The following is a 56,256-nucleotide window of genomic DNA, read 5'->3' as shown; positions in this document are numbered from 1 at the left end:
TCGGCGGCCGGGATCGTGGGCGGCGCCGGGCAGTCGGCCTACGCGGCGGCCAACGTCTTCCTCGACGCCCTCGCCGTCGCCAGGACCCGCGAGGGGCTGCCCGCCACCTCGATCGCCTGGGGACTGTGGCGGTCCGAGAGCGCGATGACCGGTTCGCTCTCCGCCGTCGACCGGGCCAGGATGGCGCGGTCCGGGCTGCTGCCGCTGTCGGCGGGACGTGCCCTCGCGCTGCTGGACGCGGCGATGGCGGCGGCGGAGCCGTCGCTGGCCGCGGTCCTGCTGGACCTCGCGAGGCTGGCGGAGGTCCCGGATCCGGCCCCGCCGCTGCGGGCCCTGGTACGCGGTCGCGCACTCCCGGCGACGGCCGGCGACGGCCCCTCCGGGTCCGGGGACGGGGCCGAGCTGCCGCGGCTGCTCGCCGACACCGAGCCCGCGCGCCGCGCGGAGCTGATGACCGAGACGGTCTTCCGGTACGTGGAGGCGGTCCTCGGGCGGGCTCCCGGGGACGCCGGGGACACCGGGGACACCGGGGACGCGGTCGAGGAGGGCCGCAGCTTCAAGGAGCTCGGCTTCGACTCGCTGACCGCGGTCGAACTGCGCAACCGGCTCGGCAGGGCGACCGGGCTGCGGCTCCCCGCGACCGTCGTGTTCGACCATCCGACCCCGGCCGCGCTGGCCGGCCACCTGCTCGACCGGCTCGTCCCGGAACCGGCCGATCCGGAACCGGCCGTCTCGGAACCGGCCGATCCCGGACCGGGCGATCGGGAACCGGCCGGTCCGGGACCGGGCGGGCAGGCGGCCGAGGAGATCCCGGCGACCGCCGAGGAGCTGTTCCGGTTCATCGACTCCGAGCTTCGATCCCAGGGACGGCGGACGGCATGACCGACGAGAAGAAGCTGGTCGAGTACCTCCGGTGGACGACCGGCGAGCTCGCCCGGGTGAAGAGGGAACTGGCCGCCCTGTCGAACCCGGAACCGGTGGCCGTGGTCGCGATGGCCTGCCGTTACCCGGGCGGGGTGCGCTCGCCCGAGGACCTGTGGCGGGTGGTCGGCGACGGCGTCGACGCCGTCGGCGAGCCGCCGCAGGACCGCGGCTGGGGTCCGGTCCCGCAGGGGCGGGCGAGGGCCGGCGGCTTCCTGGACGACGCGGCCGGATTCGACGCCGCCTTCTTCGGGATCTCCCCCAGGGAGGCCGTGGCGATGGACCCGCAGCACCGGCAGCTGCTGGAGGTCTCCTGGGAGGCCCTGGAGCGCGCCGGGATCGTCCCGCGGTCACTGCGGGGCAGCCGGACCGGGGTGTTCACCGGCGTGATCTACCAGGACTACGCGCCCGCGATCGACGACGTGCCCCCCGAGCTCGACGGGTACCTCATGACCGGCAACGCGGCGAGTGTGGCCTCCGGGCGGGTGGCCTACACCCTCGGTTTCGAGGGGCCCGCGATCAGCGTCGACACCGCCTGTTCGTCCTCGCTCGTGGCGATCCACCTGGCCGCCGAATCGCTGCGCCGCTCCGAGTGCGACCTCGCGCTCGCCGGCGGGGTGACGGTGATGGCCACGCCCCGGGTCTTCGTGGAGTTCGCCCTCCAGGGCGGGCTCGCCGCGGACGGCCGCTGCAAGGCGTTCGCCGACGCGGCCGACGGCACCGGCTTCGGCGAGGGCGTGGGGGTGCTGGTCCTGGAGCGGCTCGGGGACGCCCGGCGCAACGGGCACCCCGTCCTGGCGGTGATCCGCGGCTCGGCGATCAACTCGGACGGGGCGAGCAACGGGCTCACCGCACCGAGCGGGGCCGCCCAGGAGAAGGTGATCCGGGCGGCCCTGCGCGGCGCGGGGCTCTCCCCGGCCGAGGTGGACGCGGTCGAGGCGCACGGGACCGGCACCGCTCTCGGGGATCCGATCGAGGCGGGCGCCCTGATCGCGGCCTACGGTACCGCCGCCGACCGGCGGCGGCCGCTGTGGCTCGGCTCGGTCAAGTCGAACCTGGGGCACACGCAGGCCGCGGCGGGGGTCGCCGGTGTGATCAAGATGGTGCAGGCGCTGCGGCACGGCGTGCTGCCGGCGACGCTGCACGTGGCGGACCGCTCCGCGCTGGTCGACTGGGACGGCGGCGGGGTGGAGCCGCTGGAGCGCTCCCGTCCGTGGCCGCGCGGCGACCCGCCGCGCCGGGCCGGCGTCTCCTCGTTCGGGATCAGCGGCACCAACGCCCACCTCGTCGTCGAGGAGGCGGCCGACGCGCACCCCGCCGGGGACGCGACGGCCGCGGGAGCGGGACCGCCGCGCCCCGGGGCGGCGGCCGGGAACGCGCCGGTGGCCGTCCCCTGGGTCCTGTCGGGAAAGACACCCGAGGCGGTGCGCGCGCAGGCCGCCCGGCTGCGAGACCTCCTGCGCTCCGGGACGGAGGTCGATCCCGCCGCCGTGGCCCGCACCCTGGCAGGGCGGCGGTCGCGGTTCAGGCACCGGGCGGTGGCGCTCGGCTCCGGCGCCGCCGAACTCGCCCGCGAGCTGGACGCGCTCGCCGGGCCGTCCAGCCCGGTCGCCACGGCGAGCCCGGCGCCGAAGGTGGCGTTCGTGTTCGGCGGCCAGGGGACCCAGCGGGCGCGGATGGGACGCGAGCTGTACGAACGGTTCCCGGTCTACGCCGAGGCGTTCGACGCCGCCTGCGCCGCGCTGGACCGGGCCAGGGAACTCCACCGCGCGCAGGGGCCGCCCCTGGGCGAGGTGGTGTCCGCCCCGGCCGACGGCCCGCTGGGAGGGCTGCTGCGGCGCACGGAGTTCGCCCAGCCCGCGCTGTTCGCCACCCAGCTCGCGCTCTGCCGGCTCGCCGAGCACCTGGGCCTGGTCGCCCACGCGCTGCTCGGCCACTCGATCGGCGAGCTCACCGCGGCGCACGTCGCCGGCGCGCTCTCACTGGAGGAGGCCGCGCGCCTCGTGGTGGTACGGGCGCTGGCGATGCAGGCGGCCCCGGCGGGCGGGGGCATGGTGTCGCTGCGGGCCGCCGAGGCGGAGGTACGGGCCGACCTGGCCGGCCTGGGCGGACGGGTGTCCGTGGCCGCGGTCAACGGGCCGCGGTCGACCGTGGTCTCCGGCGACGCCGACGCGGTGCGGGAACTGGCCGCCCGGTGGCGCTCGCGTGGGGTGCGCACGAAGGCGCTCGCGGTCGGCCAGGCATTCCACTCGCCGCACATGGACCACGCGCTGCCCCGGCTGGTGGAGGCGGCGGCGGAACTGACCGTCGGCGAACCCGCGACGCCCCTGGTCTCCAACAGGACGGGCCGGGTGGTGACCCGGGACGAACTGGCCGCACCGGACTACTGGGCCGCCCAGGTACGCGGCACGGTCCGCTTCCACGACGGCGTGCTCACCCTGCGGGGCCTCGGCGTCGACACCTTCGTCGAGATCGGGCCCGACACCACGATGACCGGCATGATCGCCGACTGCCTGGCGGGGGAGCGGGACGGCGCGTCGGCGATCGCGCTGGTGCGCGACCCCGCGGCGGAGGCCCGGTCGGTGCTGCGCGGCGTCGCGCAGGCCCACGCGCGCGGTGTCGGGGTCGACTGGGAGAAGGTGCTCGGCGAGGGACCGGCCGCCGATCCGGCCACCGTGCCGACCTACCCGTTCCGGCACGAGCGCTACTGGCTCGTCCCGCCCAGGAGGCACGGGCAGGACCGCCCCCCGTACGGGCCCCCGGTGGCGCCGGCCGTCTCGCCGCCGCTCGGCCTGCCCGAGGGCGAGCGCCACGACTTCCTGGCGTCGCTGGTGCTGACGGCGGTGGCCGACGCGCTCGGGCACTCCCACGGCGCGATCGATCCGGGGGACGACCTGACCCAGGTCGGCATCACCTCGTTCGGCGCGCTGGAGATCGCCGCCCGGCTCTCCCGGGAGGTCGGCGTCGACGTGCAGGTGGGGCTGGTGCTCGACCACGGCACCGCCCGCGAGCTCGCGTTCCGGCTGGAGGAACTGCTCGGCCAGGAGAACGCGCCGACACTTCTGGAGAAGCGATGACCACGAGAAGCGCCGAGGCGCGCACGCGCCTGCGCTCGCTGCACCGCGAGGGGACGCTCGCGGCGCGCTACGACGAGGTCGCGGCACTGCTGGCCGCGATGGACGAGGAGGACGCCGCCCGGTCGGCGCGGCTGCTGGACCGGGTCGACGTGGAGGCCGCCCGCGCACACCACCCCGGGCTCCCGCCCGCGGCCGTGACCATCACCGGGTACGGCACGCTCGACGCGCTGCGTACCGCGCTGACCGGCGAGCTGGCCCGCCACGGGTATCTTCCGGACGTCCGGCTCGCGGACTTCGGCTCGTACGCGTTCGAGCTCGGTGATCCCGGCAGCGCGCTGTACGCCGGGCGGCCCGACGTGACCGTCTGCGTGCTCGACCACGCGGCCGTGTTCGACGAGGTCGGCGTGCCGTTCACGGTGGACGACGTGGAGCGCGTGCTGGCGGGGAAGCTGGCGCTGTGGCGGCGGCTGGCGGCGCGGTTCGGCGAGAGCGGGTCCGGCGCGCTCGTGCTCAACACCGTCCCGCTGCCCCGGGTGTGGCAGGCGCAGGTGCTGGACTACCCGTCCAGGGCGCGGCTCGGCGCGGTATGGCGGCGGGCCAACGCCGAGTTGCTGGCGTTCGGCGAGTCGCTGGACGCGGTCGTGGTGATGGACCTCGACCCGCTGCTGACGGCGCCGGTCGAGCTGTCCGACCCGCGTTTCGAGGTCTACGCCCGCGCGCACCTGTCGGACGCCCTGCTCGGCGCGTACGCGCGCGAACTGGTCCACCTGGTGCGGGCCAGGACGGGCCGGGCCAGGAAGGTGCTGGCCGTCGACCTCGACCAGACGCTGTGGGGCGGTGTCCTCGGTGACGACGGGGTGGAGGGCATCGAGGTGGCCCACGGCCGGTGGGGGGAGGCCTTCCGCCGGTTCCAGGGCGTGGTGGCGCAGCTGCAGTCGCAGGGCGTCCTGCTGGCCGCGGTGAGCAAGAACGACCAGGACACCGTGCTCGCCGCGCTGCGGGACCACCCCGACATGGTGGTGCGCGAGGACGCCTTCGTCCGGATCCTCGCCAACTGGCAGCCGAAACCGGCCAACCTGCGCGTCCTGGCGCGGGAGCTGAACCTCGGCGGGGACAGCGTGGTGTTCGCCGACGACAGCGTCCACGAGTGCGCCGCGGTCGCCGCGGAACTGCCGGAGACCGCGGTGGTCCACCTGGACGGTGACCCGGCGCTGCACGCGACGCGGCTGCTGGCCGACGGCTGGTTCACCACGAACGAGGTGACCACGGAGGACCGCGTCCGGACGCGGCGCTACCACGAGGAGACGGCGCGGTCGGAGTTCCTGTCCGCGGCGGGATCGGCCGAGGAGTTCCTGAGCGGGCTGGAGGTGTCCGTACGGCTGGCACCGGCCGCCGCGGCCGACGTCGCGCGGCTGTCGCAGATCACCATGCGCACCAACCAGTTCAACCTCACCACGGAGCGCCTGTCCCCGGAGGCGGTGCGTGAGCGGGCGGAGCGGCCGGGCTCGCGGGTGCTGGCGCTGTCGGCGGCCGACCGGTTCGGGAGCAACGGGATCGTCGGAGCGGTCTTCCTGCGGGCGCTGCCGGACGGGCTGCTGATCGAGAACCTCCTGCTGAGCTGCCGGGTGTTCGCGCGGGGGATCGAGCAGGCGTGCCTGGCCGCGGTGCTCGACCGGGCACGCGCCGCGGGCTTTCCCTCGGTGCGCGGACACTACGTGGCGAGCGCGAAGAACGCCAAGGTGGCGGACTTCTACCCGCACTACGGGTTCACCGTGACGGAGGAGACGCCGCGGTGGTCGCGGTACGCGCACGACCTCGGCGAGATCGTCGGTGTGCCGGGCCATCTCACGCTGGAGGTCGCGGACGGGGTGGTACCGGCCCCGGTGGGAAGCGCGGAATCGGCGTTGACAAGCTGAGGCATCCTCGATTTAACTTGCGGACATAACGTGAGGAAGCCTCCGCATGTGTGCGAACAGGATGCCTCCGCATATGTGCGAACAGGATGAAGGAGAGGGCATTGCCTGAGGGAATCGCGGTCTCGGTGCACGACACCGCGCCGGTCTGGCGCGGCGACACGGCAGGTGACGCGCTGCGCCGTTCGATCGACCTGGCCAAGGCCGTGGAGGCACTCGGTTACCGGCGCCACTGGGTGGCCGAACACCACAACACCCCCGCGCTGGCGGCGTCGAGCCCGGCGGTGCTCGCCGGGCCCATCCTGGAGGCGACCTCCAGCATCCGGGTCGGCTCGGGCGCGGTGCTGCTGCCGAACCACTCGCCCCTGGTGGTCGCCGAGCAGTTCGGGGTCCTGGCCGGCCTCTACCCCGGCCGGGTCGACCTGGGACTCGGGCGCGCCCCGGGCGGCTCGGGCGAGATCACGGCCCGCGTCGCCGACCCGCGCCGCCTGGACTTCGGCGACGCGCTGAACGAGCTGCGCGAGTACTTCGCCGGGGGCAGCGGCGGCGTGCGGGCGATCCCGGAGCCGGCGATCGCGCCCGAGCTGTGGCTGGTGGGCTCCAGCGCCGGCAGCGCCGCCTACGCGGGCCGGTCGGGCCTGCCCTACGTCTACGCGCACGCGATCGTGGGGGGCGGTGCCCCCGAGGCGCTCGACGCCTACCGGCGGGCCTTCCGGCCCTCGCCGCAGCTGCCCGAGCCGCACGCGTGCGTGGCGGTGATCGTCGTGGCCGCGGACACCGACGAGCGGGCGTACCGTCTGGCCTCCTCCTTCGTGTTCGGCCAGATCCTGATGCGCACCGTGGACCCGGGCACCGTGCTCCCCACCGAGGAGGAGACGGCGGCGCACACGTTCACCCCGCAGGAGGAGCGCTTCCTGCGCGAGCGGATCGACCCGCAGTTCGTCGGCTCCCCGGACCGGATCGCCCCCCGCCTGGCCGGGCTGCTGCGGCAGACCCGCGCCGACGAGCTGTTCGTGCTCACCCAGGTGCCCGACCACGCCGCCCGGATCCGCTCGTACGAGCTGCTCGCCAAGATCGTCTCGTCCCTGTAGACCCGTACGGGCCGGTCCGCCCCGGCACCGGCCGCCGTCGTCCCCGCCCGCGTCCGGTCGGCTTCGGAACCGTCCCCGTCCTCGCCCGCGTCCGGTCCGGCTTCGGCACCGGACGTCGTCCCCGCCCGCGTTCAGTCCGGCTTTAGAACCGCCGAGCACTGTGTGTCCAGCAGTCCGGCTTCGAAACCGCCGAGCACTGTGTGCGGCCGGAGAACCACCTCCGGCGTGAGCCGACGTCTGAGCGATGAGGATGAGGATGGGTGCTGCTACGAGGTCCCGGTCATGCAGGCCTGCCACCACGGCAGGGGCCGCCGCGTTGATGCTGGCACTGGCCACCGCATGCTCCGCCGGCGCGGACGGCGCGGTCGGCGCCACGACAGGGGGAGCGGGCGCCTCCGCGCAGCCCAGGAGCGGGGGCACACTGCGTCTGGCCGTCGAGAAGGAACCGGAGTGCCTGGACCCGCACCAGAGCCCCACCGAGTCCGCCAGGGCGCTCAGCCGCCCGATCCTGGACTCGCTGGTCCACCAGGACGCCCGGGGGAGCATCCGTCCCTGGCTGGCCACCGGCTGGAAGGTCTCGCCGGACCGGCTGACCTACACCTTCGAACTCCGCCGGGGCGTGACGTTCACCGACGGGGAGAGGTTCGACGCCCAGGCGGTGGCCGACAACCTCGACCACGTGGTGGCACCGAAGACGAAGTCGCTGCTCGCCGGCAGCCTGCTCGCGGCCTACCGGTCGGCCAGGGCCGTCGGCCCCTCCACGGTCGAGGTCAGGCTCAAGCGGCCCGACTCGGGACTCCTCGGCGCGCTGGCCCTGCCCAATCTGGGCATCCAGTCCCCCCGGACGCTCAAGGGCTCCCCCTCCGCGCTGTGCGCGAAGATCGTCGGAACAGGCCCGTTCCGCAGTGACACGGGGTTCGTGCCGCAGAAGGGCATCGACTACGTCAGGAACACCTCCTACAACTCGGCGCCGGAGGGCCGCCGGGGCCAGGCGCGGCTGGACCGGATCGAGGTGAAGGTCGTGCCGGACAACGCGGCCCGGCTGGGCGCGCTCACCAGCGGCCAGGTCGACGCGGTCACCGCGCTGTCGCCGACGAGCCTCAGCACGGTCAGGAGCCTGCCCGGGTTCACCCTGCACTCGACGCCGTACCCCGGGATCAACTACAGCTACTGGCCGAACACCGCGAACGGCCCGCTCAGCGACGTGAACGTGCGCAGGGCGCTGCGGGCCGGCATCGACTGGGGACAGATCGTGAAGAACGTCTACTTCGGGGTGTACCAGGGGGCCCAGGGCGTGCTCTCGGCCAGCACGCCCGGCTACGACGGTTCGCTGGCCCCGGCCTACGCCCACGACCCGGCCGGCGCGGCGCGGCTGCTCGACCAGGCCGGCTGGACCGGGCGCGACGCGGCCGGATACCGGACGAAGGACGGCAGGCGGCTGACCCTGCGCCACATGTGGTCCGACGGGTCCGTGGCCAACCTCGCCACGCAGATCCAGTCCGCCGCCAAGCAGCTCGGCATCGAACTGGTCGAGGAGAACCTCGACGGCGGGACCTTCGTCAAGCGCCTGCTGGACGGCGACTACGAACTGATCGACACCAGCTTCTCCGCGCCCGGACCGGACGTGCTGCGCGTCCTGTTCGGCGCGGACAACATCCCCACGCCCGAGCGCGGGATCAGCAACAACATGGCGCGCTACGACAACCCGGAGGTGGAGGCCGGTTTCCGGCGCGCGCTCGACGCCGAGGACCAGGCCGGGCAGCACCGCGCCTACGCCGAGGTACAGAAGCGCGTCACCGAGGACGCCGCGGTCCTGCCCGTCTACTCGCCCCTGTCCACGGTGACCGTGCGCGACGGCGTCCGGGAGATCGGTTTCAACGCCGACGGCACGCCCGACCTGTACGGCGCATGGCTGGCCTCCTGAAGGCGCCCGTGGCCGAGGCGGCGGCGGTGGACCCCCCTCCACGCCGCCGCACCGGCCCGGTGCGTCTCGTGCTGGTGCGCGTGGCCGCCTCGGCCGCTGTGCTGTGGGGAGCGGTCACGGCGACGTTCCTCCTGCTTCGGGTGATGCCGGGCAACACCGCCGACGTGCTGCTCGCCCGGTCCGCCGTGACCCCGGAGGTGCGCGCCCAGATCATCGCCGACTACCGGCTCGACGATCCGCTCGCGGCGCAGTACCTGGCCTACCTCGGCAGGATCGCGCGGGGGGAGTTCGGCGAGTCGTACGTACTGCGCAGGCCGGTGTGGGACGCGATCGGATCCCAGCTCCCCCACACCCTGCTGCTGGTCCTGACGACCCTGCTGGTCACGCTGGTCGCCTCCGTCCTGCTCGCGGTGGTGAGCGCGAACCGCCGGCGGTGGGTGCGGTCGTCGTTCTCCGCGGGGGAGTCGCTGGTGGTGGCGCTGCCGCCCTTCTGGCTGGGGCTGCTGCTGCTGACCGTGTTCTCCTTCAACCTTCGTTGGTTCCCGGCCATCGGGTCCTCCTCCCCGGCCGGCCTCGTGCTGCCGACCGTCGCGCTGGCCGCCGGGCCGGTCGCGGTGATGACGGGAGTGCTGCGGGACGGGCTGCTGCGCGCGCTGGAGGACCCGTTCGTGGTGACCGCCCGCTCGCGGGGCATCGGCGAGCTCGCGCTGCGCCTGCGGCACGTGCTGCGGCACGCGTTGCTCACCGCCACCACGCTCCTGGGCTGGATCGCCGGCTCGCTCATCGGGGGCGCGGTGATCATCGAGATCGTCTTCTCCCGGCAGGGGATCGGCCGGCTGGTGCTGTTCGCGGTGCAGAACAAGGACATGCCCGTGGTGATCGCGATCGTGCTGCTCACCGCGGTCGTGTTCGTGCTGGTCAACATCGCGGTCGACATCCTCGTCCGGGTGATCGACCCCAGGACGCGAGAGGCGGGGAGCTAGCCATGGGCAGGAGTTTCTGGCCCGGGGCGATCGTGCTGGGGCTGCTGGCCGTGATGGCGGTCCTCCCGTCGCTGTTCACCGGGACCGACCCCGACGCGGCGGACCTGAACGCCACGCTGCGGCCGCCGAGCGCCGCGCACTGGCTCGGCACCGACCAGAACGGCCGCGACCTGTATGCCAGGATCGTGCACGGAGCCGGCCCCTCACTGCTGATCGGCGCCGGCGCGGTCGGGCTCGCGCTGGTCGCGGGCGTCCTGGTGGGGGTCGCCGCCGCGCAGCTCGGCCGGACCGTGGACCAGGTGCTCAGCAGGTCGCTCGACGTGATCCTCTCCGTCCCGGGCCTGCTGCTGGTGTTCCTGGTCGTCGCGGTGCTGGGACCCGGCGGCGGCCCGGCGAGCGTGGGCCTGGCGGTGATCTCCCTGCCGGGCTTCGCCCGGGTGACACGCGCGGAGGTGATCAGACTGCGCGGAGCGCACTACGTCGAGGCGGCCCACGGGTTCGGCTGGTCGCGCGCCCAGGTGGTCCTGCGGCACATCCTGCCCAACGCGCTCGGCCCGGTCATGGTGCTGGCGACGGTGACGCTGGGAGCGATGATCGTGGCGGGCTCCTCGCTGAGCTTCGTGGGCCTCGGCCCCCAGCCGCCGACCGCGGAGTGGGGCGCGATGCTGGCCGACAGCCAGGAGTTCCTCGCGATCGCCTGGTGGCCGGCGGCCTTCCCGGGAATCGCCATCACCGTCGCGGTCCTGGCCATCACCGTCGTCGGCGGGCACCTGCAACGGCGGATCGAACGGGGGCGGACATGAGCCTGGAATCCGGGGACGCGACGGACACGGATCCGGCGTCCGGAGGCGCGACGGACACGGGGCCGGCGTCCGGAGGCGTGACGAACACGGGCCGGGCCTCCGGGGACACGCGGGGACTGCTCTCCGTCCGGGACCTCACCGTCGGCTTCGCGACGGGCCGCGGGCACGTCGACGCGGTGCGGGGGGTGTCCTTCCGGATCGACCGCGGGCAGGTGGTGGCGATCGTCGGTGAGTCCGGCTCCGGCAAGAGCGTCACGGCGCGCAGCCTGGTGGGACTCGCGGGCGACGGCGCCGACGTGCGGGCCGGGGAGCTCGTGTTCGACGGGCTCGACCTGCGCCGGCTGCGGGGCCGCCGCTGGCGCGCGCTGCGAGGGCGGCGCGTCGGCTTCGTCCTGCAGGACGCCCTGGGCTCCCTGGACCCGCTGCGCCGCGTCGGCGCCGAGGTGGCCGAGCCCCTGCGCGAGCACCGGACAGTGCCCGCCGCGGAGATCGGCGCCGAGGTCGTACGGCTGCTCGGCTCGGTGGGCGTCCCCCTCCCCGAGAGCAGGGCCCGGCAGTACTCGCACGAGCTGTCGGGCGGGCTGCGGCAACGCGCCCTGATCGCCTCGGCCCTGGCCGCGCGGCCCGACCTGCTGATCGCCGACGAGCCGACGACGGCGCTGGACGCGACCGTGCAGCGGCAGGTGCTCCGGCTGCTGCGCGAACGGGCGGACGACGGCACGGCGATCCTGCTCATCAGCCACGACCTCGGTGTCGTCGCGGAGATCGCCGACCACGTGTACGTGATGAAGGACGGGCGGTTCGTCGAGGACGGCCCGACGGGGCAGGTGCTCCGGGCGCCGTCCCACCCGTACACCGGGGCCCTGGTGGCGGCCGCGTTCGGGCGGGGACGCGGGCCCGCGCGGGGCACGGGCGCCGCGCGGGCCGGACCGGACTCCGCTTCCGGTTCCGGTCAGGTGGTGCTGCGCGCCGAGGGGCTGGTCAAGAGGTACAAACTGCCGGGCAGGGGCGCGTTCACCGCGGTGGACGAGGTGTCGGCCGAGGTACGGGCCGGTGAGACGCTCGGGATCGTCGGCGAGTCGGGGTCGGGGAAGACGACCGTGGGCCGGCTGCTGCTGGGACTGGTCGCGCCGGACGCCGGCCGGGTCGAGGTGAACGGGCGGCCCTGGACCGGGCTGCGCGGCCCCGAGCGGCGGACGGCCCGCCGCCGGGTGCAGATGATCTACCAGCACCCGCTGGCCTCCTTCGACCCCCGCTACACCGCGCGGCAGCTTCTCGAGGAGCCCCTGCGCGCGGAGGGCGTCCCCGGCGCCGGGCGCGCGCGGCGGGTGGCGGAACTGCTGGGGCACGTCGGCCTCGACGAGGGGGTGCTCGGCCGGCGGGCACGGGAACTGTCCGGAGGCCAGCGGCAGCGCCTCGCCATCGCGCGGGCGCTCGCCCCGAGACCGGACGTCATCATCTGCGACGAACCGGTCTCGGCCCTGGACGCGGTGATCCAGGCGCAGGTGCTCGACGTCCTGGCCGACGTCCAGGAAAGGCTCGGCGTGGCCTACGTGTTCATCTCCCACGACCTGGGGGTCATCCGCCGGATCAGTCACGAGGTGGTGGTGATGAAAGACGGGAAAGCGGTCGAGTCCGGCGACATAAGAAAGGTTTTCGAAGCCCCGGAGCACCAGTACACAAAGACCCTTCTGGACGCGGTTCCCCGATTTCACCGGACCGGCCCGGCCGACGCACAAGCAATTCTTAAACCGCGCTGAACCGGCCTTGCCCCATATTTGTTTCCTGCCTAATGTCGTTGTCGTCGCACGGCAATGGCGCCGTTCCTTTCTTTTCTGGTCGAAGGATGAAGGAAATGACGGAAGCTCCGCCGTATCCGCAGAAACGCACATGTCCCTACGAGCCGCCGCCCGGTTACCAGGAGATCGGTGAGCGGGGGCCGGTGCTCAAGGTGACCCTCTTCGACGGCCGCGAGGCGTGGATGGTGACGGGGTACCGGGAGTCGCGGGAGATCCTGACCCACCCGAACCTGTCCTCGCAGCGCACCCATCCCGGGTTCCCCATCGTCGCACCCCGGTTCCGCTCGCAGATCGCCCGCAGCCTGGCGCTCATCGCCATGGACCCGCCCGTCCACGACATCTACCGGCGCTACCTCAACCCGCACTTCAGCCTCAGGACGGTCCGCGGGATGCGCCCTCAGCTCGAAGGCATCGTGTCCGGGTACATCGACGCGATCATCGACCACGGCCCTCCCGCCGACCTGGTGCCGATGCTCGCGGTCCCCCTGCCGTCCCTGGTGATCTGCCGGCACCTCGGCGTCCCGTACGAGGACCACGACTTCTTCCAGGACGCCAGCGGCAAGGTGATGCTGGGCACCGAGGAGGAGTCGGCGACGGCGGCCCAGGACCTGGTCGACTACATCGACCGGCTGGTGGCCGCGCAGATCAAGGAACCCTCCGACGGCCTGCTCGGCACGCTGGTGCGCGAGCGGGTCATCCCCGGCGACGTCGGGCACGACGAGCTGGTCTCCATCGCGCTGGTGCTCCTGATCGCCGCTCACGAGACGACCTCCTCCTCCCTGGCCCTGAGCGTCATCACGCTGCTGGAGCACCCGGACCAGCTGGCGCGGATTCAGGAGGACCCCGCCCGCCTGCCCGGCGCGATCGAGGAGCTCCTGCGCTACATCGCGACCACGGACCTGGTCGCGACCCGGGTCGCGAAGGGCGACATCGAGATCGCGGGTCACCTCATCCGGGAGGGGGAGGGCGTGCTCGTCTCGGGCACACTGGCCAACCGGGACGACCAGGTGCACAGCCGGGCCCACGAGTTCGATGTCCTGCGCGAGGACACCCATCACCTCACCTTCGGGTTCGGCATCCACCAGTGCCTCGGCCAGAACCTGGCCCGGCTCGAACTGGAGGTCGCCCTGCACCAGCTGCTGACCCGCGTTCCGGGGCTGCGGCTCGCCGTGCCCGTGGACGAGCTGCCCATCCTCGGCGCGGGCACCGTGCAGCGGGTGCTGCGGCTGCCGGTCGAGTGGTGACGCCGGATGTGGGTGCGGGCGGACCGGGAGCGCTGCATCAGCGGCGGGCGATGCATGGCCGCCACCTCCGGCGTCTTCGACCAGGACGACGAGGGCCTGGTCGTCGTGCTCACCCCGTCGCCCGCGTCGGAGGAGGAGGCGGGGGTCCGCAGGGCCGCCTTCCTCTGCCCGGCGCAGGCCATCCGGATCGGTGAGAGCTCAACGGAGGGCTGACCTTCCCACAGGTCCGGACCGGCCCCGTACGCGGGCCGTCCGGAGAAAGCAGAGAAGATGACGCACTATTCGTCGGGGGAGGCCGCGCGGCTTCCCTCGCTGACCGGGATGAGATTCGTGGCGGCGTTCCTGGTGTTCGTGTGCCACGCCTGCGTCCTGGGTTTCTTCCACCAGGAGACCGCCGCCTCCCTGCAGACCTTCGCCTTCGCCTCGGGCTGGCTCGGCGTGGAGTTCTTCTTCGTGCTGAGCGGGTTCGTGCTGACCTGGTCGGCGCGGGAGGGGCGGCCCAGGGCGAGCTTCTGGCGCAGGCGCCTGGTCAAGGTCTACCCGGTCCACGTGGTGACCTGGCTGGCCGCGCTCGGCCTGGCCGTGTGGACGGGCCAGGCCGTGGACCTGCCCAAGCTGCTGCCGAGCCTGCTGCTCGTGCACACCTGGTACCCCCAGATGGACGTGGTCATCACGATCAACGTCGTCACCTGGTCCCTCGCCTGCGACCTGCTCTTCTACCTGGCCTTCCCGTTCCTGCACGCGCTCGTGCGCGGGATCCCCGTCCGGCGGCTGTGGTGGGCGGCCGGCGCCGTCGCCGCCGTCATCGCGCTGCTGCCCGCCGTGGCCCTCCTCGCCCTGCCCGGTACGCCCCGGCTGCCCGGCCAGGAGATGTCGTTCGTGCAGAACTGGTTCCTGGTCTCCTTCCCGCCGATCCGGGCACTGGACTTCGTCCTCGGCATCATCATGGCCCGCATCGTGCTGACCGGCCGGTGGATCCCGCTGGGCGTGGGCCGGGCGCTGCTCGTCCTGGCGGCGGGATTCGCCCTGCAGGCGTACCTGTGGCCGAGCGTCTACGGGCTCACCGCGACGATCGCCCTGCCCCTGGCCCTGCTGATCGCGGCCGTGGCCGCCGCGGACGAGCGGGGCGCGCCCACGCCGTTCCGTGGCCGGGCGATGCAGTGGCTGGGCGGGATCTCCTACGCGTCGTACCTGGCGCACTTCCTGGTCCTGCACTTCGGGCACGTCGCGATCGGCGTCGGCCGGACATGGGACGCGCCGGCCGCCCTCGGCGTCATCACGGTCCTGTTCGGGATCACGACGGTGGTGGCGTGGGCGCTGAACCGCCTCGTCGAGGAACCCGCCATGCGCGCGTGGGCCCGCCCCCGTCCCCGGCCGGTCCCCGTCCCCCTGCGGCCGGAGACCCCTTCCCCCGAACCGGCGAGCTGATCGCCCCTCCCACGCCCGCACGGAGACGAGACGACAGGAGGCACCACATCGTGAACACTCCCATCCAGGCCGAGGACGAGCGGCTCTTCGCCTACCCCCAGGACCGCAGCTGTCCCTGGCAGCCGTCCTCCGGCTACCAGGGGCTGGGGGAGCGGGGAGCGCTGCACCGGGTACGGCTGTGGGACGGAAAGACCATCTGGATGGTGACCGGGCACGCGCAGGCACGGAGGCTGCTCGCCGACCCGCGCATGTCGGCCGACCGTTCCCGCGACGACTTTCCCGCGGTCCTGCCCCGGCTGGACGCCCCCATCTTCAAGCCCATCGCGATCATCGGGTTCGACCCGCCCGTGCACGACGTCCACCGCCGCCTGCTCGCCCCCGACTTCAGTCTCAAGCACGTGCGCGCCCTGCGCGGGAGCGTCGAGGAGCTCGCCGGGAGGCTGGTGGACGACATGCTTCGCAAGGGGCCGCCCGCGGAGCTGGTCGAGGACTACGCGCTGCCGATCCCGTCCATGGTGATCTCCGAGCTGCTCGGCGTGCCGTACGACGACCACGCGTTCTTCGAGGCCATGACGGTGGGGCTGCTGCAGGCCAAGAGCGCCCAGGACGCCGAGGCGGCGGGCCGGGCGCTCTGGGACTACCTGGACGAGCTGATCACCGTGAAGGAACGCGAGCCCGGCGGATCGGGGGTGCTGAGCCGGCTGGTGGGAGAGGTCGACGAGAACGGTGACCTGACCCGGGAGGACCTGGTGCGCATCGCGCTGGCGCTGCTGATCGGAGGGCACGACACGACGTCCCAGATGATCGCGCTCGGGGTGGTCACCCTGCTGGAGCACCCGGACCAGCTGGCGGCGCTGCGCGCCGACCCGGGCGTGCTGCCCGCCGCGGTGGACGAGCTGCTGCGCATGGTGTCGGTGACGGACGTCTCGGGAGTGCGGTTGGCGACCGAGGACATCGAGATCGACGGGCATGTCATCCGGGCCGGCGAGGGAGTCCTGGTCTCCTCCTCGATGACCAACCGCGACCCCGCGGTCTTCCCCGACCCTTACAGGTTCGACGTCCGCCGCGCCGGCGGGCGCAACGCCGCCTCCGGCCGCCACCACCTCACGTTCGGGTTCGGCATCCACCAGTGCCTGGGCCAGAACCTGGCGCGGATGGAACTGGAGGTGGCGTTCTCCGTCCTCTTCGACCGGATCCCCGGCCTGCGGCTCACCGTGCCGCTGGACAGGCTGCCCACGCGCAGCGGGGGCACGATGCAGGGCGTCCACACCCTGCCCGTCGAGTGGTGAGAGCCGAGTGCTGAGAGGAGAGACACGATGAAGGTGACCGCCGACCGGCGTCGTTGCATGGCCGCCGGCCACTGCGCGATCAGCGCGCCCACGGTGTTCGACCACGGAGACGACGGCCTGGTCGTCGTCCTCGACGCGGATCCGGGCGAGGACGCCCGGGAGGCCGTGGAGACGGCCGAGGACCTGTGCCCGTCCCGCGCGATCGCCGTCGCGCCCGCGAGCGCCGCGCGGGTACCGAGCGGCTGAGGGCCGGATCGGCACGGCCGGTGGGCCGGTGGGCCGGGGGAACGCGGCACCGCGTTCCCCCGGCCCACCGGCCGTTCTCACCGGTCGACGAACCGCATGCTCTGCTCGTTCCAGCGCTCCCCGTACACCTCGTCCGGGGGTACGGCCGCCTCCACGGCGGCCAGGTCGGCCCGGGTGAGGCTCAGGAAGGCGGCGTCGACGTTCTCCTCCAGGTGGGCGCGGTGTCTCGTCCCCGGAATGGGGATCACGTCCGGACCCCGGTGGTGCAGCCACGCCAGCGCCAGTTGCGCCGCCGTGACCCGCAGCTCGCCGGCGAGCTCGACGAGACGGTCGGCCAGGGCGAGGTTGCGCGGCAGGTTGTCCGGGGTGAACCGGGGCAGTCCGAAGCGCCGGAAGTCGCCCTCCTCCAGCTGCTCCGGGGAACGGATGGCGCCGCTGAGGAAGCCCCGGCCCAGCGGGGAGTACGGCACCAGCGCGATGCCCAGCTCCCGGCACGTCCCGACGACCCGGTGCTCGATGTCCCGCGACCACAGCGACCACTCGGTCTGCAGCGCGGCGATCGGGGCCACCGCGTGGGCGCGCCGGAGGGTGTCGGGGCCGGCCTCGCACAACCCGATCTCACGGATCTTCCCGGCGGCGGCCAGCTCGGCCATCGCGCCGACGGTCTCCTCGACGCCGACCTCGGTGTCGACGCGCGTGAGGTAGAACAGGTCGATGTGGTCGACACCGAGCCGCCGCAGCGAGGCCTCGCAGCTCCGCCGGACGTAGCGGGCGTCCCCCCGGACGGCGGCGCCGACGCCCGGGCCGGGGCGCACCACCCCGAACTTGGTCGCCACGATCGCCCTCTCCCGCCGGCCGGCGACGGCCCTGCCGACCAGCTCCTCGCCGGCGCCGTGGCCGTAGACGTCGGCGGTGTCCAGCAGTGTCGCCCCGAGATCGAGGGCGCGCCGGATGGTCGCGATCGACTCGGTCTCCACCGTGGCGCCGTAGAACTCCGACATGCCCAGGCAGCCGAGGCCCTGCGCGCCCACGGTCAGGGACCCGATCCTGCGCGTGGGGAGTCGTGTCAAGGTCATCTCCGCTCTCCGTCCCGTTACCGGAGGTAGACGACGATCGACGACTCGTAGGTGTCGTGGGCGTCCTTGACCAGCGGCCGGAACTGGCGGAACCCGATGGCGCCGCGCAACGGCCCCTCGACGACGACCGCGGGGAAGGTGGCGGCCTCGCCGGCGGTGAGCCGGGCGTCGTCGACCAGCCCGCCGGACCGGATGACGTTGCCGTCACGCAGCCGGATCTGCTCCCCGAAGTAGGCGATGAAATGCCCGTCGTGCTCCTGTTTGTAGAGCATGCGGCCCGCACCCTCGGTGTGGCCGAGCGGCTCGCCGTCCGAGCCGAATATCTCCAGCCTCACGGTGGCGAAGTCCTTCTCCGTGGGGGTCGTCCCGGTGGGGTCGGGATTGCTCGAACGGTATTCGACGACCTTCTCGGTGAGGTCGCGCAGGATCAGCGACCGCCCCGGCCGGCCGAGGGCGCCGACCCTTTCCGAAGTGGTCTCCGGCGGGGCCGCGAGGAACGGCAGTGCCCAGGAGTTCACCGTGTCGAGCACCGGTGAGATCCGAGCGGACAGCACGCGGAAATCCATGATCGCCTCCTGGGCGGCATCCCGAGCCGCCGTCCGGATCGCGGAGGCTCGCAGGAACCGACACTAAGAAGAACGGCTCAAGTGGTCCTAAAAGCGTGCGGCGTAGTCGTGGCCGGCCGCCTTCCGCCGTGTCGCCAGGGCGAGTTCCATCCGGGAGCTCACCCCGGTCTTCCGATAGATCCGGGTCAGGTGGACGTCGACGGTCCGCATGCTGATGGTGAGCCGGTCGGCGATCTCGCGGCGCTTCATGCCCGTGCAGATGAGCACCGCGACCTCACGCTCGCGGTCCGTGAGCCGGCCGAACATCTCCACGGGTCCGGTCTCCGGTTCGAGCTCGGCGGGAACCGGCACGCTCACCTGCCTGCCGAGCCAGTCGAGCATGGTCACCGCCCCCGACCGGTGGGCCATCTCGGCGGCGAGCCTGGCCGTGCGGGACGACCGGTCGGCATGGCCCAGTTCGCCGAGAACGCGTGCCGCCTGTCCCAGCGCGTAGCACTGCTCGATCCCCATCCCCGCCGACGCGAAGCGGTCGGCCGCGTCGTGGTAGCACTGCGCCGCCTCGTCGAGCGAGCCCCGCACGCGGCAGAGGTGCCCCCGGGTGAGGTCGGCGTAGGCGAGGTTGTGCGGCATCGGGACGGCGCGGGCGTGTTCCTGGCTTCTGCGCACCCAGCCGTCCAGGGGCATGCCGGCGTCCATCCCGGCGGCGCACAGCATCTCCCAGACGGTGTTCCGGTAGGCCACGGGGACGGTCCGCAGGTCGGCTCCCCTGCCCTCGTTGAGCAGGAGGGCGACGCAGTGCGCGGGATCGCCGTCGAGCCACGCGCACCTGGCGAGGGTCAGCGCGGCGATCGAGGCGCTCCCGTTGACGTTGGCCTGCGAGGGTGACTGCCGGGCCAGTGCCTGCTGCGCGAGGGACCTGGCCCTCCCGCTGCCCACCGGCTGCATCCAGACCTCGGCCGCGGACTTGAGCGCGACCGCCTGGGTGTGCCGGAGGGAGTTGTCCGGGCCGGACTCGATGATGGCGGCGTTGGCGGCCTCGCGTGCCTGTTCGAGCTGTCCGAGGTGGCGCTCGGACTCACTGAGCAGCACCAGCAGCGCCGGGAGCAGGAAGATCCGCTGGCGGCGGCGGGCGACGTCGACGCCCCGCCGTACCTGCCGCTGGGCGTCCACGTAGCGGCCCAGGTAGAGGTGGGCGAGGACGACCACGAACAGGCCCTCCAGGTGGCGCGCCACCAGGTGTTCCGGAGCGCGGTCCAGCATCTCGCCCGCGGCGGTCGCGTCGGCCAGTGCCCGCTCCACCTCGCCGGAGAAGGTCGCGTCCAGCGCCCGGAGTCCGAGCAGGCCGGCGGCGGTGAGGTCGTCGCGACCGGCGAGGGCCGCCTGAAGGGCCTGCTCGGTCTCGGCCCTCGCCGGTATCCGGCCGAGCATGGTCGTGCGGAAGCCCCGCGCGAACACCAGACGTGGCCAGACCGGTGAGCTTCGCAGGTCCGGCCGGGCGAGATACTCGTTGAGCAGGCCGAGTGTCTGCACGTCCTGGCTGAGCACGGCCTCGACCATCGACACGGAGGCGACCTGACCGGCCAGCGCGAGCGGGTCCACCGAGCCGCCGGACTCGTGCACCAGGAAGAGCAGGTCCCGGCTCTCGGTCATCCGCCCGATCCGCCCGAACGCCGTGCTCAGCGCCAGCCGGGCGCGCATCCCGATCTCGCTGGAGACGGGCGCCTCGGTGATCACCGGTGTGAGCCAGGAGACGCACTCGGCGACGTCCGTCTCCATGATCTCGTAGGACGCGTCCACGATCCGCGCCAGCTCGCTCGCGCGGACCCGTGACAGCGAGCTGACCAGATGGAAGCCGAGCTGCGTGCCGACCTGGCCGCGGGCCGAGAGCAGGCGCAGGGCGCGCTGGTGGGCGCGGGCGGCCCAGCAGGGGTCGATCGTCCTGCGCAGCAGCGTGCCGAAGACCTCGTCCCGGACGGAGAACAGCGCGCCGACCGGCTCGACCCGCACCAGGTCGCGCCTGACCAGTCCGCGTACGGCGGCGGAGACCACCAGCGCGTCCAGCTCGGCGACCTCGGCGAGCAGCTCGACGTCGAACCGCGAGCGCAGGATCGCCGCTGCGTTCAGCACGTAGCGCTCGTTCAGCGTGAGACCCCGGACCTCGGTGAGCACGGCGAACTCGAACGGGGCGACGGCGGTGTCACTTCCGGACCGCGCGCTGTGTTCGAGGGCCTGCAGGGCGCGGAGGCTGAACGGGTTGCCGCGGCTGCGGCGGCGGAGATCGTAGGGGGGAGGGACGGGCGTCATGGCGAGCATCTGCTCGTCGCCGAGCGGTGCCAGCTCGATGCGCGCGGTGCGGCCGAAGGCCGCGCCGAGGGAGACGGCCTCGGTCAGCGCCTCGGGCGTTTGCCGGGGACGCAGCGACACGACCACGTCCACCAGCGGCGGGTGGGCGCCCCCGGCGATCCCGGCCAGCTCGTGGATGGTCCGCTCGTCGGCGAGGTGGGCGTCCTCGATCACCACCAGCTCGCGGTCCGGCTGCCGCCGGTGCCGGAACAGGCCGGTCACCCCCGATGGCTCCCGGTGGTGCTCGGAGGACAGCCGGGCCCGCCGCAGCATCTTCCTGACGGTGTTCATCGTGCCCTCCCGGTCGCTGCGCGAGCAGCGGTAGACGGCGGCGGGCAGGACGGTCCACTGCCGATCCCGCACGAGCGCGGAGAGCAGGTGCGTCTTGCCGGCCCCGGGCTCGCCGAACACGGCGATGAGACGCCCTTCGCCTCCGGGCTCCCAGGTCAGGTGCTGCAGTCTGTCCAGCTCGGCCGTGCGGACCACGGCGACGGACGCGGCGACGGACGCGGCGTCGGAGAGGCTCTCTTCGTACGAACTCATGTCTGTGAGGACCCCAGGCGTTCGTGAAAGAAAAACGACAGATGGCCCTGATCGCGCTCCCTTGGGCGTACGGGCCGGCGCTTCCGTCGGTGACGGTCTACGAGGTTCGGGTGCCGGCCTCCGGATCCGGCGCTGACGGAAAACACTATAAGCCTACCTAGTTAGTTGGTTTTTATCACCACCCATCGACGGAGGATCGCGCGGTGCGTCCGGTGTCGTCCGCCACCGGGGGACGGGCGAGCGGCCCGGCCCGCTCAGGGCTTCCGGTCGCGCGTGGTGATCCCTTCCAGGACGAGGCGGAGAAGGCGAGGGCTGCCGTCCCTGTCCGGCAGGGACTGCTCGCGCACCCAGGCGGCGCCGCTGAGGATGTCGAACAGCTCGTCGGGGGTCAGGTCGGCGCGCACCAGGCCGGCGGCCTGCGCGGCGCGAAGCAGGTCCGCGCCGCCGTGGTGCATCGCGCTGCACATGGCGTGCGAGGGGGTCCCCTCGTCGTACATGCTCTGCGCGAGGATGCCGACCAGCCCGCGGAAGGTGCTGAAGTGCCGTACGGCCTGCTCCATCCACTCCGACAGCGCCAGCAGCGGGTCGGGGGAGGAAGCCAGTCGCTCGGCGTGGGCGACGAGGTCGGCCAGCCCGTCCCTGGTGGCGGCCTCCACCAGTGAGGCGCGGGCGGGGAAGTGCCGGTACAGCGTGCCGATCGCCACGCCGGCCTGGGCGGCGATGTTCTCCAGCGACGCCTCGGAGCCGTCGGTCTCGAACGCCTTGCGGGCCGCGGCCAGGATCGCGTCGTAGTTCCGTCGGCCGTCGGCCCGTCTGGGGCGTTGGGCGATATGGGGCGTAACGGTCGTCATCGAACCTCCCGCTTGACATACTGAGGCACCCTCAGCTTGACTCTCCTCATCCAAGCTGAGACTTCCTCAGTATAGTTCCGGCCTCTAACCTGAGGATGCCTCAGTGTGTGTCCGGGTGATCGGTCTTGGAGGTTCAATGAGTACCGACAGCGTCTCCGAGGGTGTTCCGGCCCGGGGCGCCCCCGCCCGGCCGTGGGCCCTCACGCTCACCGCGATAGTCGGCGCGGAGTTCATGCTGCAGCTCGACGGCACCATCGTGAACGTCGCGCTCCCGACCCTGCAGTCCGATCTGGGACTCTCGATCACCGGCGGATCGTGGGTGCCGAACGGTTTCCTGCTCGCCTTCGGCGGGCTCCTGCTGCTCGCGGGCCGGCTCGGCGACGTCCTCGGTCACCGCCGGGTCTTCCTCACCGGAATCGGGCTGGTCGTGGTGGCCTCGCTGCTGGCCGGCCTCGCCCCCAACCTGGAGGTCCTGCTGATCGGCCGGGTCCTGCAGGGCGCCGGCGCGGCGATCGCCGGCCCGACCGGCCTGGCGCTGCTGGCGATCGTCTTCGAAGGGGAGCGCCGGCAGCGCGCCTTCGGCCTGTACTCCACCGTCACCGGGCTGGGCGCCTCCGCCGGCATGGTCCTGGGCGGAGTGCTGACCTGGGCGGGGGACTGGCGATGGAGCCTGCTGGTCAACGTGCCCATCGGCCTGATCGTCATCGCCGTCTCCGTCAAGGTGCTGGGACTGCGCGACGAGGCCACCCGGCCGCGCCCGCTCGGCCTGCCGAGCGCCCTGCTGGGCACCGCGGCCGTCACCGCCACCGTCTACGGGCTGGTACGCGCCGCCGAGCACGGCTGGGGCGAAAGCGGGGCACTGATCTCGCTGGGCGCGGCGGTCGTGTTGGCGGCGGCGCTGCTGGTGTGGGACCGGCGCACCGAGGAGCCGCTTCTGCCGTTGGAGGTCTTCGCCGGCAGGCAACGGGCCGGAGCCCTGCTGTGCCTGCTGCTGCTCGCGGCGGTGCTCACCGGTTTCCTGATCTACCTGGTCCAGTATCTGCAGGGTGTGCTCGGGCTGGACGCGCTGCGCAGCGGGCTCGCCATCCTGCCCTTCGGCCTGGCGCTGCTCGTCGTCACCCAGCTGCTCACCAAGCACATCGCGTCCGTGAGCCTGCAGGCCCGCGCGTTGCTCGGCCTGGTCGTGGTGCTGGCGGGGGTGGGGTGGCTGACCCGCCTCGGCGCCGACAGCACCTACCTGACCGGCGTACTCCCGGCACTCGTCGTCATGGGAGTCGGCGTCGGCGTGGCCATCATCCCGTTCAACATGATCATTCTGACCACCGCCCCGCCCGAGTACGCGGGTGTCACCGCCGGCCTGCTGCAGACGGCGCTGACCATCGGAGGGTCACTGGGCCTGGCCGCCCTGCTGATCCCGTTCACCGGAGGCGGTGGCGGCATCGCGGAGAACATCTCGACGGTGTTCGCCTGGGCCTGCGCGGCGATAGCGCTGGCCCTGGCGGTGGCGCTGCTCTTCTGGTTCGGCCCCGGGGCGCGCCGGGCCGAACCGGCCCAGGGCTGAGCGGGACATGAACGCCGGCGCCGTCCTGCGAGGGGGACGGTGCCGGTGGTCTCCCGGTGGTCTCAGCCCGCGATCGCGTAGTCGGTGTCCGCTTCCAGGATCGCGAACTGCAGTTTGCGCATCGTCCTGCGCGGATCGAGGCCGAGTTCCTCCCGCAGCGCCTGCCGGGCGGACTGGAAGACCTCCAGCGCCTCGGCCCGCCGGCCGGAGCGGTACAGGGCCAGCATGAGGTGCTCGCGGAGGTTCTCGTTCAGCGGGTACTCCTCGACCCACGCCGACAGGTCGCCGATCAGCTCCCGGTGCCTTCCGAGGCGCAGCGAGCAGCGCGCGACCGTCTCCAGGCACTCCAGCCGCACCTCCTCCGCCCACCGGGCGAAGGTGCCCACGATGAGCCCGTTGTTGATCCCTGTCAGGACCGGCCCGCGGAACAGGCCGGCGGCGGCGGAGCAGACGGCCAGCGCCCGCTCCGGATCGGTCTCCGGCACGGCCCGTCCCTCGGCGTGCAGGGCCCGGAGGAGGAACACGTCGACCGACGACTTCTCGACCTCCAGCAGGTATCCCTGAGCGTGGGTCCGGAGCGTCGCGCCGTCGACCGCCGGTTGGACGAAGTTCTTGCGCAGGTGGGAGATGTAGACGTGCAGCGCGGCACGGGCACGCCGGGGAGGCTCGCTTCCCCACAGCTCGTCGATCAGCTCGTCCGTCGAGACCGGCTGGTTCGCGCGGATGAGCAGGGCGGCCAGCAGGGTCTCCACCTTGGGCGCGTTGACCGTGCGCGTTCTCTCGTCCACCAGTCGCAGTGGCCCGAGCAGTTCGTATCTCAATCTGTCTCCCGCGTGGCTTGAGCCTGGCATCAGGTGGTAGTCGATCCTTTTTGTCGGCTGACGCCATTCTTGCGAGGGATGAGCCGGTTGCCATCAGCGGAAACGCGTACGCCCCCACCGCCGGGTGCGTAGTCGCCGTAGTCACCGTCTCCGCCGATCATCGCGACGCGCACCAGCATCCTGCCCGCGGCTAAAACCGGGCTTTCCTCTCGCCCAGCCCGTACGGGGCGGGTGACGGCTCGCTCACCCCGTACGGGGCCGACGGTGTCGGCGCGAGCATCGCCACGTTCGTGAGAGCGGCCGGCGGCCCGGTCCGGGGCTCCCGCTCACGCCCCGCCCTCGTCGTCGGGATCTCCCGCGAGGGCGCGCGCGGCCGCCGCGTCGTGCGCGCTCATGCCCTCGTAGTCACTGTGCCGGCGCTGCTCGGCCTGGTCGTCGATCCACCGGCCGTGCGCCTCCCACGCGGCCTGCTTGCTCGTGCCCAGGGCCGCGCCGATCTGCGACCACGAGGCGCCCACGGCCCGCGCGGACCGTACGGCGAGCTGGCGCCCGTAGCCCGCCTTGCGCGCGACCACCTCCCCGAGCGCGAGGAGCTCCAGCGCCTCGTCGCGGGTGAGGGGCGGCACCTCGGGATCGGCGGGGTCGTTGAGGTCGTCGGGATGCTCTCCTCCGGTGGCGTCGCCCGCGGCCGGGGCCAGGGCGTCGCGCACGCGGAGCTCGTCGTAGCGGGCGGCGGCGGTCAGGAGCGTGAAGTCGCCTTCGAGGCTGTCTGGCGTGAACATGCCCCCAGCTTCTCGTCAAGCTGGCTTGACGTCAAGAGGGCTTGACGATGTGGTCGCCGGCCTGACGCGGAGAAAGCCCCCGGGGCTTTCGAGCGGCGGTGACGGAGAGGGGCCGGGGCGGTGGAATGTCGAGATCGCGGAGAAGGCTGGGAATCGCCCGACACCCCGTCGACGCCGCCCCGGCCCCTGTGCGAGGGCATGATCGCGTGCTCGGATTGCGCCCACGAAAAGAAGAGGTAAATCGAAGCCCCCGGAAAGGATAACGATCTTCACGATTGGGCAGAACGTCGGCACACGGCTTGCGTTCCGGGGAGGTGATGCATGGCCTGGTCGCAAGACGAGGAGCGTATGCTGCTGCAGATCGAGCGCCACCTCATCGACGAGGATCCACGACTCGCCGCGCGGCTGGAGTCGTTCAACGAGCGTGTCCAGCGCAAAGAGGGCGGCGGTCGCGGGCGCGGCACCAAGAAGGGGCGAGGGCGGTCCTCCAGGCGTCTCCGCCGCTCCACGGTCATCATCATGTTCAGCTGGTTGCTGATCGCGACGCTGATCATCACGCTTCTCATCATGGTCCTGCGTCACGAGGCGGTCGCGGCTCTCCCGCTGTGATCGTGTTCGCCACGTCACCCCGCACCGCCACCGTGCTCGCCGTGGTGCGGGTGACGGCGGGTGGCGCGGTGCGGGGCGCGTGGGGATCCGGAGCGGCCGGAGTGTCCCGGTTCCCGGTGCGGGTCAGTGGTCGGGGTTGAGCGCGGTGCCGATGAACATCGCGGTCAGCAGCGTGAACAGGAACGCCTGCAGGAACTGGACGAACATCTCCAGGGCCGTGATGACGATCGCCATCAGCACACCGGCCACCCCGACCGGCACGCCCAGCGCGGTGGGATTCTCGAACACGAACCAGAATCCGACCATGCTGAAGAACGCCAGGATGAGATGGCCCGCGAACATGTTGGCGGCCAGCCGCAGCATGTGCGCGAACAGCGAGTTCACGAAGGTGTAGAGCAGCTCCAGCGGGATGACCAGCACGTACGCCAGGACGGGAAGCCCGCGCGGGATCAGTCCGCGGAGATAGCCCGCGACGCCGTGCCGCGTGACGCCGAGATAGATCTTCAGGACGTAGACGCTCACGGCGATCACCGCGGGGAAGGCCAGGAACGAGGAGACGGGGATCTGGGCGAGCGGGACCACGCCCATCAGGTTCCAGATCCAGACCAGGAAGAAGACGCTGAGCAGCAGGCCCATCCACCGGTCGGCGTCCTTGCCGAGAAACGGGCGGGCCGCCTGGTCGCGGACGAACACGTAGCCCAGCTCGACCACGTTCTGCAGGCCGCGCGGCACCATCTTGGGGTTGGCGAAGGCCGCCCAGCACACGCCGCAGACCAGGGCCGCGGCCAGGACGGCCATCAGGATCGGTTTGGTCAGCCAGTACGGCGCGCCGGCCCACAGCGGGGGGAAGTCGAACAGCTCCAGGCCGGGCGCCTGGAACACGGGTGAGGCGGGGGGAGCGGGTGAGGCCGGTGAGGCCGGTGAGGCCGGTGAGGCCGCCGATGTGAGCGTCGCGGCCGATGTGAGTGATTCGAGTGATGAGGTGATCAGGATCGTCATGAGGCGGTCCCAACGGCAGGGGGATACTTTGTGAAGGATTTCACATGACCCCGCGAGCGCGACAATACCTTGCAGGTAATGATCAACTTCGAGGTGAGAGGAACGCCCCGGCACCGGCCCCGGAGGCTCCCCCGCGAGTCACCCCGCGGATCACCTCGCGAGTCACCCCGGGAGGAGCCGCCGCCCTTCCGCGGAGAGCACCGTCAGCCGAGAAGGCCGCCGGTCGGGAAGGGGGCCCCGAGGAGAAGGCCGCCGGTCGAGGGCGCTGCCGGCCGGAGCTCCGTCAGCGGAGAATGCCGTCCCGGGGAAAGCATCGGCGGTCGAAGGCGCCGTTGGTCGAAAGTGCCGCCGGTTGAAGCCGTCAGCCGAGGGCGCGCAGGAAGTCGGCGGCGACCGGGGCGGCGACCGCGCCGCCGCCCGAGCCCTCCTCGACGATCACCGCGAAGGCCACCTCGCCGCGGAAGCCCATGAACCAGGCGTGGGTCTTCAGGTCGTCCTGCCCGCCGTACTCGGCGGTCCCGGTCTTGCCGCGGGTTCCCTGGGGCAGGCCCGCGTCCTTGGCGGTGCCCTTGGTGACGACCGCGGACATCATCCGGTGCATGTTCGGCAGGACGGCCTCGGGGAGGGGCTGCGGCTGCGTCTCCTGCTTGATCGAGGGGACCAGGGTCGGCGGGCGCCAGGTGCCGTCGGCCAGCGCGGCGGCGACCGAGGCCATCATCAGCGGGCTGGCGGTGATCCGTCCCTGGCCGAACGACTCCGCGGCCAGTTCCGCGTCGCTCTCGGCCTTGGGGAAGCTGCCCTTGGCGGCCGTGACACCGATGTCGAGCGGCTTGTTGAAGCCGAACAGCTCCGCGGTGCTCAGCAGCTTGTCGGCGCTCAGCCGCTCCTTGGTCAGCGGGGCGAAGGTGGTGTTGCAGGAGTAGGCGAAGGAGTCGGACAGCGACACCGAGCCGTAGGCGGCGTGGTGGGAGTTGCGGATCGGCAGGCCGCCGACCGTGACGTCCTTGGGACAGGTGACCCGGTCGCCGGGGCTCATCCCCTCGGCCAGCAGCGCCACCGCGGTGACCGCCTTGAAGGTCGAACCGGGAGGGTAGTTGCCGTCCAGGGCCCGGTTGAAACCGCCCTGGTTGTTCACCACCGCGAGGATCTCACCGGACGAGGGCCTGATCGCGACCAGGGCGGCGGTCTTCTTCAAGTCGCGGACGGCCTCGACCGCGGCCCGCTGGACCCGCATGTCCAGGGTGGTCTCCAGGGCCTCGCCGGCCTTGCCCTCGACCTTGCCGAGCGTCTTGACCGTCTTCTTGTCCGGTCCGACGAGCTCGATCTCGGTGTCCGGGGTGCCGGCCAGGCGCTCCTGGAAGGTGTGCTGCAACCCGCTCGTGCCGACCGTGTCACCCGCCTTGTAGGGGACGCCCAGTTTCGCGGCGCCCTTCGCGTCGGTCTTCTCCAGAAGGCCGACGAGCTGCAGTACCGAGCCGCCCACTTCGGCGCCGTCGGCGCCGTCGATGCGGTCGCCGTCCGCCGAGGTGATCGCGGCCCGTTCGGGCCACTTCGTCTTCAGCGCGAAGGCGGTGGTCGCGGTGAGGTCGGGGTGGACGGCCCTGGGCGACCACTTGACCCGCCAGTGCCGGTCGACGACCGCGAGGTCGACGTCGCCGGAGTAACTCCACTCGCCGACGTCCTTGAGCTTCAGCGTCGCGGTGTAGGAGGCCCGCCCCGTGCCGTCCCCGGTCTCGCGCACCCCGTCGAGCCGTACCGTGGTGCTCTCCACCGCGAGGGCCTTGCGCATGTTGTCGTACGTCGTGGCGAACGCCGGGGCCGGCGTTCCCAGCTCGGCGCGCATGCCCGCCAGGTCGCCGCTCTGCCAGGCGCCGACGAACCGCTCCGCGGTCTCCTGGGGTGTTCCCCGGGTGTGCAGGTACCACCAGGCGCCGCCTCCGGCGGCCCCCGCCACCAGGACGACGGCTGCCGATGTGATCGCGATCGTCTTGCCCCGTGCCACTCGAACCCCCCAGTTCTCTCTTCCCCAGGGCCGCAGCCTAGCGTGACTAACGCGACATATGCCGACAAATGATCATTTGGTCTGAGTGCGACTGGGCGCGTAGCTCGCCGCGTACTCCTGGCCGGACAGCTCCTGGATCGCGAACATGATCTCGTCGGTCACGCTGCGCCGGTCACGCGCGCTCGTCTCCGAGCCGGTGAAGGTCATCGGCTTGCCGATGCGCACGCTCACCCGGCCGAGCCTGGGCCTCGTGGCGCCGATCGGCAGCACCTCGCCGGTGCCCTCCATCGCCACCGGGATCACCGGCGCGCCGGTGGCCAGGGCCAGCCAGGCGACGCCGACCTTGCCCCGGTAGAGGCGCCCGTCGGGGGAGCGGGTGCCCTCCGGGTAGATGCCGAACAGTTCACCCTTCCTGAGCACCTCCGCCGCCGCGTCGAGCATGTCCTGGGCCGAGGTGGGGCTCTGCCGGTCGATGCTGATCTGGCCGGTGGCGCGCATCCACATCGCGGTGACGGGGTTGCCGGTGAAGTATTCGGCCTTGGCGACGAAGCGCACCTGGCGCTTGAGCACCAGCGGCAGGAAGGTCGAGTCGAGGATCGACAGGTGGTTGGAGGCCATGATGGCCGGACCCGTGACGGGAACGTGCTCGTGCCCGGTGACCGAGGTCGGCCAGAGCAGGTGCAGGATCGGGCCGCCGACGACCTTGGTCAGGCGATAGAGCACGGGCTCTCCTCATGAGACGGGTTACCCAACACTAGGTGGTGGCCCGACGGCCGATGGTTGTACGCACCCGCACAAGGAGAGCCCTCAGGTTTGTAGCCCTCCTCCATCGCCACCGCTCTTTTCCGGGGCGAGTCCGGTGAAAACCACCACCGGATCACGGAGGAAAAGAAACGCCCCACGGGCCTGAGGGGCTCGCGGGGCGTGACGTTTGGTGCCGATGTGGCGGTCGCCTCCTCGGCGAGAGGCACAACACGGCTCCAGCCGAACGGTATTCCGTGAAGGCGGTAATTTGCGGCCCGGGGGACACAAACCACATCGGCACGATCACTCTAACGGACGTCTGCCGCTGGTTATTCCGATTTGAGGTCACCGGCGTGTCCGATGGGGCCGTGTGACCAGGAGATCCCCAGGTCACGGCCCTCGGAGATTCTCTCGGAGAACCGTCCGGCCGACGTCACGGCCACCGGCCCGGCGGGGCCGCCGGGCCCGGCAGGCGAGGGGTGGGGCCGGTCACGGCGCGCGAGGCCGGGCAGGGGTACGGGCACGGGGCCGGACCCGGCGCCGCGAGGCCGGGCAGGGGAGTACGGGCATGAGACCGGATGCGACGCCGCGAGGCCATGCGATGGGCGCGGGGGTGAAGCTGGATCCGGCGCCGCGAGGGCGAGGGCGGGCAGGAGGCCCGGCACGCCCGCGAGGAGCCGAGGGGCGTCCGTCCCGTCGGTCCGGACGGGCCGGGAGGCGGCCCGGGATGCCCGTGACCTCCCGGGTGGTCGCGGTCGTCCGGGTTCCGGCGTTCGATTAAAACGTGTTACTCGATCCAGGGGAGACCTTCTCCGAGGATGGCGCCCGGCTCGGTCCCGCCTCACCTGCGAGATGGCGTAACGCATTGGAAACGAGGCTTTCATCCCCCATTGACAAGGGAGGCGGCCGGGATTAGCGTCCGCTCATTCTACTAAAACGTTTTTAGGGGATGGAAGGGGTGGCACGGTGACCGTACCGGACGAGGGAGAGGCGCCGCTCCGGCCGCCCTCCGGCGAGCCCCCTCCGGTCCTGGCACTGGCCGGGGTGAGCAAGGCGTTCGGCGCCGTACGGGCGCTGCGCGACGTCTCCCTCGACCTGTACGCGGGAGAGGCGCACGCGCTCGCCGGGGAGAACGGCGCGGGCAAGTCCACCCTGGTGAAGATCCTGGCGGGGGTGCACCGCCCGGACACCGGGCAGGTCCTGCTCGACGGCGAGCCGGTGGAGTTCGGCAACCCCGCCGACGCCCAGCGGGCGGGCGTGGCGGTGATCTACCAGGAGCCCACGATGTTCCCCGACCTGTCGGTCGCCGAGAACATCTTCATCGGCCGCCAGCCCAGAAGCACGCTCGGCCGGATCGACCGCGGGGCCATGCGCGCCCGCGCCGCGGAGCTGTTCGCCGGGCTCGGCGTCGCCCTCGACCCCGAGCAGCCCGCCCGCGGCCTGTCCATCGCCGACCAGCAGCTCGTCGAGATCGCCAAGGCGCTGTCGCGGGACGCGCGGGTGCTGATCATGGACGAGCCCACCGCGGCGCTGTCGGGCAACGAGGTGACGCGGCTGTTCAACGTGGTCAAGGCGCTGCGCGAGCAGGGGTGCGCGGTCCTGTTCATCTCGCACCGCCTGGACGAGATCTTCGAGCTCTGCCAGCGGGTCACCACGCTGCGCGACGGCGCCTGGATCGCCGGTGAGCCGGTCGCGGGCCTGACGCACGAGCACCTGATCCGCCGGATGGTCGGCCGCGACCTCGACACCCTCTACCCCAAGCAGGAGACCGAGGTCGGTGAGGTGGCGCTCAAGGTCGGGCGGCTCACCCGGGAGGGGGTGTTCACCGACGTCTCCTTCGAGGTGCGGCGGGGCGAGATCGTGGCCCTCGCCGGGCTGGTCGGGGCGGGACGCAGCGAGGTCGCCCGCGCCATCTTCGGCGTGGACCGCTGGGACGCCGGGACCGTCGAGGTGAACGGGAGGCGGCTGCCCGCCGCGTCCCCGACCGCCGCGATGTCCGCGGGCCTCGCCCTCGTCCCCGAGGACCGGCGCCAGCAGGGCCTGGTGATGGACCACTCCATCGAGCGCAACATCGGGATCACCGGCCTGCGGGCGCTGCGCCGCGGCCCGGTGATCTCCCGTGCCGCCGAGCGCGACCGGGCCCGCGACTGGGCGATCCGGCTCCAGCTCAAGTTCAACCGGCTGTCGGACACGGTCAACGTGCTCTCCGGCGGCAACCAGCAGAAGGTCGTGCTGGGCAAGTGGCTCTCCACCGACCCCGACGTGCTCATCATCGACGAGCCCACCCGGGGCATCGACGTGGGCACCAAGGCCGAGGTGCACCGGCTCCTGTCCCAGCTGGCCGCCGACGGCCTCGCCGTACTGATGATCTCCTCCGACCTGCCCGAGGTGCTCGGCATGGCCGACCGGGTCCTGGTCATGCAGGAGGGGCGGCTCGTCGCCGAGATCCCGCGCGAGCGGGCCACAGAGGAGAGCGTCATGTCAGCGGCGACCGGGAGGGCCTCGTGAGCGCCGTCACCGCCGGGCGGAGCGCCCGCGGCCTGGTGGACCTGGTGTTCCGGGCCCGCGAGCTGAGCATCGTGGCGGCGCTGGCCGTCCTGGTCGCGGTGACCGCGAGCACCAACGGCAACTTCCTGTCGGGGCAGGGCCTCACCGACATCTTCCTCAACGCCTCCATCCTGGTGCTGCTCGCCGTCGGCCAGTCCGTCGTCGTCATCACCCGCAACATCGACCTGTCGGCCGGCTCGGTCGTCGGCCTGGTGGCCTTCACCGTCGGCGACCTCCTCTCCGCGGACCACAGCAGGGGCGTCGTCTTCGCGGTCGTGCTGGGCGTCGCGATCGGCGCGCTCTGCGGCATGATCAACGGCCTGCTGGTCAGCTTCGGCCGGGTACCGGCCCTGGTGGTGACCCTCGGCACGCTGTACGTGATCCAGGGCGTCGACCACTACATCGCCCACGGGCGGCAGATCAACGCCGTCGACCTGCCCCCGGCGCTGCTCTCCCTGGGCAACGGCTCGGTGCTCGGGGTGCCGTACCTGCCGATCATCGCCGTCGTGGCGATGCTGGCCGTCGGCTACTACCTGCGCTCCTACGCCTCGGGCCGCGACTTCTACGCCATCGGCTCCAGCCCGGAGGCCGCGAGCCTGGCGGGCGTGCCGGTGCGGCGCCGCGTGATGGGGGCCTACCTCTTCAGCGGCGCGCTCGCGGGCCTCGCCGGGGTGCTCTGGCTGTCGCGGTTCGGCACCGTGGTCGCCGACGCCGCCAACGGCTGGGAGCTCCAGGTGGTGAGCGCCGTCGTGGTCGGCGGAGTCGCGATCACCGGCGGCGTCGGCACCGTGTACGGCGCGGCGCTCGGCGCGCTGCTGCTCACCACCATCACCAGCGCGCTGGTCGTGCTCAAGGTCAACCCGTTCTGGCAGCAGGCCATCACCGGCGCGCTGCTGCTCCTGGCGATCAGCGTCGACCGGCTGCTCGCGCTGCGGGTCGCACGGGTACTGCGGAGGAGGAACTCCCGACATGGCTCCTGACGTGACGACCGCGAAGCCCGAGGTGACGGCCGTGCCGCCCACCGGACGGCCGGAACGCGGCTCGCTCGGCCGCCTGCTCCGCTGGGACGTGTTCGTCGGCCTGCTGCTCGTGCTCGTCTTCATCGGAGGCTCGGCCGGATCGCCCGGTTTCGCCAGTGTCGGCAACCTGTCGTTCGCGCTCGGCGACCTGGGGGAGATCGCGCTGATCGCGCTGGCCATGACCATGCTGGTGGTGGCCGCGGAGGTGGACCTGTCGGTGGCCTCGGTGCTGGGCCTGTCCAGCGCGCTGGTCGGCTCGCTCTGGGACGCGGGCTGGGCGATCGAGACGATCATCCCGCTGGTGGTCGTGGTGGGAGCGGTGTGCGGGCTGGTCAACGGCCTCCTGGTGACCAGGCTGGGCCTGCCCTCGCTCGCCGTTACCATCGGCACGCTGGCGCTCTACCGCGGCCTCGCCTACGTGGTGCTGGGCGACAGGGCGATCGCGGAGTTCCCCGCGCAGTACACGGAGCTGGCGGTGGGCGACGTGCCGGACACGCCGATCCCGTACCCGGTGGCGCTGTTCGTCCTGCTGGCCGTGGTCACCGCCGTGGTGCTGCACGCCACCGGCTTCGGCCGCTCGCTGTTCGCGATCGGCGCGCAGGAGGAGGCGGCGCGGTTCGCCGGAATCCGGGTCAAGCGGATCAAGCTGATCCTGTTCGTGCTCTCGGGCACCGTCGCCGCCTTCGCCGGGGTGATCTTCACCCTGCGCTACGGCAGCGCCCGCGCCGACAACGGCATCGGGCTGGAGTTGGCCGTCATCGCCGCGGTGCTCCTCGGCGGCGTCGACTTCGACGGGGGCAAGGGCACCCTCGGCGGCGTGATCGCCGGAGTGCTGCTCATCGGCCTGCTGCGCAACCTGCTCATGCTCAACGACGTGGCGACCGAGATCCAGTCGATCGTCACCGGCCTGCTCCTGATCATCTCGGTGATCACTCCGCGTCTCGTCACCGCGGTGGCGCGGCGCGGGCACGCCAGGGCCGTCCGGGAGGCGTCACCTCAGCAGGCCGACACCTCGTGAGATCACGACCACCGAGAGGATGAGCGCCGACATCGACTCGGCGGCCATCAGGAGCTTCGCCCGCACCGACAGCGGCATGGTGTCGGTGGGGCTGAACGCGCAGGAGTTCGTCACCGACAGGTAGAGGTAGTCGGCGAAGCCGGGCGTCCACCCCGACTTCGCCGACGACCGGGCGGCCACCTCGGCGACGGCGTCGTGGTCCTCGTCCTGGGGGAAGCGGAAGTCGGCCACCGGCAGGTTGCCGCCCCTCGCCTGGGTGCGCCGCACGGGTCCTCCCCGGTCGAGCTCCCAGAAGGCCAGCCCGAAGATGATGATGTTGGTCACCCACACCTGGCCGGCGGCGAGCAGCAGCTGTTTGCCCTCCCTGGCCTGACCGGACACCAGCTCGATGATGAGCAGGACCAGCGACGCCCCGTTGGTCACCGCGATGACCAGGACGAGGGCGAGGGACAGCCGTCTCATGAACCAGTTCTCCCGGACCATCCGCCGGGGATTGATCGCTATCAGGGGCACCAGCAGCAGCAGTTCCAGCGCGGGGATGACGAACCGGGGCCCGATGATGATCTTGCCCGGCAGCGCCGCGTACAGCGCCGCGGCGACCACGACCGCGCACGCGGCGGGGAGCCGGGGCTCGCCCGGGTGCCCGCGCCGCTCCGACCGCTGCCGCGCGTTCACGTCGTCAGGTGCCGGTCGCCGCGGAGGCGAGGAGCGCGACCCCGCGCAGCGGCGCCACCTGCTCGTCGGTGAGGCCGTACCGCTCCTGGAGCTCGGCGACGCTGCCGTGGCTGACCAGGGTACGGCCCGACTCGTCCTCCCAGACGAGGATCTTCAGGGGCAGGTCGAGGGCGAGCAGCGGCGCGGCGACCATCAGCGGGGTGCCCGCGGCGGGGTCGCCGAAGATCACCAGCTTGGCGGGCCGCATGCTCAGCCCGGCCTCGGCGGCGGCCACGTCGTGCTCGACGACGGCGAAGAGCGTGAGCCCCCTGCCGGTGATCAGCTTTTCGAGCCGGTCGAGCGTCTCGGCGACGGAGCCGGACGAGACGCGGGTGACGGTGTTCATCGATTCCTCCGGTGCGAGGAGCCCCGGACTCCGGTCCCGGGCTCCGGCCCTGGGCTCCGGCTTCGGGCTCCGGTCCCGGTGGAACGGGCGGAAATGGGCTGGAATAGGCGAGAACGGCGGGAAGCGCGGCGTCGCGCGTGAGGCCGGGTTCCTTCACGGGAACCCGCGGCCGGGGCTTTCGTTCAGAACGAGGTGAGAGCTTTCAGAACTTTCAGGACTTTCAGAACAGGAGGGTGAGGGGCAGGCAGCACCCGAGGACGGCGACCGCGGCGCCCGCGCAGGCCGCGATCCGCGTGGTCAGCGGATCGTTGACCAGGGGGCCCATCACCGACCGGTCGCGGCAGAAGTGGACGAGCAGGAACAGCGCGACGGGCACGCCGAGCGAGATGACCACCTGGCTCACGATCAGCAGGCCGGTCAGCGGCACGCCGAGCACCAGGGCGAGGACGGCCGGTGTCATCGTCACGACGCGCCGCAGCTGGATCGGTACCCGGAGGTTCAGAAAGCCCCGCATCACCACGTCTCCCGCCAGGGTGCCCACCCCGCAGGACGAGACTCCCGACGACAGGAGCATGACGGCGAACGCGAGGGCGGCGGCACCGCCGACCCGGTTCAGCAACTCCTCGTGGGCGGCGAACAGGTCGCCGGTCCAGGCCCCGCCCGCGGCCGCTCCCAGCCCGGCGCCGAGGGCGATCATCGACACGTTGACGACCGTGGCGGTGCCGAGGCCGAGCAGGCAGTCGATCCGCAGCGCCCGCCGGACGAGCTCGGGCTGCCGCCACGCCGCGCCGGCCGGCCATCCCCGTCCCTGCACCAGCGCGGAGTGCAGGTAGATGGCGTGCGGCATCACGGTGGCGCCGACGATCCCCATGGCGAGAATCAGCGAGCCGCCGCCGTCCAGGCGGGGTATCAGCCCGCCGGCCAGCTCGGCGACGGACTGCCGGCCCACCGCGACGACGTCGTAGACGACACCCGCGCCGACGAGCAGGAGGCTCGCGGCGCTGACGAGCTCGAACCGCCGGGTCCGGCCGTGCCGCCGCAGCTGGAGCATGAGCAGCGCCACCACGGCGGTGACCACCGCCGACATCGCGGGCGGCATCCCGAAGAGCAGCTGCATCCCGACGGCCGCGCCGACGAACTCGGCCAGGTCCGTGGCCAGGACGACCACCTCGGCCTGGAGCCACAGCAGGAGGCTTCCTCGGCGGGAGAAACGCTCGCGGCACAGCCGGGGCAGGCTCTTGCCGGTCGCCATGCCGAGCTTCGCCGCCTGGAACTGCACGAGGAGCGCGACGAGGCTGGCCAGCACGACCACCCACACGAGCAGGTATCCCGACGTCGCCCCGGCGGTCAGGTTGGTGGCCACGTTGCCGGGATCCACGTAGGCGATCGCCGCGACGAACGCCGGTCCCAGGATCGGAGCCGCCCGCGAACCGCCCGGCCGCGCGGGAGGCCGGGGCGTCGGGGTGGGCGGGGACAGTGTCAGCGTGTCGTCGTCGTTCATCGGTGCCTCCCGGCGCGTCGTGCCTGCCGTCACCTGTGTTCGGCGGGCGTTCACCGGCGAGCGGGCGTCTGACTCCGCGCGTTCCGCGAGCTCCGCGAAATCCGCTTCGGCAGTGCGAGACCGCGCGAAATCCCGTGTCGGCCAGTGAATTACCGGAAAGTGTGAATTGGCGGTACATCGCAGCCTCAGTGCCGCAAACCAAGGATTACTCAGCCAAAGAATGAAGACAAGCGGCCGAGGTCTGGCCGGAGCAAACAAATAGCATGCCTCCGGAATCCGCCCCTTATATTCTCAAAAGCGGTAAGTCGCATAAATGGCGATGGTCGCAAGAGTGGGCCCGATCGATCTCCGCCCGGAGCGCCTGACGCCGGCGTGATCGATTCGAGGGACGTCCGAACGGCGGGAACGACCCGGACGGCCCGTCGCCCTCGTCTCACCGAGTCGCGGAGAACCCGTGACTCCGGGCCTCCCGGGCGGTCACCCCAGCGGCTTGACCCAGCGGGACCACTGGGGCTGCGGCGCGTAGCCCGCGGCGCCCCAGGCGTGGTGGGCCGCCTCGTTGTCGTGCAGCACCATCGCGTCGGCCCGGAACGCGCCGAACGCCGCGAAGCGCTCCTCGGCCGCCCGGATCAGCGTGGTCCCCACTCCCCGCCTCCGGAGGGCGGGATCCACGGCCAGCCGGTAGAGGTGGGCTCGCCAGCCGTCCCAGCCCGCGAGCAGCGTGCCGGCCATCTTCCCGTCGACCTCGGCGACGAGGACGGCCTCGGGGTCCCGTTCGATCAGCGCGACCACCTTGGCCGGGTCGTCGTGCCTGTCGGTCCCCTCGGCGGCCACCAGCCAGAAGGCGAGCAGTGCCTCGACATCCTCGATCCGCCCGTACCGGATGTTCACGTCCACGGACGGGAAGCTATCAGCCCGCCCGGGGGGAGGAGGGCCGCGAGGATCCCCGGGGAGCGGAAGGATCCCGGGGGAGGGGCCAGGGGTGGAAGGACATCGTCCCGGACGCTCAGGAGGACACGCCCAGGGAGGGCATCGGCTCGGGCAGGGGCTCCGTCTGGGGGAGGGACTCCGCCTGAGGGAGGGGCTGCGCCCGGGGGAGGGGGTCGGCCCGGGGGAGGGGCTCCGTCGTCTCCGATCCCACCGCGATGGCCGACCGGGGGGTGCGCTCGCGCACGTCCTCGCCGCGGATCGCCATCACGGCGGGCGGGCTGCCCAGGTCGCCGTACCGGGCGGCGACGGCGGCGGTGATCGCCCGGCCCGCGTCGGCGACCGTCTCCTTCGCCGAACCCGGCGGGTGGGCGGCCGACAGGTGGCCCAGCAGCGCCGCGAACCGCAACTCCTCGGCCGCCGGGCCGGGCAGCCCGTCGTCGGACGGCGGCAGCGGCCGGTCCAGCCAGAACACCCCGCCGCGCAGGAGCGCGGGATAGGTCACCTCGCCCCGCTGGAGCGTGAGCACGGAATCGGCCAGCAACCGCCCGAACTCCTTCAGGTCGGTGTCGGGCGGCAGATCGGTCGTGACCAGCAGCGAAACCCTCAGCGCGTCAACCATGAGCGGCTATCCCTCCTTGAGGGGCTCATAGTAGGCGTCGCCACCGACAGTTACGGCGTGCCCGGTGGAACGTGTCGGAATCAGATCCTTGTCACGGTGCCGAGGAGACCTCTTCGCCCATGACGAGCATGACGAGCGCGACGAGCGCGACGAGCGCGACGAGCGCGGAGAGCCGGGTGAGCCGGGTGCGTCCGGCTCGCGCGCCGTGCGGCCCCTGCCCGCCGCTTGTGAATCTACCTTGTAAAGGCATCGGGGCGAGATGGGAGGCTCCGGGCCGTGTCTAGGTCCATAACGCCATGTCGGAGGCGATGAGTGTGTGATTGGCTGTCCGTAATGAACATCTCATCGCGGGCTTCCGCCTACCTCGCGGCATATGACGAGCAGCTCCGGGCCAGGCCGATGCCGGGCCGTACGGCCGAGCGGATCGGGCCGCTGCTGAGGATCGTGTCGAACGGCCACGGCCAGGGGTTCCTGACGTATCGGGACCTGGGCGGCCTGACGGGCGCCGAGCTGGACGCCTTCATCGCGCGCCAGCGAGACTTCTTCACCCGGGTCGGGCGCGAGGTCGAGTGGAAGTACCACGGCTATGACCTGCCCGCCGACCTGCCCGAGCGGCTCGTGGCGGCCGGGTTCGAGCCGCAGGAGCGGGAGACGGTGTTCGTCGGCGAGGCCGGTGAGCTGGCCGGCGCCAATGCGGCGCCCGCCGGGGTGCGGCTGCGCGAGGTGGCGGGGCGGGACGACCTGGAGCGCATCCGCGAGCTGGAGGAGACGGTCTGGGACGCGGACCACGGCTGGCTGCCCGGCATGCTGGAGCGCGACCTCGCCGGTCCCGGGGACCCGTGCGCGGTGGTGATCGCCGAGGCGGGCGGGCAGGTGGTGTGCGCGGCGTGGGCGCGCTTCCACGAGGGCACCGACTTCGCCTCGCTGTGGGGCGGTTCGACCCTGAAGGAGTGGCGGGGCAGGGGCATCTACCGGGCGATGGTGTCGTACCGGGCGGAGCTGGCGGTGGCGCGGGGTTTCCCCCTGGTGCAGGTGGACGCCTCCGACGCCAGCCGCCCGATCCTCGCCAGGCTGGGCCTGGAGGCGATCACGACGACGACGCCGTACGTGTGGGTGCCTCCGACACTTTGATCACCGGGGAGGGGGCGGCGCGACGCGCTCGGTGAGCCGGGCGCGGAGGCGGCCGGACCGCCGACGCGGTCGTCGAGTGCCGCAGGTGCTCCCGGCGGTGGCCGGGGGCTGGATGTCGACCTGTCCTGGATGCTCGACCTGTATGTGAAGGTCGAGCACTTTGGATACTCTGGCGCGGACCCGGCCGCGGACATCACGGTGTCACCATGCCGTGGTGTCGTGGCTCGCCCACGAGAGGACACGCATGCCCGAGGTGCTCAGCAGGCGCGCGCTCAACCGGGCCACGCTGGAGCGGCAGCTGCTGCTGGCCCGTGCGGAGCTGTCCGTGCTGGAGGCGGTCCGTCACCTGTACGGCATGCAGGCCCAGGCGCCGAACCCTCCCTACATCGGGCTGTGGACCCGCCTGTCCGGGTTCGCCGCCGACGATCTCGCCCGGCTGATCAACGAGCGCCTGGTGGTGCGGCTGTCGCTGATGCGCTCCACCATCCACCTGGTCACCGCCGACGACTGCATGGCGCTGCGCCCGCTGCTGGGGCCGCTGCTGGCGCGGGGCCTGCGGGGGACGGCGCACGGCAAGGGCCTGGCGGGCGTGGACCTGGACGAGCTCGCCGCCGTGGGGCGGAAGCTGGTGGAGGAGCGCCCCCTGACCTTCCGCGAGCTCGGCGCGCTGCTGCGGGAGCGATGGCCGCAGGCTCCCGCCGCCGACCTGGTCGCCGGGGTGCGCAACACGCTGGCGCTGGTCCAGGTCCCGCCGAGGGGGATCTGGGGGGTGGGCGGGCAGGCCGCCCACACCACCGCGGAGGCGTGGCTGGGCCGGTCCCAGGACGAGCGGCCCGGCCGTGTCGCGGCCGAGGAGGCGATCCGCCGCTATCTCGCCGCCTACGGTCCCGCCACGGTGATGGACGCCCAGCAGTGGTCGGGCATGACCCGCCTGGGGGAGATCGTCCGCGAGATGGGCCTGCGGGTCTTCGTGACCGAGGACGGCGCGGAGCTGTTCGACCTGCCGGAGGCGTCGCGCCCCGACCCCGAGACGCCGGCCCCGGTGCGCTACCTGTCGGAGTTCGACAACACGCTGCTGTCGTTCGCCCAGCGGACCAGGACCCGGATCGCGGAGGAGGAGTACCGGGGGCGGATCTTCACCGTCAACGGCATCATCAAGGCGACGGTGCTGGTCGACGGCTTCGTACGGGGCATGTGGAAGGTGACGGCCAAGCGGGGCGAGGCGATCCTGGAGGTGGAGCTCTTCGCGCCGGTGAGCGAGGGGGAGCGGGCGGAGCTGGAGGTGGAGGGGGCGCGCATGCTCGACTTCGTCGCCCCGGCCGCGACGTCCCGCGACATCCGCTTCCAGGAGACCTGAGCCGACGAACCGGTTCCTTTCCCGGGAGGTTCTTGAGCATCCGTTCGGCGGGCGGGACACCTCTCTCCCGGGAAGTGCTTGAGCACCCGTTCGACGGGCCGAACACCTCTCCCGGGAAGTCCTTGAGCACTCGCTGGATGGCGGAACACCCCTTTTCCGTGAGGTCCTTGAGTACTCGCTCTGCGGCCGGACACCGGTCCGAACCCGCTCGGCGGGCCGTCCCTTCTTCCGGGGCCCCTGGGCACTCGCCCGGCCTTCCGGGAAGTCCCGAGGTCTGCTCGACGGGCCGGTCCCTCGCCGTCGGCTCAGGGCGCGGGGGTGCGGGGCAGGCCCGAGACGACCATGGCGATCAGCATCTCGTAGCTGGTGTTCAGATCCTCGTCCAGGCCGAACCCGCCGGCCGCCTCCAGGGAGGCGAAACCGTGCACGGCCGCGCGGACGCAGCGGGTGGTGTGGAGCGCCGCCGCCCCCTCCAGCCCGTAGCCGCGCAGCACGGCGAGGATCACCTCCAGCAGGCGGGTCGCCGTGCCGACCAGGTCGGGATCGATCAGCGGGTTGTCGGGGAAGGCCGCGTAGCGGTGCGGGAAGTCGAGCACGTAGCTCCGCCAGGCGCGCATCAGGGCCGCCGTCGCCTCGTCGCGGCTCTTGCCCATCGCCGCCGTGCCGAGCCGCACCGCCATGTCGTCCATCACGCGCAGGCCGACGAGCTTGCGCAGCTCGGGCAGGCCGCGGACGTGCTTGTAGAGGGAGGGGGCGGCCACCCCGGTGCGAGCGGCCACCGCGGCCAGCGTCAGCGCGCCGGGCCCCTCCTCGTCGATCAGGGCCAGCGCGGCGTCCACCACCGCGCCGGAGGTGAGGCCCGCCCTAGGCACGGGCCGCTCCGGCCAGGAAGCCCTCCAGCGCGGCGAAGGTGGCCTCGGGCAGCTCGGCGTGCGGGTAGTGGCCGGCCCCCTCGATCATCGCGACCTCGGCCGTGGCGGCGTAGGGCCTCAGCACCTCCTCGGCCAGGCGGGCCTCCGCGGCGGGGTCGGGGAAGTCGGGATCCTTCGACCCCATGACGATCAGCACCGGGCAGGTCATGCGGGGCGCGCAGTCGGTCCAGTGGCCCTCGGCGGGAGCGACCACCCCGGAGACGGCGGCCATCCTGCCCGGCTCGCGCAGGGTGGCTTTCAGCTCGCGCAGGTAGCCGGGGAGGTCCGCGGGCTTCGCCGTGGGATAGAGCGAGCGGTAGTACATCCCCCACAGGAGCGGGCTGGCCATGACGAGGTCCTTCACCAGCCGCAGCATCAGGCCGAGCTGCGGCTGCCCGACGAAGGGCGCCAGCATGGCGACGGCGCGGACCTCGCCCTCGGCGGCGGTCGCCGTGGTCCACGCCACCGCTCCCGCGCTGGACGAACTGCCGACGAGGACGGCGGGGCCGCCCAGGTGACGGACGAGGGCCAGCAGGTCGGCGCCGATCGATTGGGGGCTGTGGTCGGGCCACCCCGTGCTGGACTCCCCGTGGCCGCGCACGTCGACCGCGGCGACCCGGTAACCCGCCTCCGCCAGTCGCGGCGCCAGGAACCGGAACGCCTTGCGGGTGTCGCCCATGCCGTGCGCGCACACCACCAGCGGCCCGTCCTGCGGCCCGACGACCTCGTAGGCCAGCCGCCCGCCGGCCAGGTCCAGGAACTCCGTGCCCGTCACGCGTACTCCTTGGCTATTGCTCATAGCTATAAAGCTAAGCTTGATAGCTTCTGTCGTCAAGCGTCCGTACGCGGGAAGTTCGCGGCCGGGTCACTGTGTCGGGAGGAAGCGGCCTGACAGTCCGACGGTGGCGGTGGCGGTGGCGGCGGGCCGAGGGGGGGCGACGGGTAGCCGGCGCGGCCGTCGCAGCGGATACCGGCCTGTCCGGTACCGGCCCCACCGGGTGCGGGCGCGGCCCGCGTCGGCGGGTGCCGCGGCCCCGCCCGGCCGGTGCGCGAACACGCCCCATCGCGGAGCGGATGCCCGCCCGGTGGCCTCTCCCGCTGGAACGTGCCACGCCGCAGCGCTTCTCGCCGGGGAATCGTCGCCGGGGGTCGTCGTCGCCCGGGGTGGAGGTTGGGGGTGAATGACCGTCGGCATTGCCGGAATGGCGTGTTTCGGCGGATCCCTTTAGTGCTACTAAAAGCTATTATTGCTGCAAATATGGCTATATGGAATTATGGGGGATTACGGGGCAATTTTCTGGCTTGGGGTATGCCATGAGACGTTCGATCGCATTCGTATGCGCTCTCCTGCTCGCCGGTTCTCTCGTCGCCACTCCCGCCGCGGCGGCGGCGGCCCAGGCGCCGGCCGTCCGGCTCAAGCTGAGTTTCGGGTGGTGTAAGACCGCCTGCGAGATCCGCATCACCGTCACGAACAAGAGCCGCCATCACATCGACTGGGTGGGAGGTAAGTGCACCCTCCGGGTCAACGGGCGCGTGGTGGGAAAGGGGCAGGTCTATCTGGGATCCATCAAGCGCGGCCATTCCCGCAGCAGCAAGTGCTACGTCGTCGACTCGCGGGTGGAGAAAGCCTGGACGAAATACGAGAACGGTGAGGCCGACTTCAACACGTACGCCTCCGTCAGGGCCACCTACCACTACCGGTACTAGATCCGCCGGCCCGGATCCGCTGGGCCGCGCGAGGTCACCGAGTCCTCTCCGCCCGCGGCGTGGGGCCGGTCCCGCGATCCGGGTCCAGGCCAATCCTGAGAATTGGCCGTTCTCTCGGCGTGGAAGCTGTCCGATGATGTGCTCATGATCTCTGTCAGTGCTCTCGCGGGCATCGCCGCGGTCGCCCTCGGCCTGGTGCTCACCCCCGGGCCCAACATGCTCTACCTGGTCTCGCGGTCGGTGACGCAGGGACGCCTGGCCGGCATGATCTCGCTGGCGGGCGTCGCGGCGGGCTTCCTGGTCTACCTGCTGGCGGCGGTGGCGGGGATCGCCGCGATCTTCGCGATGGTGCCCGCCGTCTATGTCGCGACCAAGCTCGCGGGCGCCGCGTACCTGATGTGGCTGGCCTGGAGGACGATCCGTCCCGGCGCCCAGCCGATCTTCGCGCCCGGGGCCCTCCCCGCGGACCCGCCACGGCGGCTGTTCTCCATGGGGCTGGTCACCAACCTGCTCAACCCCAAGATCGCCATCCTGTACGTGTCGCTGCTGCCGCAGTTCGTCGATCCCGCGCGTGGTGACGTCGGCACGCAGAGCCTGTTGCTGGGCGCCACCCAGATCGTCGTCGCGCTGTCGGTCAACGCGCTGATCGTGCTGACCGCGGGTTCGGTCGCGACCTTCCTGGGCGGGCGGCCCACCTGGATGCGCGTGCAGCGCTATCTGATGGGCGCCGTACTCGGTGGGCTCGCCCTGCGCATCGCCACCGACCGCTCGCCCGCCGTGGCCGCGTAGGGGAGTCGTCCCGGCCGCGAACGGCGGCGCGTCCCGCCGGCGGCGGCCTGTCCTACCAGTGGCGGCCCGTCGCGATGTCGTCCAGGTGCGGTGCCGACAGGTGCAGCACCCGGTAGGCGACCCCGTTCCCCTTCCCGGCCTCGTCCTCCTCACCGGCGCCGTCCCCCGCTCCGGGGACCTCGTGCTCCCAGAGGGTGAAGCGCACCAGCTCCCAGTGCCGGGGGTCGACGGCGAGGGCCGCGGAGTGCACGCCCGGCGTGCCGGCGTGCCGCCGCAGCCCGGCCAGGGCCCGCTCGACCACGGCCGCGGGGTCGGTGTCGGCGGGGATCGGGTCGGTACGGCGCGAGGCCGCTCGGGGGACCGCCGCCGACGACGGCCCCCGCTCGTAGCCGACGCCCGTCCAGTGCCGGACCACGGGCCTGCCGAAGTCACGCACGATGTTCTGGAAGCCGCCCCCGCCCCACAGGAAGTCGTTCATGCCGGTCAGGGAGCTCCACAGGTAGAACGGCGCGTACTGGTTGACCGCCGAGCCGTCCACCCCCCGCTCCCTGATCAGGTACGCCTTGAGCCCCAGCCCGGCGTAGCCGTCGAGCGCGTGGCCCCTGGTCGCCACCCGCTCACGGATGATCCCCATGTCGTAGTCGGCGGGCAGACCGATCTCGTACTGCATGGCGTGCACGGAAGAAGACCTCCTGATGTCGGCGGGGGACGGGCGTGACCGGCGGGCGGATCGCGGGCGACCTCACTCCTCGGACTTCGCCGGGGCGGTTAGGCGGAACCGGTGGACCGGCACCGGCGAGTGTCGTCGCGTGCCCGCGCCTTCGTGGCTCAGCCGTGGCCGAGGTCGATGACGCAGAAGAGGTTGCCCTCGGGATCGGCGAGGACCACGAAGTCGGGGTCGTCCGGATAGAGGTCCCAGGCGACCCGTTCGGCGCCCAGCGACACCAGCCGCTCTATCTCGGCCGCCTGCTCGGCGGCGTCGGGGGCGAACAGGTCGAGGTGCATCCGGGGGTGCTCCTGGACCGGGGTCCGTGTCACGTCGAGCGCCAGCGGGACGCCGTCCCCCAGCCTCGGCTCGATCACGGTCCAGTCGTCCCCGGCCTGGCCCTCGCGGGGCGCGTAGTCCAGCGCCCGCGTCCAGAACCCGACGGCGCGTCTCATGTCGGTGACGCCCAGCACCACCTGCCCGATCCTCACCATGTCCCAATCCTGGCAGGAACCCCCCATCACGGGGAAATCCGATGCCCCGGGGTCGCGGCCGTGCCCGGACGTCCTCCTCGCGACCACGAGGAGGACGTCCGGGCACCGGGACACGTACACCGCCGCGAACCGCGAACCGCGAACGCGAGCCGCCGCCGAGGCCGTCAGGGGAGGAGGAAGACCGGGGGAGGGGGCGGAGGAGGAGGGAGACCGGCTTTCGCGTCGGTCTCCCTCCCGGTCATCCCGGTTGCCTCCGGCCCTTTCCGGCCGGTCCCCTCAGGCCGGAACGCTCAGAAGTCGTCGGCGGTGCGGATCCGGTCACGGATCCAGACGCCGGCCTCCTTCAGTGACGTCGTGCCGGTCCAGGGGCCGCCGGCGTTGCACGTGCCGACCTTGAAGACCGCGCCGGAGCGGTTGTCGTCGGAGAAGTTCCAGTTCACCCAGCTGATCTTCTTGGTCGCCATCAGGTCGAGGTAGCGCTGGGACATCGTGAAGTCGTTGGCGTCCTCGCCGGCGTAGTTCTGCGTGCCGAACTCGGTGACGAACATCGGGATGCGGTCGGCCGCGCGGGACAGCGTGTTGAGGTACTCGGTGCCGTGCGAGGCCGCGTAGAAGTGGAAGGTGTACATGATGTTCGAGGCGTTGACCGGGTTGCCCGTCACCTCGGTCTCCGAGGCGCCCTCCGACACCCCGAGCGAGGACCAGGCGCGGGTGCCGACCAGGACGATCCCGTCGGGGTCCTGCGCCCGGATCACCGGGATGATCTGCTCGGCGTAGCCCTTGATGGTGCTCCAGCTCACGCCGCTCGGCTCGTTGGCGACCTCGTAGAGGATGTTCGGCCTGGCGGCGTGCCGCTGGGCGATCTCGGTGAAGAAGGTCCTGGCCCGGGAGAGGTTGTAGTTGGGGTCGCCGGGGGTGAGCATGTGCCAGTCCACGATGACGTACATGCCCTGCGCGCTGACCTGCTCGATGAGCGTGTGCGCGAGGTCGGTGAACGCCCTCGGGTTCGTCTCGTAGCCGCCCTCCTGGACGTACGTGGACAGGCGGACGACGTCGGCCTTCCAGTCGGTCGCGAGCGCGTTCAGCGAGCCGGTCGTGACGCACTGCCGGTACCACTGCAGGCCGTGGGTGCTCATGCCGCGCAGCTGGATCTGCTTGCCGTTCTGGTTGCACAGCTTGGTGCCGCAGACCCGCAGCTGCCCGTTGGCCGCGACCGGCGTGCCGCCGCCGCTGCCCGCCTGGGTCGTCGCCGTGACGGACGCGCTCTTCGCCGACTCGTTGTTCGCGGCGTCGCGGGCGGTGACGGTGTAGGTGTGGGTCGTCGAGGCGGCGAGCCCGGAGATCGTGGCGGTGGTGCCGGTGACGGTGGCGACCACGGCGGAGCCCTCGTAGACCCGGTAGTCCTTGATGGTGCCGCTGTTGTCGGTCGAGGCGTTCCAGGCCAGGCTGATGGAGGAGGACGTGGTGCCGGTGCCGCGCGGGGAGGAGGGCGCGCTCGGCGGCGTGGTGTCACCGGGGTTCTGCCCGCCGGCGCACGTGGCGCCGTTGAGCGTGCAGTTGACCGGCGAGCCCGAGCCGGAGGCGGTGAAGCCGAAGGTGGTGCTCGCCCCGGGGGCCAGGGTGCCGTTGTACTCCCGGTTCTTGAAGGTGTAGCGGCTGCCGCTGCTGGTCATCAGGGAGTCCCAGTACGTGCCGAGGCTCGTGCCCGACGGGAGGTCGAAGGAGACCGTCCAGCCGTTCAGCGTGGAGGTCCCGGTGTTCTTGACCGTGTACTGGCCGCTGTAGCCGCTGCCCCAATCCTGGGCCTTGGTGAACGTCGCGGTGTCCGCGTGGGCGGCGGACGGGACGAGCAGGGTGAACAGTAACGTCAGCAGCCCGGTCAGCACCAGGGCTGGGGTGGTGCGCCGCATCATCGCTCCTCGCGTCAGGGGGGTGGGGGCACATCGTGGCGCTTTATTAGGAAACTTTCCTAACGTGACACGTGACGTTAGGTGGCGCGGGCCTGTCATGCAAGACCCAGATCCCCTTGCCCGCTTAAGAAAATTTAATCGTTAGGAAGCTTTCCTAACGGTTTGTGTCAGGGCAGGATGACGTAACCCCCCGATACGCCGCGACTCTGAGGTGGCCGCCATGAAACGTCCGCGCACGGCTCTGCTGGTCCTCGCGACCCTGCTGCTCCCGACCTCCGCCCCGCCCGCCTCCGCGGCCGGAGACGCCTCCGCGGCCGGAGCCGCCGCCTGGCAGCTCCGCTGGTCGCCGGACGCCTCGCAGACGGGCCTGTCGGCCTTCGAGACCATCGAGGACGACCGGGCCGGCTCCCACCCGGCCGCCGCCCCGCACATCAAGGTCTCGGGCGGCGACTTCCGCTTCGACATGCACACGGTGGACCGCGACACCGCCACGGACCGGCAGCGCCAGGAGGTGACCGGGATGCGCGACGGCGGGTCGTACCTGCAGTGGCGGCTCGGCGAGACCTGGCGGGTCACCTACTCGATGTACATCCCGAGCACGCTGAAGGCCACCACCACCTTCACCCACATCATGCAGACCAAGCAGCCGGGCAACGGCACCTCCCCCATCACGGTGACCTCGCTGCGCAGGGTCGGCGGCAGGCAGACCATCGAGCACAAGATCTTCGCCGAGAACATCCTGGTGGGCAGGACCGACCTCGAACCGCTGCAGGACAGGTGGGTCGACGTCGAGTACGAGATCAAGATCGGCGACGGCACCGCCGGGTCGGTGCGCTGGGTCCTGCGCAGCGGCGGGACCACGGTGATCGACGCCACGAAGACGGGCGTCGACACCTTCCTGGCCGACCGCGTCCGCCCCAAGTGGGGCATCTACCGCTCCCTCGGCGACACCTCGGGCTCGCTGCAGAACACCTACATGCTCCTTCGCGACATGCGCGGCTACCAGCTGGTGGGCGGGACCACCCCCACCCCCACCCCCACCCCGACGCCCACCCCCACCCGTACGCCGACGCCGACCCCCACGCCCACCCAGACGGGCGCCACGTCCTGGAAGGCCGGCACCGCCTACGCCGTCGGTGCCCAGGTCACCTACTCCGGGGTGGGCTACCGGTGCCTGCAGGCGCACACCGCCCAGGTCGGCTGGGAGCCGTCCACCACCCCCGCCCTCTGGCAACGCCTCTGAGGCGCACGCGCCCGAGCGCCTGAGCCGTACGGGCCCGGCCGGTCAGCCGACCGGGCCCGCGCCCTGGCCGATGATGCGGTCTCCGAGCCTGGTGACGAGCTGCGCGCGCACGTGCGCCGGAAGGGCGCAGCCGTGCGCGACGAGCGTGTCGAGCGCGGGCAGGTCGAGCAGGACGGCCCAGTCCTGGACGTCGTCGCAGTAGGAGACGTCGAGGTGGCGGAGGGCCTTCAGCGCCTGGAGCGGGGCGAGCGACCGCACCGGCGTGTTCCTGATCGACAGGTGCTCCAGGGTGCGCAGCCCCTCGATGCCGTCCAGGCCGGTCAGCGGCGTGTGCTCCAGATCCAGCCGGGTCAGCGAGGTGAGGGCCGAGATGTCCTCGGGGACGCGGTGCAGGCGGCTGCCGGACAGGTCGAGCTCCTCCACCCCGGAGGGCGAGGCGAGGGCCGAGAGCAGCAGCGCCGGGGGCGGGAGTATCACCGGCCGGGGCTGGGCGAGCACCGGTGACCGTCCCGCGGCGGCCTCCTGCAGGACGCGCCACCTGTCCACCGGCGCGCCGTACCCGCCGAGCCGGACGTAGCCCGAGGGCAGCCACGGCGCCAGCCGCTCGGCCACGATGTCGTCGCGGTCACCGGCGCCGATGACCCCGGCCAGCAGCCGGCCGTAGTGCTCGTACGCGTGCTCGGCGGGCACGAACAGGTCCGCCACGATGTCCCCGCCCGCGACGAGGACCCCGTCGTTGCCCGAACAGAAGATCACCCCCGCGGCGACGGTGCCGAGCACGAGATGGTCCGCCGCGCTGTGGATCGCGCGGGCCCGCAGGTCACCGGTGACCGCGAGGTAGCTCTCCGAGGCGTCACCGTCGTCGAGAAGCCCCTCCACCACCAGCCCGCCGATCACGATCAGCGGCGCCTTCACGTCGAGCCAGCCGGGAACGTACGTGTCGCCGAACCAGATCGTGGCCCGGTGCACGATCCACCCCGACTCCGTCCGCTCCGCGCCCTCGGGGAAGACCGAGGGCGTCTCGCCGGGAAACGCCAGCGACCACGCCTGGGCGAACAGCAGGCCGTAGATGGGAGGCATGATGTGGTGCGGCCACTCCCCGGCCTGGGCCGGTCGCCGCAGCCAGGATCCGATCGGGTGCAACTCCTCCGTGATGTCGCCAAAATAGTCCAGCGCCTCCGCGCCGGCCCCGGCCTGCTGCCGGAGCACCGTCAACGCGTCACCGAGACGCTCCGACGCCCCGGAGAAATGCTCATCGGTCAGATCCATGTCACATACCGTACTCATCGCCGCGAATTTCGAAAGCCGTTCGGATGACGCTCCCGGATGGCGGGCGTGTCGGGAAACCACCGGGCGCGACCGCGCGGCGACGCAGGGCAAAGTGGATCTTCGCCGGGACGTCGGGTACCGTGCCCGAGGCCCCTGAGCGCTCCGGCGCGGCCCGCGGACGCGGACCAGGCCGGACCCGGGTGAGGACCGAGCACGACCCCGAACACGACCGGGCGCGGCCCGCGAACGCGGACCGGGCACGGCCCTCGGCGCGGACCCGGACACGGGCCGGGCGGTGTCCGGATACGGTCATGGGCACAGACCCGGGCGGTGACCGGATACGGTCACGGACCCGGCCGGGCACCGGACACCGGGCGGGGGCCGGGCACGGACCATGGTGACAGCGGAAGGATGGACATACATATGGAGGCCGGAAATCGCCGGACCCTGCGGTTGCTCGTCACCGGAGGCGGGACCGGTGGCCACACCTACCCCGCGCTGACCACGGTCGCGGCCCTGCGCGACCACGCCGCCGCGCGGGGGCTCGACCTGGACGTGCTCTGGGTCGGTACGGCGGCCGGCCTGGAGGCCCGCGTCGCGGCGGAGCACGGCATCCCGTTCCGCGCCATCACGGCCGGGAAGCTCAGGCGTTCGCCCAACCCGAGAGAGCTGGCCACCAACCTCGCGGACATGTTCCGGATCCCGGTCGGCGTGTTCCAGGCCTTCGGCATCGCCGCCCGCTACCGCCCCGACGTGGTGTTGTCGACCGGCGGGTACGTGTGCGTGCCGCTGGGGGTCGCCTCCCGGGTGCTGGGCCGGCCGCTGGTGATGCACGAGCAGATCACCTCGCTCGGCCTGGCCAACCGCATCCTGTCGCGCTTCGCCCGGCGGATCGCGCTCACCCACCCCTCCTCGATCGAGCACCTGCCCGCGGGGGTGCGTGACCGGGCCGTCATCACCGGGAACCCGGTCCGCCCCCACCTGCTGCGCGGCAACGTCGACGCGGGACGGCGCCACTTCGGGCTCTCGTCCGACCTGCCCCTCGTCTACGTGACCGGCGGCGCCCAGGGGAGCCGTCAGATCAACACCATGGTCGAGGCGATCCTGCCCGCGCTGCTCTCCCGCGCCCAGGTGATCCACCAGTGCGGACCCGGCTGGATCGCCCAGTTCACCCGTACCGCCGCCGAGCTGCCTGTCGGGGTGCGCGACCGCTACCGCCCGGTGCCGTACGTCGGCGCCGAGCTGGCCGACGTGTTCGCCGCCGCCGACGTCGTGGTCTCCCGCAGCGGGGCGGGCACGGTCGCCGAGCTGACCGCGGTGGGCAAGCCGTCCGTCCTCATCCCCCTGGTGCCCTCCGCCGCCGACGAGCAGCGCCAGAACGCCCGCTACCTCGCCGAGGCGGGCGCCGCCAGCGCGCTCCTGGAGGACGGTCCCACCGCCGACCACCTCCTGGCCGAGCTCGACGCCCTCCTGCGGGACCCGCGGGCCCGCGCCGCGATGGCCGGCGCCGCCGGCGCCCTCGGCCGCGTCGACGCCGCCGACAGCCTGGCCCTGGTGCTCCTGGAGGCGGCGGAGGTGAACGGCAAGGCCGGTTGAGACCGGTCGAGACCTTGAGGCCGGCCGGGGCCCCGGTCCGGCCCGCAGGCCCTTGGACGCGGCCCGAGGCCGGATCTCCTAGTCCGTTTCCATGGACTCGTCCGACTCCTTCCCCTTGTCGGCCTCCTCCTCGGCGAACGGGCCGGAGAAGTCGAAGGGCGGCGGGAAGGGGTTGGGGTCGAAGCCCTCGATGAGGGCGCCGAGACCCTGGGTGAGGGCGGCGTAGCGCTGGTAGCAGGTGAGGCCGGCCAGGTCGGTGGGCTGCCAGCCGGGGCCGCGGGCGTGGCCGGGGAAGCCCGGATACTCCTTGAGGGTCTCGGCGATCCTGCGGTGCAGGGTTGTCACGTTCCAATTCACCGCGAACATCGACTCGTCCCGGGCCGGCGGGATCTCCCTGCGCACCTTGCGGACGTTCGCCTCGTACTCGTCGAGGAGCCGGGTGACCTCGGGCAGCCAGTGGTCGGTGGATCCGGTCTTGGGGAAGTCCGACAGGGCCATCCCGCGCGACCACCGCAGCAGCGTGACGGCCTCGCCGACGAAGGTCGCCCAGGAGGGGTAGCGGGTGCCGTAGGCCCGCAGTTCCACCGGGACGCCGCGCCCGGTGGTCGCGTCGGGGTCGGCGGCGCCGTGCACGGACGGGTCGAGGCCGGTCTCGTTCATCCCGCCGAAGACGCGCTCCTGGTCGACGGCCGGCCCGCCGCCGAGCGCCGAGGCGATGTAGTCGCCGATGGTGATCGGCTGGTTGGTGATGTGCCGGGAGTCGTCGTCGCTGAAGGCGGGAACGATCCGGTCTCCGATGTGGTCGCTGATGGCGTCGGCGCGGCCCCGGATCGCGGCCCGGACGTCGTCGTGCAGCGAGTCGAAGATGGTCCGCATCGGCACCCGCGAGAGGGCGGCCACGTAGTTCTTCGGCTGCGCGGTGGCCCCGCCGCCGACGCCGGAGTTCGCGACGATGTCGGCGAACGCGGCGACCTGGGTGAAGACGAGCGCCAGATAGCCGGCCAGCTCCGGCACGTGCGCCGGCAGTACCGTGCCGTGGGGGATCAGCCCCGCGCAGTGCAGGCCCACCGCCTCGGCGCGCGTCGCGTGCTGTTTCGACTGGTTGCCGGACCCGCTCAGATCCCTCGTGAGCGCGGCGATGCCGGTGAGGGCGGGACCGAGCTTGTCGGGTGCGATGCCGACGGTGTAGTGGATCAGCATGTTCAGGTCGTCGTTCGGGACCGGGTAGGTCTGCGGCGCGATCAGGGCGTCCCGCACCAGGGTGGGGTCGAGGCCGGCGCGCATGACCGGGTCGAGCCTGGCCTGCTTGAAGGCCGTGTACAGCCCGGTCGAGGTCGCGGTGATCACGCCGGACAGCCGGCGGTCGTCCGCGTGGCGGTACAGGTCGGTCTTGAGCGAGTCGATGACGGCGAGCCGCTCCCGCAGCTGGGCCTCGGCCTCCGCCGCCGAGCCGGCGTGCTGGTCGAAGTGGACGGCGACGAATTCGACGTTCGAGTAAGTTCTCCTTTGCCCGCCGAGGGTGATGCCTCGTTTGTCGCTGACGATTTTGAGCAGTCTCGGGAGAACGTACACCTCGGTGTCCCCGGGAAGGGTCGCCCTGTTCAGGGCGAGCATCGGCCGGGCGAGTTCGACTTCCACGCCTAACGCCATGAGTCACCTCTCGTAATGGATTCAATGGAATTCTTGCGCACCGCGGTTTTTGTGGATTCCCGTGCAGCATCGCAGTGGGCGGCAAGCCGTGCAAGAGGGGTAATCCTCCCTTTTTCGCGCGACGATCCGATGTGAATCGCACGGCAACCGGATGCGGATCGCACGGCGATCGGGGGGTGGTCGGATCCATGGCGTGGGGCCCCGTCGCCGGTGATCGAGGCGGTGGTCACCTGCCTGTTCAGGCGTGTCGGCGGGAGGCGGTGGACACGCGGTGGCCCGGCTCACCGGAGGTCCGTGTCCCATGGATGAAGATTTACCGAACAGGCCCCGGCGGCACGGCCGTCCCCCGCCCGCGTTCTGAGTAATCTGGCGACCGCACGAAGTGCAGTGCAGTTAAGCCGGGAATGTCACACGGCAGGAGTTCGCCGGGTGATTTCTCATGGAAAATCGCAGGTTGGCGACCACGAGGTCCCACGTGGCCACGGTCGCCGGCCACACGGCCGGAACGAGCTCGGAAAGGCGCGTCTTTCACGGGGCCTTTCCGCCACGGAACAACATGCGGACCGATCCCGAAAGGCAGGTCGACCATGACCCGGCAGGAAAAGCCCTCGCCAGGAATGATCGGCGAGATGTACGAACAGCTCACCGATTCCTGCGCCGACGCGTTCGGCGGCAACCTCCACGTCGGCTACTGGACGGACGACCACGACGAGGCGCCCGTCGCCCAGGCGACGGACCATCTCACCGACCTGGTGGCCGAGCGCCTGGAGGTCGTTCCCGGCGAGCGCGTCCTGGACGTCGGCTCGGGCACAGGCAGGCCCGCCGTGCGCATCGCCGTGGCGCGCGACGTCCACGTCACCGGGGTCACCCTGAGCGAGAACCAGGTACGGCTGGCCGAGGGCCGCCCCGAGGCGGGCCAGGGGCAGGGGCACGCCGACTTCCAGCTCGCCGACGCGATGTGGCTCCCCTTCGACGACGCCTCCTTCGACGCCGCGTACGCCATCGAGTCGCTCGTCCACATGGAGAACCCGGCGGCGGCCCTCGGCGAGATCGCCCGGGTGCTGCGCCCCGGCGGGCGGTTCGTGGTGGGGGAGTGGTACCTGCTCGGCCCTCTCGCCGCCGACGACGCGGCGGACCTGGAGTACTTCTCCCGGAGCTTCAACGTCCACTTCCTGCCGACCGTCGAAGAGTTCTACGAGGAGATGGACCGGGCTGGGCTGAAGATCGAGATATTTCACGACATATGGCCAAACATCAGCCGGTCCTTCCAGCTCGTGGGCGACATCCTCCCGGCCTCAGCCATCCGGCTGGGCGGCGAGCTCGGCGAGCAGCTCGCCGTCTGCGCGGAGATATACCGGCGCTTCGGGGAGATCCCCCAGATCAGCTACGCCCTGTTCACCGCGGTCCGCCGCTGAGCGCTCGCGGCCCCCGGGAATCCGGGTGAGGCGATCCCGTTGTCCCCGATATGGCCTCGTGCCGGGTCCTGCCGGGTTCGGATGACCGTCAGGAACGTCCCGGCGCCCATACCGTCTCTTTCGGTGTCCTGTGTCGCGCAGGAGCGGTGCGGCGGAGGTTCGAGGGATCGATTCAGTACGCGATGCCGACCACCTGTCCCACCGTCGCCGGGTCGTCCAGCAGGGCGAGGATCGCGTGGGCCAGGTCGGAGCGGGCGATCGTGCGTCCGGCGGGGACGTTGCCGCCGACGGCCAGCCGGTAGGTCCCGGTGCGGGGCCTGTCCAGCAGGCGGGGCGGTCGCATCACCGTCCAGTCGGTGCCGCTGCCGCGGACGGCCTCCTCCATCGCCTCCAGATCGGTGTAGACGTCGCGCAGGAACCTCCGGATCAGCGGGGTCGTGATCCTGCGGTCGAGGAAGGGGTCGCCCTGCGGTGACGGGCCGACCGGGGCGGCGCTCACCGCGACGAGGCGGCGCACCCCGCAGACCCGCAGGGCGGACAGGATCCCCCGTGTCGCGGGCGCGGTGACGCCGTCCCTGGCGAGCCTCCTGCTGCGCGGGCCGAGACCCGAGATCACGGCGTCCCCTCCCTCCATCGCGGGACGCAACGCCCGCGGGTCGGTCACGTCGGCCGTCACCACCCGCACGCCGGTGAGGCCGTCCGGCAGCCGCGCGGGATCGCGCACCACCGCCGTCACCTCGTGCCCCGCCTCCAGCGCCTGCCGTACGACCTCCTGGCCCGTACCGCCCGTCGCTCCGCAGACGGTCAGCTTCATGGTGCCCTCCTGGTTGGTGAGTGCTCACTAACCATTAGGGTGAGTGTTCACCCACCCATCCGTCAACTCCTGGGGAGCGCCCAGCATGAAGCCGACGCGGGTCCGGATCCTGGACGCGGCCGAGCAGCTGATGCGGACCATCGGGCTGGCCCGCACCACCACCAAGGAGATCGCCCGCGTCGCGGGATGCTCGGAGGCCGCCCTCTACAAGCACTTCGACAGCAAGGAGGAGCTGTTCACCTTCGTCCTGAAGGAACGGCTGCCCCGGCTCGCCCCGCTCCTCGCCGAACTGGAGAGCGGGGGAGCGAACGGGGACGGGGACGGAGGCGGGCGCGACGTCGAGGAGACCCTGGCCGAGATCGCCCGGCACGCCGTGGCGTTCTACGCGTCGACCTTCCCGATCGCCGCCTCCCTGTTCTCCGATCCGGCACTGCTGCGCAGACACGGCGAGGAGATGGACAGGCTCGACACGGGCCCGCACAAGCCGCTCGACGCCCTCGCCGCCTACCTGCGCGAGCAGCGCGCCGCCGGGCGCCTCCGCGCCGCCGCCGACCCCGAGGCGGCGGCGGCCCTGTTCCTCGGGGCGTGCTTCCAGCGCGCCTTCCTGCACGCCTTCGCCGGGGAGCGCCCGCCGTCGGGCCCGGCCGCCCAGCCGCTCGGCGAGTTCGCCGCCGCGCTGGCCAGGACCCTTCTGGAGGGCGTCGGGGAGCCGGAGGCGCCCGTCCGTCCGTGACCGAAGTGGACTCGGAGGTTCGTGGCCGGAGGTACCCGTCCGTCCGTGACCGAAGGCGGCTCGGAGTCCGCGACCGGCGACTCGGAAGTCCGGACCGGAAGTGGACTCGGAGCTCGTGACCGGGAGACTCAGAAGTCCATGTCGCCGCCGCCGGGCATGGCGGGGGCGGCTCCGGCCTTCTCGGGCTTCTCGGCGATGACGGCCTCGGTGGTGAGGAACAGC

At 72.1% G+C, this 56,256-nt stretch carries 48 protein-coding genes and 2 pseudogenes (1 of these 50 only partly in view); 26 read left to right on the top strand and 24 right to left on the bottom strand.

Annotated features, from left to right (window positions below; all coding sequences use genetic code 11):
- From ACFFRH_RS26965 to ACFFRH_RS26905, 13 genes are all read left to right on the top strand, one after another.
- Window positions 1-882 carry the final stretch of an SDR family NAD(P)-dependent oxidoreductase gene (locus ACFFRH_RS26965; RefSeq protein ID WP_386160439.1) on the top strand. 9,963 nt of this gene lie to the left of the window's left edge, so only the last 882 of its 10,845 coding nucleotides appear in the window; its start codon lies off the left edge, out of view; the stop codon is at window positions 880-882.
- On the top strand, window positions 879-3,998 hold the full coding sequence (locus ACFFRH_RS26960) for a type I polyketide synthase (RefSeq protein ID WP_386160437.1): 3,120 nt from the start codon (window positions 879-881) through the stop codon (window positions 3,996-3,998). Before ACFFRH_RS26965 ends, ACFFRH_RS26960 begins: the two co-directional genes overlap by 4 nt.
- Window positions 3,995-5,914 (top strand): HAD-IIIC family phosphatase, encoded by a 1,920-nt coding sequence (locus ACFFRH_RS26955; RefSeq protein ID WP_386160435.1) that lies wholly within the window; start codon window positions 3,995-3,997, stop codon window positions 5,912-5,914. The genes ACFFRH_RS26960 and ACFFRH_RS26955 overlap by 4 nt, the downstream gene beginning before the upstream one ends.
- A gap of 101 nt (window positions 5,915-6,015) precedes the next feature.
- Entirely contained in the window at window positions 6,016-7,002 is a 987-nt protein-coding gene (locus ACFFRH_RS26950; RefSeq protein WP_386160433.1) for an LLM class flavin-dependent oxidoreductase, read from the top strand.
- 319 nt (window positions 7,003-7,321) lie between these two features.
- Entirely contained in the window at window positions 7,322-8,926 is a 1,605-nt protein-coding gene (locus ACFFRH_RS26945; RefSeq protein ID WP_386160431.1) for an ABC transporter substrate-binding protein, read from the top strand.
- Window positions 8,911-9,909 (top strand): ABC transporter permease, encoded by a 999-nt coding sequence (locus ACFFRH_RS26940; RefSeq protein WP_386160429.1) that lies wholly within the window; start codon window positions 8,911-8,913, stop codon window positions 9,907-9,909. Before ACFFRH_RS26945 ends, ACFFRH_RS26940 begins: the two co-directional genes overlap by 16 nt.
- A 2-nt stretch (window positions 9,910-9,911) precedes the next feature.
- On the top strand, window positions 9,912-10,712 hold the full coding sequence (locus tag ACFFRH_RS26935; RefSeq protein ID WP_386160427.1) for an ABC transporter permease: 801 nt from the start codon (window positions 9,912-9,914) through the stop codon (window positions 10,710-10,712).
- 77 nt (window positions 10,713-10,789) lie between these two features.
- Window positions 10,790-12,472, top strand: coding sequence for a dipeptide ABC transporter ATP-binding protein (locus ACFFRH_RS26930; RefSeq protein ID WP_386160425.1), 1,683 nt, complete (start codon window positions 10,790-10,792; stop codon window positions 12,470-12,472).
- A gap of 95 nt (window positions 12,473-12,567) precedes the next feature.
- Window positions 12,568-13,755: a cytochrome P450 gene (locus ACFFRH_RS26925; protein WP_344748997.1), complete on the top strand. Its 1,188-nt coding sequence runs from the start codon at window positions 12,568-12,570 to the stop codon at window positions 13,753-13,755.
- 6 nt (window positions 13,756-13,761) lie between these two features.
- Window positions 13,762-13,968, top strand: a complete 207-nt coding sequence (locus ACFFRH_RS26920) for a ferredoxin (protein WP_344749000.1) — start codon at window positions 13,762-13,764, stop codon at window positions 13,966-13,968.
- A 57-nt stretch (window positions 13,969-14,025) separates the two neighbouring features.
- The gene (locus tag ACFFRH_RS26915; RefSeq protein ID WP_344749001.1) at window positions 14,026-15,183 is read left to right on the top strand and encodes an acyltransferase family protein; all 1,158 of its coding nucleotides are present in this window, start codon (window positions 14,026-14,028) and stop codon (window positions 15,181-15,183) included.
- Window positions 15,184-15,233: 50 nt separating this feature from the next.
- Window positions 15,234-16,472, top strand: coding sequence for a cytochrome P450 (locus ACFFRH_RS26910; RefSeq protein ID WP_344749002.1), 1,239 nt, complete (start codon window positions 15,234-15,236; stop codon window positions 16,470-16,472).
- Between the two features lie 27 nt (window positions 16,473-16,499).
- Window positions 16,500-16,718: a ferredoxin gene (locus ACFFRH_RS26905; protein WP_344749003.1), complete on the top strand. Its 219-nt coding sequence runs from the start codon at window positions 16,500-16,502 to the stop codon at window positions 16,716-16,718.
- 77 nt (window positions 16,719-16,795) lie between these two features.
- On the opposite strand, the gene ACFFRH_RS26900 is transcribed toward ACFFRH_RS26905, so the two are convergent.
- The 4 genes from ACFFRH_RS26900 to ACFFRH_RS26885 form a co-directional block, all read right to left on the bottom strand.
- The gene (locus tag ACFFRH_RS26900; protein ID WP_344749004.1) at window positions 16,796-17,794 is read right to left on the bottom strand and encodes an aldo/keto reductase; all 999 of its coding nucleotides are present in this window, start codon (window positions 17,792-17,794) and stop codon (window positions 16,796-16,798) included.
- Between the two features lie 17 nt (window positions 17,795-17,811).
- On the bottom strand, window positions 17,812-18,360 hold the full coding sequence (locus tag ACFFRH_RS26895) for an allene oxide cyclase barrel-like domain-containing protein (protein ID WP_344749005.1): 549 nt from the start codon (window positions 18,358-18,360) through the stop codon (window positions 17,812-17,814).
- A gap of 87 nt (window positions 18,361-18,447) precedes the next feature.
- Window positions 18,448-21,246 (bottom strand): helix-turn-helix transcriptional regulator, encoded by a 2,799-nt coding sequence (locus ACFFRH_RS26890; RefSeq protein WP_344749006.1) that lies wholly within the window; start codon window positions 21,244-21,246, stop codon window positions 18,448-18,450.
- 254 nt (window positions 21,247-21,500) lie between these two features.
- The gene (locus ACFFRH_RS26885; protein WP_344749007.1) at window positions 21,501-22,097 is read right to left on the bottom strand and encodes a TetR/AcrR family transcriptional regulator; all 597 of its coding nucleotides are present in this window, start codon (window positions 22,095-22,097) and stop codon (window positions 21,501-21,503) included.
- Between the two features lie 136 nt (window positions 22,098-22,233).
- On the opposite strand from ACFFRH_RS26885, the gene ACFFRH_RS26880 reads away from it, so the two are divergent.
- Window positions 22,234-23,658: a DHA2 family efflux MFS transporter permease subunit gene (locus tag ACFFRH_RS26880; RefSeq protein WP_386160421.1), complete on the top strand. Its 1,425-nt coding sequence runs from the start codon at window positions 22,234-22,236 to the stop codon at window positions 23,656-23,658.
- 62 nt (window positions 23,659-23,720) lie between these two features.
- On the opposite strand, the gene ACFFRH_RS26875 is transcribed toward ACFFRH_RS26880, so the two are convergent.
- Both ACFFRH_RS26875 and ACFFRH_RS26870 read right to left on the bottom strand, forming a co-directional pair.
- Window positions 23,721-24,479, bottom strand: a complete 759-nt coding sequence (locus tag ACFFRH_RS26875) for an AfsR/SARP family transcriptional regulator (RefSeq protein ID WP_344749008.1) — start codon at window positions 24,477-24,479, stop codon at window positions 23,721-23,723.
- Window positions 24,480-24,805: 326 nt separating this feature from the next.
- Window positions 24,806-25,261, bottom strand: coding sequence for a hypothetical protein (locus tag ACFFRH_RS26870; protein WP_344749009.1), 456 nt, complete (start codon window positions 25,259-25,261; stop codon window positions 24,806-24,808).
- 321 nt (window positions 25,262-25,582) lie between these two features.
- On the opposite strand from ACFFRH_RS26870, the gene ACFFRH_RS26865 reads away from it, so the two are divergent.
- Window positions 25,583-25,870 carry a DUF3040 domain-containing protein gene (locus tag ACFFRH_RS26865; RefSeq protein WP_344749010.1) on the top strand — a complete coding sequence of 96 codons (288 nt, stop codon included), beginning with the start codon at window positions 25,583-25,585 and terminating at the stop codon, window positions 25,868-25,870.
- A 123-nt stretch (window positions 25,871-25,993) separates the two neighbouring features.
- On the opposite strand, the gene ACFFRH_RS26860 is transcribed toward ACFFRH_RS26865, so the two are convergent.
- The 3 genes from ACFFRH_RS26860 to ACFFRH_RS26850 form a co-directional block, all read right to left on the bottom strand.
- Window positions 25,994-26,869 (bottom strand): F0F1 ATP synthase subunit A, encoded by an 876-nt coding sequence (locus ACFFRH_RS26860; protein WP_386160418.1) that lies wholly within the window; start codon window positions 26,867-26,869, stop codon window positions 25,994-25,996.
- A gap of 361 nt (window positions 26,870-27,230) precedes the next feature.
- Window positions 27,231-28,871: a penicillin-binding transpeptidase domain-containing protein gene (locus ACFFRH_RS26855; RefSeq protein WP_344749012.1), complete on the bottom strand. Its 1,641-nt coding sequence runs from the start codon at window positions 28,869-28,871 to the stop codon at window positions 27,231-27,233.
- Window positions 28,872-28,943: 72 nt separating this feature from the next.
- On the bottom strand, window positions 28,944-29,594 hold the full coding sequence (locus ACFFRH_RS26850) for a lysophospholipid acyltransferase family protein (RefSeq protein WP_344749013.1): 651 nt from the start codon (window positions 29,592-29,594) through the stop codon (window positions 28,944-28,946).
- 1,065 nt (window positions 29,595-30,659) lie between these two features.
- Here ACFFRH_RS26850 and ACFFRH_RS26845 point away from each other — a divergent pair.
- Genes ACFFRH_RS26845 through ACFFRH_RS26835 form a run of 3 tightly spaced genes read left to right on the top strand, consistent with a single transcriptional unit; the run spans window position 30,660 to window position 34,199 of the window.
- Complete coding sequence (locus tag ACFFRH_RS26845) at window positions 30,660-32,123, top strand: sugar ABC transporter ATP-binding protein (RefSeq protein ID WP_386160626.1); 1,464 nt, start codon at window positions 30,660-30,662, stop codon at window positions 32,121-32,123.
- Window positions 32,120-33,142, top strand: a complete 1,023-nt coding sequence (locus ACFFRH_RS26840) for an ABC transporter permease (protein ID WP_386160415.1) — start codon at window positions 32,120-32,122, stop codon at window positions 33,140-33,142. Before ACFFRH_RS26845 ends, ACFFRH_RS26840 begins: the two co-directional genes overlap by 4 nt.
- On the top strand, window positions 33,132-34,199 hold the full coding sequence (locus ACFFRH_RS26835; protein ID WP_386160413.1) for an ABC transporter permease: 1,068 nt from the start codon (window positions 33,132-33,134) through the stop codon (window positions 34,197-34,199). The genes ACFFRH_RS26840 and ACFFRH_RS26835 overlap by 11 nt, the downstream gene beginning before the upstream one ends.
- Here ACFFRH_RS26835 and ACFFRH_RS26830 read toward each other — a convergent pair.
- The 6 genes from ACFFRH_RS26830 to ACFFRH_RS26805 form a co-directional block, all read right to left on the bottom strand.
- Window positions 34,173-34,874, bottom strand: coding sequence for a hypothetical protein (locus ACFFRH_RS26830; RefSeq protein ID WP_386160411.1), 702 nt, complete (start codon window positions 34,872-34,874; stop codon window positions 34,173-34,175). The two genes, ACFFRH_RS26835 and ACFFRH_RS26830, sit on opposite strands and share 27 nt — an antisense overlap.
- Before the next feature lie 4 nt (window positions 34,875-34,878).
- Window positions 34,879-35,259: a DUF302 domain-containing protein gene (locus ACFFRH_RS26825; RefSeq protein ID WP_386160409.1), complete on the bottom strand. Its 381-nt coding sequence runs from the start codon at window positions 35,257-35,259 to the stop codon at window positions 34,879-34,881.
- A 220-nt stretch (window positions 35,260-35,479) separates the two neighbouring features.
- Entirely contained in the window at window positions 35,480-36,760 is a 1,281-nt protein-coding gene (locus ACFFRH_RS26820) for an Nramp family divalent metal transporter (RefSeq protein WP_386160407.1), read from the bottom strand.
- Window positions 36,761-37,237: 477 nt separating this feature from the next.
- The gene (locus tag ACFFRH_RS26815) at window positions 37,238-37,657 is read right to left on the bottom strand and encodes a GNAT family N-acetyltransferase (protein WP_386160405.1); all 420 of its coding nucleotides are present in this window, start codon (window positions 37,655-37,657) and stop codon (window positions 37,238-37,240) included.
- A 109-nt stretch (window positions 37,658-37,766) separates the two neighbouring features.
- Window positions 37,767-38,309 carry a hypothetical protein gene (locus ACFFRH_RS26810; RefSeq protein WP_386160403.1) on the bottom strand — a complete coding sequence of 181 codons (543 nt, stop codon included), beginning with the start codon at window positions 38,307-38,309 and terminating at the stop codon, window positions 37,767-37,769.
- A 91-nt stretch (window positions 38,310-38,400) separates the two neighbouring features.
- Window positions 38,401-38,559, bottom strand: a complete 159-nt coding sequence (locus ACFFRH_RS26805; RefSeq protein ID WP_386160401.1) for a hypothetical protein — start codon at window positions 38,557-38,559, stop codon at window positions 38,401-38,403.
- An 83-nt stretch (window positions 38,560-38,642) separates the two neighbouring features.
- On the opposite strand from ACFFRH_RS26805, the gene ACFFRH_RS26800 reads away from it, so the two are divergent.
- Together ACFFRH_RS26800 and ACFFRH_RS26795 are read left to right on the top strand one after the other, a co-directional pair.
- Window positions 38,643-39,440 carry a GNAT family N-acetyltransferase gene (locus ACFFRH_RS26800; RefSeq protein WP_386160399.1) on the top strand — a complete coding sequence of 266 codons (798 nt, stop codon included), beginning with the start codon at window positions 38,643-38,645 and terminating at the stop codon, window positions 39,438-39,440.
- 244 nt (window positions 39,441-39,684) lie between these two features.
- The gene (locus ACFFRH_RS26795) at window positions 39,685-40,797 is read left to right on the top strand and encodes a winged helix DNA-binding domain-containing protein (protein ID WP_386160397.1); all 1,113 of its coding nucleotides are present in this window, start codon (window positions 39,685-39,687) and stop codon (window positions 40,795-40,797) included.
- Window positions 40,798-41,102: 305 nt separating this feature from the next.
- Here the strand turns inward: ACFFRH_RS26795 and ACFFRH_RS26790 are convergent, their stop codons facing one another.
- Window positions 41,103-41,669, bottom strand: a complete 567-nt coding sequence (locus ACFFRH_RS26790) for a TetR/AcrR family transcriptional regulator (protein ID WP_386160395.1) — start codon at window positions 41,667-41,669, stop codon at window positions 41,103-41,105.
- Entirely contained in the window at window positions 41,662-42,483 is an 822-nt protein-coding gene (locus tag ACFFRH_RS26785) for an alpha/beta fold hydrolase (RefSeq protein ID WP_386160393.1), read from the bottom strand. Before ACFFRH_RS26785 ends, ACFFRH_RS26790 begins: the two co-directional genes overlap by 8 nt.
- Before the next feature lie 539 nt (window positions 42,484-43,022).
- On the opposite strand from ACFFRH_RS26785, the gene ACFFRH_RS26780 reads away from it, so the two are divergent.
- Together ACFFRH_RS26780 and ACFFRH_RS26775 are read left to right on the top strand one after the other, a co-directional pair.
- Window positions 43,023-43,415 carry a hypothetical protein gene (locus ACFFRH_RS26780; protein WP_344749323.1) on the top strand — a complete coding sequence of 131 codons (393 nt, stop codon included), beginning with the start codon at window positions 43,023-43,025 and terminating at the stop codon, window positions 43,413-43,415.
- Between the two features lie 144 nt (window positions 43,416-43,559).
- The gene (locus tag ACFFRH_RS26775) at window positions 43,560-44,204 is read left to right on the top strand and encodes a LysE family translocator (protein ID WP_344749324.1); all 645 of its coding nucleotides are present in this window, start codon (window positions 43,560-43,562) and stop codon (window positions 44,202-44,204) included.
- Window positions 44,205-44,256: 52 nt separating this feature from the next.
- Here ACFFRH_RS26775 and ACFFRH_RS26770 read toward each other — a convergent pair whose 3' ends face one another.
- The 4 genes and pseudogenes from ACFFRH_RS26770 to ACFFRH_RS26755 form a co-directional block, all read right to left on the bottom strand.
- Window positions 44,257-44,874 carry a DUF4865 family protein gene (locus ACFFRH_RS26770; protein WP_344749357.1) on the bottom strand — a complete coding sequence of 206 codons (618 nt, stop codon included), beginning with the start codon at window positions 44,872-44,874 and terminating at the stop codon, window positions 44,257-44,259.
- A 158-nt stretch (window positions 44,875-45,032) separates the two neighbouring features.
- Complete coding sequence (locus tag ACFFRH_RS26765) at window positions 45,033-45,404, bottom strand: VOC family protein (protein WP_344749326.1); 372 nt, start codon at window positions 45,402-45,404, stop codon at window positions 45,033-45,035.
- Between the two features lie 290 nt (window positions 45,405-45,694).
- Window positions 45,695-46,888 (bottom strand): annotated as a pseudogene (locus ACFFRH_RS26760) (cellulase family glycosylhydrolase); the annotation flags it as partial.
- Window positions 46,889-46,948: 60 nt separating this feature from the next.
- Window positions 46,949-47,314, bottom strand: a pseudogene (locus tag ACFFRH_RS26755) (cellulose binding domain-containing protein); the annotation flags it as partial.
- 220 nt (window positions 47,315-47,534) lie between these two features.
- Here ACFFRH_RS26755 and ACFFRH_RS26750 point away from each other — a divergent pair.
- Entirely contained in the window at window positions 47,535-48,557 is a 1,023-nt protein-coding gene (locus ACFFRH_RS26750) for a carbohydrate-binding protein (RefSeq protein ID WP_344749327.1), read from the top strand.
- 42 nt (window positions 48,558-48,599) lie between these two features.
- On the opposite strand, the gene ACFFRH_RS26745 is transcribed toward ACFFRH_RS26750, so the two are convergent.
- Window positions 48,600-49,826, bottom strand: a complete 1,227-nt coding sequence (locus ACFFRH_RS26745) for a leucine-rich repeat domain-containing protein (RefSeq protein WP_386160389.1) — start codon at window positions 49,824-49,826, stop codon at window positions 48,600-48,602.
- Between the two features lie 423 nt (window positions 49,827-50,249).
- Here ACFFRH_RS26745 and ACFFRH_RS26740 point away from each other — a divergent pair, with 423 nt between their 5' ends.
- Window positions 50,250-51,422, top strand: coding sequence for a UDP-N-acetylglucosamine--N-acetylmuramyl-(pentapeptide) pyrophosphoryl-undecaprenol N-acetylglucosamine transferase (locus ACFFRH_RS26740; RefSeq protein ID WP_344749330.1), 1,173 nt, complete (start codon window positions 50,250-50,252; stop codon window positions 51,420-51,422).
- A 78-nt stretch (window positions 51,423-51,500) separates the two neighbouring features.
- On the opposite strand, the gene ACFFRH_RS26735 is transcribed toward ACFFRH_RS26740, so the two are convergent.
- A complete protein-coding gene (locus ACFFRH_RS26735) occupies window positions 51,501-53,060 on the bottom strand; it encodes a hypothetical protein (RefSeq protein ID WP_344749331.1) in 1,560 nt (519 codons plus the stop codon).
- Between the two features lie 599 nt (window positions 53,061-53,659).
- Here ACFFRH_RS26735 and ACFFRH_RS26730 point away from each other — a divergent pair.
- Entirely contained in the window at window positions 53,660-54,487 is an 828-nt protein-coding gene (locus ACFFRH_RS26730; protein ID WP_344749332.1) for a class I SAM-dependent methyltransferase, read from the top strand.
- Between the two features lie 172 nt (window positions 54,488-54,659).
- Here the strand turns inward: ACFFRH_RS26730 and ACFFRH_RS26725 are convergent, their stop codons facing one another.
- Window positions 54,660-55,301, bottom strand: coding sequence for an NAD(P)-dependent oxidoreductase (locus ACFFRH_RS26725; protein ID WP_344749333.1), 642 nt, complete (start codon window positions 55,299-55,301; stop codon window positions 54,660-54,662).
- Window positions 55,302-55,386: 85 nt separating this feature from the next.
- Between ACFFRH_RS26725 and ACFFRH_RS26720 the strand changes: the two genes are divergently transcribed.
- Window positions 55,387-56,034 carry a TetR/AcrR family transcriptional regulator gene (locus ACFFRH_RS26720; protein WP_344749334.1) on the top strand — a complete coding sequence of 216 codons (648 nt, stop codon included), beginning with the start codon at window positions 55,387-55,389 and terminating at the stop codon, window positions 56,032-56,034.
- Window positions 56,035-56,256 lie beyond the last annotated feature (222 nt).

Source organism: Streptosporangium vulgare (assembly GCF_042428775.1).
GTDB lineage: Bacteria > Actinomycetota > Actinomycetes > Streptosporangiales > Streptosporangiaceae > Streptosporangium > Streptosporangium vulgare.
Note: the sequence above shows the minus strand (reverse complement) of the source record. Positions and strands in the feature narration are given on the sequence as shown.

What these genes read in the sequence shown, in the direction of transcription:
- ACFFRH_RS26945 (WP_386160431.1), top strand. Translation starts at nt 7,322, where the DNA reads ATGCTGGCACTGGCCACCGCATGCTCCGCCGGCGCGGACGGCGCGGTC.
- ACFFRH_RS26825 (WP_386160409.1), bottom strand. Translation starts at nt 35,259, where the DNA reads ATGAACACCGTCACCCGCGTCTCGTCCGGCTCCGTCGCCGAGACGCTC.
- ACFFRH_RS26810 (WP_386160403.1), bottom strand. Translation starts at nt 38,309, where the DNA reads ATGGTTGACGCGCTGAGGGTTTCGCTGCTGGTCACGACCGATCTGCCG.
- ACFFRH_RS26895 (WP_344749005.1), bottom strand. Translation starts at nt 18,360, where the DNA reads ATGGATTTCCGCGTGCTGTCCGCTCGGATCTCACCGGTGCTCGACACG.
- ACFFRH_RS26870 (WP_344749009.1), bottom strand. Translation starts at nt 25,261, where the DNA reads ATGTTCACGCCAGACAGCCTCGAAGGCGACTTCACGCTCCTGACCGCC.
- ACFFRH_RS26835 (WP_386160413.1), top strand. Translation starts at nt 33,132, where the DNA reads ATGGCTCCTGACGTGACGACCGCGAAGCCCGAGGTGACGGCCGTGCCG.
- ACFFRH_RS26890 (WP_344749006.1), bottom strand. Translation starts at nt 21,246, where the DNA reads ATGAGTTCGTACGAAGAGAGCCTCTCCGACGCCGCGTCCGTCGCCGCG.
- ACFFRH_RS26765 (WP_344749326.1), bottom strand. Translation starts at nt 45,404, where the DNA reads ATGGTGAGGATCGGGCAGGTGGTGCTGGGCGTCACCGACATGAGACGC.
- ACFFRH_RS26795 (WP_386160397.1), top strand. Translation starts at nt 39,685, where the DNA reads ATGCCCGAGGTGCTCAGCAGGCGCGCGCTCAACCGGGCCACGCTGGAG.
- ACFFRH_RS26805 (WP_386160401.1), bottom strand. Translation starts at nt 38,559, where the DNA reads ATGCCTTTACAAGGTAGATTCACAAGCGGCGGGCAGGGGCCGCACGGC.
- ACFFRH_RS26865 (WP_344749010.1), top strand. Translation starts at nt 25,583, where the DNA reads ATGGCCTGGTCGCAAGACGAGGAGCGTATGCTGCTGCAGATCGAGCGC.
- ACFFRH_RS26880 (WP_386160421.1), top strand. Translation starts at nt 22,234, where the DNA reads ATGAGTACCGACAGCGTCTCCGAGGGTGTTCCGGCCCGGGGCGCCCCC.
- ACFFRH_RS26780 (WP_344749323.1), top strand. Translation starts at nt 43,023, where the DNA reads ATGAGACGTTCGATCGCATTCGTATGCGCTCTCCTGCTCGCCGGTTCT.
- ACFFRH_RS26960 (WP_386160437.1), top strand. Translation starts at nt 879, where the DNA reads ATGACCGACGAGAAGAAGCTGGTCGAGTACCTCCGGTGGACGACCGGC.
- ACFFRH_RS26885 (WP_344749007.1), bottom strand. Translation starts at nt 22,097, where the DNA reads ATGACGACCGTTACGCCCCATATCGCCCAACGCCCCAGACGGGCCGAC.
- ACFFRH_RS26740 (WP_344749330.1), top strand. Translation starts at nt 50,250, where the DNA reads ATGGAGGCCGGAAATCGCCGGACCCTGCGGTTGCTCGTCACCGGAGGC.
- ACFFRH_RS26730 (WP_344749332.1), top strand. Translation starts at nt 53,660, where the DNA reads ATGACCCGGCAGGAAAAGCCCTCGCCAGGAATGATCGGCGAGATGTAC.
- ACFFRH_RS26940 (WP_386160429.1), top strand. Translation starts at nt 8,911, where the DNA reads ATGGCTGGCCTCCTGAAGGCGCCCGTGGCCGAGGCGGCGGCGGTGGAC.
- ACFFRH_RS26775 (WP_344749324.1), top strand. Translation starts at nt 43,560, where the DNA reads ATGATCTCTGTCAGTGCTCTCGCGGGCATCGCCGCGGTCGCCCTCGGC.
- ACFFRH_RS26955 (WP_386160435.1), top strand. Translation starts at nt 3,995, where the DNA reads ATGACCACGAGAAGCGCCGAGGCGCGCACGCGCCTGCGCTCGCTGCAC.
- ACFFRH_RS26905 (WP_344749003.1), top strand. Translation starts at nt 16,500, where the DNA reads ATGAAGGTGACCGCCGACCGGCGTCGTTGCATGGCCGCCGGCCACTGC.
- ACFFRH_RS26915 (WP_344749001.1), top strand. Translation starts at nt 14,026, where the DNA reads ATGACGCACTATTCGTCGGGGGAGGCCGCGCGGCTTCCCTCGCTGACC.
- ACFFRH_RS26750 (WP_344749327.1), top strand. Translation starts at nt 47,535, where the DNA reads ATGAAACGTCCGCGCACGGCTCTGCTGGTCCTCGCGACCCTGCTGCTC.
- ACFFRH_RS26900 (WP_344749004.1), bottom strand. Translation starts at nt 17,794, where the DNA reads ATGACCTTGACACGACTCCCCACGCGCAGGATCGGGTCCCTGACCGTG.
- ACFFRH_RS26800 (WP_386160399.1), top strand. Translation starts at nt 38,643, where the DNA reads ATGAACATCTCATCGCGGGCTTCCGCCTACCTCGCGGCATATGACGAG.
- ACFFRH_RS26920 (WP_344749000.1), top strand. Translation starts at nt 13,762, where the DNA reads ATGTGGGTGCGGGCGGACCGGGAGCGCTGCATCAGCGGCGGGCGATGC.
- ACFFRH_RS26925 (WP_344748997.1), top strand. Translation starts at nt 12,568, where the DNA reads ATGACGGAAGCTCCGCCGTATCCGCAGAAACGCACATGTCCCTACGAG.
- ACFFRH_RS26860 (WP_386160418.1), bottom strand. Translation starts at nt 26,869, where the DNA reads ATGACGATCCTGATCACCTCATCACTCGAATCACTCACATCGGCCGCG.
- ACFFRH_RS26725 (WP_344749333.1), bottom strand. Translation starts at nt 55,301, where the DNA reads ATGAAGCTGACCGTCTGCGGAGCGACGGGCGGTACGGGCCAGGAGGTC.
- ACFFRH_RS26770 (WP_344749357.1), bottom strand. Translation starts at nt 44,874, where the DNA reads ATGCAGTACGAGATCGGTCTGCCCGCCGACTACGACATGGGGATCATC.
- ACFFRH_RS26745 (WP_386160389.1), bottom strand. Translation starts at nt 49,826, where the DNA reads ATGGATCTGACCGATGAGCATTTCTCCGGGGCGTCGGAGCGTCTCGGT.
- ACFFRH_RS26820 (WP_386160407.1), bottom strand. Translation starts at nt 36,760, where the DNA reads ATGAACGACGACGACACGCTGACACTGTCCCCGCCCACCCCGACGCCC.
- ACFFRH_RS26935 (WP_386160427.1), top strand. Translation starts at nt 9,912, where the DNA reads ATGGGCAGGAGTTTCTGGCCCGGGGCGATCGTGCTGGGGCTGCTGGCC.
- ACFFRH_RS26720 (WP_344749334.1), top strand. Translation starts at nt 55,387, where the DNA reads ATGAAGCCGACGCGGGTCCGGATCCTGGACGCGGCCGAGCAGCTGATG.